Source organism: Butyrivibrio sp. NC2002, from assembly GCF_000702265.1.
Lineage (GTDB): Bacteria > Bacillota > Clostridia > Lachnospirales > Lachnospiraceae > Butyrivibrio.
In genome coordinates this window covers 461,371-519,041 of sequence record NZ_KL370880.1, presented here as the reverse complement: position 1 = coordinate 519,041, position 57,671 = coordinate 461,371, and the positions used below count along the sequence as shown (strand labels likewise).

Below are 57,671 nucleotides of genomic sequence, written 5' to 3'. Positions count from 1 at the left end.
CATACATAATATCCCATACCTGAACTTGCTACCGATACAAGAATGAGTCCCGGTATAGCACCTGCCTGTGTAAGTCCCATCTCCTTTAAGAGGAAATACAGGCAGATCATTGTAAGGAATCCGGGGAACATTCCCAAAATGAGCCAGAATTTCATAAGAAGTGTTCTTCCTGCAAATCTCATTCTGGACAACGCATAACTTACGCACAAAATAATGATTGTCTGAAGTACTGATACGCAAGCTGCAATTATTACCGTATTCAAATACCATCTCTTAAAGTTTGTCTCATCTCCGAGCACAAACCTGTAATTATCAAGTGAAAAAGTCTTAGGAATTATGTATCCAACAATTCCGCCATATTCAACAGCCGGATCGTATGACCTAAAGCTTCCCAGTACAAGTCCCACAAACGGGAACAACCAAATAATTACAATTATGATCAGTGCCAGGTAAGCAAAGAAGTTTCCTACGGCACGTTTTCTTTTCATAGATGTTTCTCTAGCCATTACTGGAATCCCTCCTCATCTTTTACTGACGGCAACATGCGATATACTGACAAGGTAATGATCGCAGTTACAATAAATACCATGATACCGATGACAGCAGCCATCTTGTAGTCTGTGTCATTGATTGTCATCTTATACAGCCAGGTTACCAATAGATCTGTTCCGCCTGCTCCTCCTGCATAACTCATCGACTTTGGTCCGCCTCCGGTCAAAAGGTAGATGACATTAAAGTTATTAAGGTTACCTGTATAAGAAGTAAGAAGATAAGGTCCTGTTACAAAAAGCATATAAGGCATTGTGATATTCACAAACATCTGCCATGGTGTAGCACCGTCTATTCTTGCGCTCTCATACAGATCTTCAGGAATATTCATAAGAAGTCCTGTTGACATGAGCATCAGATAAGGGATACCGATCCATATATTAACTATTACTATGGTTATCTTGGCAAGAAGTGGATCCTGCCAGAAGGGAATTGCATTTTGTATAATTCCCAGTTTTAAAAGTGTTGCATTTATTATTCCTGCGTTATCAAACATCTTTGACACATACAAAAGGCTGACAAACTGCGGAACAGCAATAGTCATAACAAGGCATGTACGCCAGAATTTCTTGAACTTTATTCCCTTTTTGTTGATAAGAATAGCTACCGCAATTCCAAGGAAATAGTCAATAAATGTAGCAAGGAGTGCCCATACCAGTGTCCAGAGAAGTACATGGAAGAAAGTATCTCCAAAACCTGATTTTCCAACTGAGAACAGATTTTTGAAGTTCTCAAGTCCTACCCATGTAAACAGCTTTGTCGGTGCCTGATGAGTAGCATCGTAGTTGGTAAACGCAACGCATATCATGAAAATGATGGGCAGCACGGTAAAGGTAAATACGCCCAGTACCGGCAGCGCCAACAATGTTTTGTCAAAGTTAGAATCAAATAAAGATTTAAAGTCCGCTCTGTTACCAGGAAGTTTCTTTCCCTGTTTTAAAGCAAGTTCCTCGTTTCGATTTTCACGTATATTCATTCTCCAGAGGAAAATAAGAAGTACGATAAAAATCAAAGTCAAGAGACCGAACAGCAAGATAAGGAATGAATGGTCTCCATAAACTACTTTTCTATGTTTTTTGGTTGTTTCTACTGTTCCAAGTGTTCCCAGCTTCATGAAATATTTTCCGCCGAATGTTCCAAGGAACCAGATAAATAAAATTTCTATAGCCAGATACATGATACCTCTAAGTACCTGACCTCTTAAAATAGGACCAAGTCCCATAACTATGAAGGACAGCTTTGTTTTCCAGTCGCCTTCAACAAATGTGATCCCGATTTCCCGAATATCTTTCCCAAGTGCAGAAAAAAATCTGCCTATCGGATTTCCTTTCTCCCTTGCCGCGTTACTTCTGCTCATAACGTTTTCCTCCGCCGCTTTCCTTTAGAAAGCCGGCAGAAGGCATGCCTCCTGCCGGCTGAAGTATTACAATATCAATTCCCTGATAGGTTAATTACTGTGCAAGACCTACAACTGTTTCCTGGAATGTTGTAAGAGCTTTCTGAAGGTCTTCGTCAGATGCTGTCTGGAATGAACCCTGTACATCACCTGCAAGTGCTTCAGCATTTGTCCAGTAATCTCCAGGATACTGACCCTGAGGAATTGTGAATGCGAACTGCTCTGAAAGAGCTGAAAGAGCTTCGTCAGCTTTAACTGCATCATCTTCCTGAGCCTTAAGGTTTGAAGGGCCCCAACCTACTGCATTGTATCTGGCAAGCTGAACTTCTTCGCTTGTAAGGTACTGAGCAAGTGCATCACATACAGCAAGCTTGTTCTCATCTTCCTGAGGCTTAACACCAAGAAGCTTGCATCCGTTGAAGCCGCTCATCTGGTACTCAGCGCCGTCAGAACCTGTGAATGTAGGAAGCTTAGCACAAGCATAGTTGTCACCGAAAGCTGCCTTAACTACTTCTGCATCCCATGTACCATCAATGATAGCTGCATAGTCAACTGCATCACCTGCAGAAGAACCGGGCTGGAACGCCTTTGAAGAAGCTGTATCGATCATCTCTTTAAGAGCTACAAGACCCTTCTCAGAATCATAGTCACAGTCACAAGCTGTGAAGTTACCATCGTTGTCAGAATCGTATGTAAGTGTGCAGCCTGTTCCGAAGAAGAATGCTACCTGATACCATCCTGTAAGATCCATGTAGAAGTTCTTGCCTGCTGCTTCGCACTGCTCAAGAATACCTTCAAGAGTTGAAGGATCTGTTACAACGCTCTTATCATAGTAAAGGAAATATCCGTTATCAGCTGTCATAGGATAAGAATAAAGAGTATCACCAACTGTAGCTGCTGTTACAGCACCTGCTGCGTTCTCACTCTTAATTGCATCAACGTTCTCAGGAGCAACCTCTTCAAGGGCGCCTGCTGCAACAAGTCTTGCTGTCTGGTCCTGAGCGAAACCATAGATATCAGCACCTGCTGTTACGTCTGTGATCATGTTGCTTGCAGCATCACCTTCACCAACAGCCTCAACTGTTACATTGTAACCTGCATACTGAGGATTCTCAGTCATGAATGTGTTTACTGTTTCATTTGTGAAATCTACTACGTTGTCTGCTACCCAGATCTTGATATCGCCTGTGCCATAATCAACATCTTCTGCTGCTTCTTCAGTAGCTTCCTCTTCTGTAGCCTCTTCAGCAACATCCTCTGTTGCTTCCTCTTCAGCAGCTTCCTCTTCAGTAGCTTCCTCTGTTACCTCTGCAGTCTCCTCTGTAGCCTCACCTGCATCAGTAGCTGTGTCAGCACCGCTCTGTCCGCAACCTGCGATCATTGCAGTAGACATTGCAGCTGTCAGTAAAACAGAAACCAATTTCTTTTTCATTTCTTTTCCTCCCAAATATTTTCACCTTCACAAGAAAAGTGATATGTTGTCCTGATCACGCAACAATTTGCGCAATCGGTTGTTCTAAAAAGTATTTTAGTTCTACGTCATTTTTCAGTCAATCGGGATTATTTAACGATTGTTAACTAGGTTTTTTATATAAAATACACAAAAATTTTTCCGGAAGCGATTCCAAGGAAAACGCTTTTGCGCAACCGCTTGCGCTCACTTATATTCTAGTTTGGTATCGTTTCCGTAGTTTTCACACTTTCTTGTAAAAGGCCCCACAATTTTGTCCTGCAAATCCCAGCATGCTTAGTTCGACCAGAGCATTCATAATAGCGGAAATCTCAGTATTCATGCCGGTTTCCGCCACTTTTTCATATATCTGCGTAATGCTTTGAGGATACATATCCAACACGTCATATACAGCTATTTGTACAGAATCCTTTAATATATCCGTCATATTTACCTTTTTTTCATTATTCCTGTTGACCATATTCATATTGTGTCTGCGCAAATAATCCACAACATCTTCAGGCGATATTGCAATCCCGGCTCCCTGCCTGATAAGCGAGTTGCATCCCTCGCTCAGCCCGTCGCATATCCTTCCCGGCACCGCAAAAACTTCACGTCCCTGTTCAAGCGCCATATCCACCGTTATAAGCGTCCCACTCTTTGCTCTTGCTTCAATAACCAGAACAACGTCCGACAATCCGCTTATTATCCTGTTTCTTGGCGGAAAAAGCGCAGGCTTTGGCTGCGTCCCGGGATTATACTCAGATATTATTCCTCCTCTATCTCTGAGCATATCGTAGAGCTTTGCATTCTCCGGCGGGTAACATACATCTACTCCGCTACCTAATACTGCAAATGAGCTTCCCCCGTAATTCACTGCCGCCATCTGCCCTATTCCATCTATTCCTCGTGCCATCCCGCTTATTACCTGCACTCCGCATTCCGAAAGTCCTATACCGAATTCTCTGGCTGCATATTTTCCGTATTCTGAGCTCGTCCTTGCGCCTATTATCGAAACCGATGGTTTATTTTCATCCGGAAGGCTTCCCATATAAAAAATCCCAAAAGGAGCATCGGGTATTTTCTTTAATTTTGCAGGATACTCATCTTCTGTAACGCAACAAAAATTTATTCCCCGCTTTAAAATATCCTTAAGTTTTTCCTCAGCATTCCAGCTATCTCTTAATTCCAAAAAGCTTTTTAGCTGCTTTGCACTCATCAGACTCCTTATCTCATTTTCCCGGGCGTTATAGATATTTTCTGCAGTTGCGAACTCATCAAGAAGTCTGGTCAACGTTTTATTACCGACACCGTGAACATTGTGAAGCATATATGCGTATGATTTTTCCCTATTACTCATCGCACCATATTCCTTTGCTTTAATTTATCGGATACATTTTGTTCTGTGTCGTTACCGGATTTGCTCCAATATTTTGAATCCGTCATCCTGTAGCAGGCAGCTTCCGTAAGGTGCTTTGCGCTGATCTGTTCTGCGCCGTCCAGATCAGCGATAGTCCTGGCAACTCTCAGTACTTTGTGGTAAGCCCTTGCGGACAGATCCATGGTCTTAAATATTCTCTCCATAAGCCTTTGCTCCTTCATACCAAGCCTGCAATATTTCTGGATCTGCGCCGGTGTCATCTCCGAATTGAATCTTATTTTGGTATTTGCAAAACGCTCCTTTTGTATTTCCACTGCTTTTTCAACGCGTTTTCTTATGTCAGCACTACTCTCGTTACATTCCGTGCCATGACTAAGTTCAGCCACATCAACCTTGGCAGCCTCTATACAGATATCTATCCTGTCCAGAATAGGCCCTGATATTCTGCTAAGATACCTTGTGATCTCACTTTCCGAGCATCTGCACTTATTAAGATCCGGATAATATCCGCAAGGACAAGGATTCATCGCGCCTATAAGAAGGACATCCGCAGGATATGAAAAATTGCCGCCGCTTCTTGCTATATGCACCTCCCTGTCCTCCAGGGGCTGCCTTAAAATATTAAGTGTATTTCTCTTAAACTCAGCCATTTCATCAAGAAAAATAACTCCTCTGTGCGACAAAGAGATCACTCCCGGCCTTGGAAATTTTCCGCCTCCTGCCAGAGCAGATTCCGTGATCGAATGATGAGGGCTCATAAAAGGTCTTTTCACAACGAGCGGCTCACCTTTTTTGAGCATTCCGGCAACTGAATAAATTGCCGATACCTCAAGGCTCTCCGGTCTTGTAAGAGGTGGCATTATAGATGGCATTCTTTTTGCGATCATACTTTTGCCTGAACCGGGCGGTCCCACAAGGAGCAGGTGATGATAGCCTGCGGCAGCAACTTCCGCTGCTCTTTTTACCGCAGACTGACCGTTGATCTCAGAAAAATCCATTCCCTTTAAATAATCATCCCGGTACTCCCCTTCTTCAAATAACTTTTCAACATCAACAACCGTAGGTGATATATATTCATCCCTTTTGTCCTCAGACAGCTTTAAATATGCAATGGCTTCAGAGAGTGTCTTTACCCCGACTATCTTCATTCCACCCACAACAGCTCCTTCCTCTGCGTTGTCCAAAGGCAGCAAGCACCTCTCAAATCCCTTACTCAATGCATAAGTGACCATAGGAAGAATTCCGCTGACCGCTTTTACCTCGCCATCAAGTCCAAGCTCGCCAATCACCAAAGTCTTCTTAAGATCATCGCTATTTAGTTCCCCGGTGGCACATAGAATCCCGATAGCAACAGGAAGGTCAACTGCTATGCCGCTTTTCCTGATGTCAGCAGGGGAGAGATTAACCGTTATCCGCATGGGTGGGAGCGGAAATCCTGCATTTTTCAGGGCAACCCTTACTCTTTCCGATGCCTCTCTAACCTCACCACTCATGAATCCAACCATATTAAACATAGGCAGTCCATCTGCAGTATCGATCTCAACCTGCATTAAATAAGGCATAATTCCCTTGACTGCCCCTGACATTACTGTACAAACCATATTTCTCCTTTCAAGATATCAATCAGTAATAAACCGATCAGAATGAAAGGATCCCTGCTTCATGCATTCTTATCAAAAAAAATATGGAAATTACGGAAGGATCTCCGTAAACAGAAATATAATCAAAAACAAAAAACACTATGGACTATTATATTCAGATACAAAAATATTTCAATATATTTTTTACAGAGCCTCTAATCATTTATTTTTTAGAATTATTAATTTTATCTTCGTTGACTTTTCTTTAGCATTTCTACATGATAGATATGAATGGTCTTGCAAATAATATTCTTTTTTATTAATTTGCAAATTAATACCAAGGGAGATGTATATGTCACGTATTAACGATATTCTCAAAACAGCTAAAGAAGTAAACGCTTCAGATGTACATATCACTGTAGGTATTCCGCCAAAGATGCGTGTAAACGGCAATCTTATCGCCCTTGAAGGATACGACAAGATGAAGCCCGACGATACACAGTCAATAGCCGATGAGCTTATGAGCATCAAGCAAAAAGAATTACTCGAAGCAAACGGACAACTTGATATGTCTTTTTCCCTTAGAGGTTTGGGGCGTTTCAGACTAAATGCATTTAAGCAAAGAGGTTCTGTTGCCCTGGCAATCAGACTGGTTGCAACAGAGATTCCCGACGCAGAAGCTCTGGGGATTCCCTCATCTGTTATCAATCTATATCAAAGACAGCGCGGGCTTGTCCTTGTAACCGGTCCAACAGGTTCCGGAAAATCAACAACTCTGGCATCTATAATTGATAAGATCAACAATAACAGGGAAGCACATATCATCACGCTTGAAGATCCTATAGAATTTTTGTATCAGCACAATAAAAGTATAGTCAACCAAAGAGAAGTAGGCCTTGACAGTAACAGTTACGCAAATGCTCTTAGAGCTGCTTTGCGAGAAGATCCAGATGTAATCCTTGTGGGTGAAATGCGAGATCTTGAGACCATAAGCACTGCTATAACCGCTGCAGAAACAGGTCATCTTGTATTATCGACGCTTCACACAATAGGCGCCGCGAGCACAGTTGACCGAATAATTGATGTCTTCCCACCTCACCAGCAGCAACAGATCAGAATTCAGCTTGCAAACGTACTTGAGGCTGTTATTTCGCAGCAGCTGATCCCTAATCCAAGTGGAGACGGCAGACGAGCAGTATTTGAAGTGCTCCACGTAACAAGCGCCGTAAGAAACATGATCCGCGAAGGAAAGACGCATCAGCTTATCACAATAATGCAGACAAATAAAAAGCTTGGAATGATCACAATGGACGATGCCATTGTAGAGATGTGCAGATCAGGACTTATCAGCAGAGATATGGCCGTTCAATACGCACAGGATCCTGATATCATTCAGGCAAAACTACTAAGATGATCTTTATCTTATCAGATTCCTGTTTTTCCAAAAAGCAGGAATCTGTTTACAAAAGAAACTCTGCCATGCAGTAATTGCTTACATCCATTCCCTTATCAGTCAGTCTGACAGAGTCCTCTGTCACTTCAAGTAAGCCTTCTTCTCTCAGGGATGATATGACATTTCCATATATTTCATGGATTTCTTTTCCGAACTTATCCCTAAATTCCTTTATTGATACGCCTTTTGTCATCCTAAGTCCCAAAAACATAAACTCTTCCATTTTGGCAGTTTCAGTAAGTTTTTCAGTATTTTCCCTTATGTCTTTGAGCATCTCATCGCCGCTTTTTATGTCGCTTACAGAATCTTCTTTTGTGAAACAGCTTATGTATTTGGACATATCCCTTATATTTGAATAGCGCACCCCATTCATTAAAGACGCAGCTCCAATGCCAAAACCTATGTAATCCCTGCACTCCCAATATCTTTTGTTGTGAAGACATTCGTAAGTGCCTGCAGCATAGTTTGATATCTCATACCGGTGATATCCCTTTTTCCCAAGCAGTTCTTTTGTGAGGTAGTACATATTTCTTTCTGTATCTTCATCAGGAAGGGGTAGCGCTGCCAAACTACAATCTTTACAGGCTTCATCATTGTACAAATCATAAAAAGGAGTACCCTCCTCAATTATGAGACTATATGCAGAAATATGTTCAGGTTTAGGGTCAAGGCCAAGAACATAGTTAAGGTTATTTTCCCAATCCGAAATTTTCTGCCCCGGAAGCGCGCTCATAAGATCAACATTTACATTTTCAAATCCGGCCATCCGTGCATTTTGGTAGCAATCTTCAAACTGCTTTCTGTTATGTATTCTTCCAAGCCTTTTTAGCTCATCATCATTTGCAGACTGAAGGCCTATACTGAGCCTGTTAATCCCTGCTTCCCTGTATTTTTTCAGCGCAGAAAAATCCGCAGTACCCGGATTACATTCTATCGTTATCTCCGCGTTTTCCAATATATTGTAATTATCCTTAAGAAGCTTCATTATCTCTGTAATATAGTCAGGGTCAACACTTGTCGGTGTTCCGCCTCCTATAAAAACAGATTCCGTTTCATATCCCGAGCATTCTTTGGCAGAATATGCTATCTCTTTTTTCAGAGCATCAAAATAAAGTGCCCGGCGCTCCTCCCCCTCCGAAAAGGAGAGGAAGTCGCAGTACAGACACTTACGAATGCAGAATGGTATATGAACATATATCCCAAGTTTTTTCAATATATCCCCCTATGTGGCCTAAAAAACTCAATTGTCCTCATCAAGCTTAAGTACACTAAGGAATGCCTGCTGAGGAATTTCAACGCTACCGATCTGGCGCATCTTTTTCTTACCTTCCTTCTGTTTTTCAAGAAGTTTTCTCTTTCGGCTGATATCACCACCATAGCACTTGGCAAGGACATCCTTTCTCATAGCCTTAACTGTTTCTCTTGCAATTATCTTGCCGCCAACAGCCGCCTGGATCGGTATTTCAAACAGATGTCTTGGAATTTCTCCCTTAAGCTTCTCACACATCTTTCTTCCGCGCTCATACGCACCATCTTTGTGGACAATAAATGAAAGCGCATCCACCTGCTCATGATTGATAAGGATATCAAGCTTAACAAGCTGTGACTGTTCGTAGCCCTTGATCTCATAATCAAATGACGCATAGCCTCTTGATCTGGACTTAAGAGCATCAAAGAAGTCATATATTATCTCATTTAGAGGAAGCTCATACTTTAGTACAGCTCTGGTTGCTTCGATATATTCGGTACTTATGTATCTTCCTCTTCTCTCCTGGCAAAGCTGCATAATGGAACCAACATAATCGGTAGTAACCATTATCTCACCATTTACTATCGGCTCCTCCATGTACTCAATTTCAGCCGGATCAGGAAGGTTGGCGGGATTAGTCAGATCAAAGACTGTTCCGTCTGTCTTATGAACCTTGTAAACTACGCCGGGAGCTGTGGTAACAAGGTCGAGGTTATATTCTCTTTCAAGTCTTTCCTGAATTACTTCAAGGTGCAGCAGTCCCAAAAATCCTGCTCTGAATCCGAATCCAAGAGCCTGTGAGGTTTCAGGTTCATAGAAAAGGGACGCATCATTTAACTGAAGCTTTTCAAGCGCGTCTCTAAGTTCTGGATATCTTGCGGTATCTGCAGGATACAAACCGCAGTATACCATAGGCATGACCTTCTTGTAACCGGGAAGAGCCTCATCACAGGGATTTGTGCTCTCAGTTACAGTATCACCAACTCTTGCATCCTGAATGTTTTTGATAGATGCAGTAAAATATCCAACGCTTCCGGCAGAAAGTTCATCACAGGGAATAAACTGTCCGGGACCAAAATATCCAACCTCAACAACTTCCCATGATGCTCCGGATGCCATGCATTTTGCCATCATTCCCTTTTTAAGGACACCATCTCTTACGCGGACAAATACAATAACTCCGCGATACGAATCATATACTGAATCAAAAATAAGTGCCTTAAGCGGCGCACCGGCATCTCCTGTCGGTGCAGGAATCCTTGTCACAACAGCTTCAAGCACATCCTCTATACCTGTACCAAGCTTGGCAGATACCAAAGGTGCATCGTGAGCTTCAATTCCTATCACATCTTCTATTTCTTCTTTTACTTCATCAGGTCTTGCGCTGGGCAAGTCAATCTTGTTGATAACCGGGAAAACATCAAGGTCATGGTCAAGAGCAAGATAAACATTGGCAAGAGTCTGTGCCTCTACACCTTGCGTGGCATCAACTACAAGGATTGCTCCGTCACATGCCGCAAGGCTTCGTGAAACCTCGTATCCGAAATCGACATGTCCGGGAGTGTCTATCATGTTAAAGATATACTCCTCACCGTCTTTTGCCTTATAAATCATTCGAACAGCCTGAGATTTAATGGTTATTCCTCTCTCTCGTTCGATCTCCATGTTGTCCAGCACCTGGTTCTGCATCTCTCTGCTGGTAAGTACACCTGTGGTCTCGATCATTCGATCCGCAAGTGTAGACTTGCCATGATCTATATGCGCTACTATGCAAAAATTTCTGATTTTACTCTGATCTATACCTGCCATATTACTCCATCCTATTATTAACTCTCTGCAAAAAATCTTTTGCATTCAAGAAGTCGTGACTAATTACAAAATCTATCCTATAATATCATAAGAACACGTATAAAGTACACTTAAATTGAAAATACTGTTGACATACGGCTTGTAAATGGCTAAAATATATCGGTGTATGTGGCATTGACTGTCCGTGTCCGGTTTCATAGCCATATAACTTGAAAACGTATCAAATTAAATTTAAGTAACAATATGGAGGACATTATGGCTAATATCAAATCTGCCAAGAAGAGAATTCTTACAAACCAGAAGAAAGCTGCTAGAAATCAGGCTATCAAATCAGCTGTTAAGACTGAAATCAAGAAGGTAAGATCAGCAATCGAAGCTGGTAACAAGGAAGAGGCTGCTAAGGCACTTCTTGCTGCTACATCTGCTATCGACAAGGCTGAGTCAAAGGGCGTATTCAAGAAGAATACAGCTTCAAGAAAAGTTTCTCGTCTTGCTCTTGCTGTAAACAAGCTTGCATAAATAGAATAAAAATAAATGTTAAAAAGCATCGATATCTTCTCACCGATATCGATGCTTTTTCTTATGTTCAAATTTCTGTTTTACTCATTAGGATTTGAAAAATCTATAACAGGACTCTTAGGCTCTGATACATGCTCAATATCTATAACGCTAAGGAGCGGTCCTACTCCCTGATACTCAGGTACAAGTGCCTTCTTTACATGACAGGTAACTGTTATCCATTCTTTTTCTTTAAGCTTGGGAGCATCATCATACTCACACTTAAAGCCAAGGAACTGCATATCTTCAGCACAGCATGTCATAGCCATTCTTCCGGGTATGAATGCATTGTCTGCCATATCAAATGGCTTGGCTACCATTGCTGTAAACTTGACATTCTTGCCGTCATAGCGGTCAACGTGCTCAAGAGCATCAAGGTAAAACATACCATAACCAAAGTTGTTAAGTTCTATAGGATCGGCGTTAAGATCAAACGGAAGATCCTCATCAAGAGTGACATCAACCTCTCCGTTCATATCTTCAAAAATAATATCCGCCTTCTGATTTATAGCCTTTACATTGCGCTTATATGTTGCCAGATCCTCAATTCCATCACATCTGTTAAACAAGATAAGATCTGAATTTCTAAGCTGCTCAGATAACAGAGACTTCATATTTGTAAAATACAGCTCAAAATTGGAAGCATCTATAACTGTGATCTGCTGCTCCAATTTCCACTTCTTCGGAAGCTTGAAGTTCTTGTAATTCCACATGCCGTTATACTCTATAAGTATTCTTTCAGGGTCATACTTTGCTTCCAAAGCCATCATAGCTGAAGGTGTAAGTTCTTCTTCATCTTCAATGATCTCCATGACAGTATTTGTTTGCTTAAGAACATTTTCCGAATATTCATTTTCGCCTTCTTCGCAGACGATCAAAAGAGTAAGACCTTTTGTCTTAAAATAAGGCTGCGTAATGGTATATTTGAAAAAGTCTGTTTTTCCACTGTCAAGAAAGCCATTTATTACATAAACCGGTTTCATTTTCTTTTCTATATTCCTTCCAAACATCAATCAATCCTTATACACATTTACCCCGCTTAAAAAGCGGGGTGTGATCATTTCATTAAAGTTTTCTGCGGAACAGTTTCTCAAGGTTATCCTGATTCAGTTCAGCACCTATAACACAGAACTTACCTGTTACATCGGCACTGCCCTCTCTGATAGTGGGCTCACCCGGAACATAGTCGAATTCTATCCATCCGCCGTTTTCATCAGGTACCATACCTTTAGCTCTGAGGACAATACCGAATGTTTCCTCATCCTCAAGCCTTGAGAGCATAGATTTGATCTCTTCCTTATTGTATTTGGAAGGAGTCTCCATTCCCCAGCTGATAAATACATCATCAGCATCGTGGTGATGATGGTGTTCATGCTCATCATGGTCGTGATGGTGCTCGTGCTCATCGTGATCATGGTCGTGATGGTGCTCATGCTCATCGTGATCATGGTCGTGGTGGTGTTCGTGTTCATCATGATCATGGTCGTGGTGGTGTTCGTGCTCATCATCCTCATCATGGTGGTGAGCTCTGTAAACAGTTACGCCTTCTTCATCTGTAAACTTCTCTGAACCGTGATCATGGTGATGATGATGTTCATGATGCTCCTGTTCCATTACCTCTTTTAACAGTTCTGCCTCGAGATCATGATTTCCTTCAAATGTATCAAGGATTTCCTTACCTGTAAGCTGATCAAGAGGAGTTGTTATTATAGTAGCCTTGCTGTTGTGCTGTCTGATAAGCTCAACTGCAGTCTCTATCTTGGCAGCGTCTGCCTTATCTGTTCTTGTAAGAATAATTGTTCCGGCATTCTCGATCTGGTTTGTAAAGAATTCGCCAAAGTTCTTGATATAAACCTTTGCTTTACTAACGTCTACAACTGTTACTGCGCTATTCATTGTAAGGTCGGCATTTTCGTCAGCTACGTTCTGAATAGCTCTCATAACATCTGAAAGCTTACCTACTCCGGAAGGCTCAATAAGAATACGTTCAGGAGCATAAGTATCCATTACTTCCTTAAGGGATGTACCAAAATCTCCCACAAGTGAGCAGCATATACAGCCTGAATTCATCTCTCTAATGTCGATTCCGGATTCTTTTAAGAAACCGCCGTCTATACCAATTTCGCCAAACTCATTCTCTATAAGTACAGTTTTTGTACCAGCCAGAGCTTCCTTTAAGAGCTTTTTGATAAGAGTTGTCTTACCTGCTCCGAGGAAACCGGATATAATGTCAATTTTTGTCATTTCTATCACTCTCCGTTCTTTATTTAAAATCTATCGTACAACGACATAATTTTATAGCCGAAATCAGATACATGTCAAGAAATGACATATCCATCACTTAGAAGCCAGCTTACCTTCTCCTTCGGCGCTACCCAAAGAAGAGCCCTAGTTAATACCCTCTTCCTTGGCACTATCTGCGTCTGCTTTAGGCGCCTTATCAGATTTTTCAGGGTCTGATCCATCCGTATTTTCTGTATTATATATATCCATATTCCGGTTTTCATCAGCAAACTCGTTTCCCGCATCATCTAAGCTCACAGCTTCACCATCCGGTGTTTTGGCTTTTTCTTCAGAAGTCTGATTTTCCGGATCATTCGTATTTTCCTGAGATGAGTCATTACCACTTTCAGGTGCGTCAGACTCTTCCCCATTTGGTATTTCCTCTGTTTCAAAAAGAATGTCTACATCTTCAGGCTCTTCTGCATCCTCTTCTTCCTCATTCATTATTTCAGAATTATATTCCTCAACCTCATCAAGAGTAAAAGTCTCAGAATCAAGAACCATGCCGTCAAAATAATGTGATTTTTTGCTCATAAGGCTTCCGCCTATTAAATCATCATGCTTACCATATTTTATTCTAACCTCTATTATTTCCCCGGATTTGTGTCCGCATCCTGCTCTGTAACCATCAACATGTGTGTTGCCTTTTGTACAGGTAAGAACAGTGGTCGATTTTGTTTCCACTTTGTACACACCCTTTATTTTATATCGTTTAAAAACTTCCAACGGATTTTTTTTTACTTCGCCTTCAGGTATGCCAAATTTATCCAGATCTCTCTTAGTCAAAATATCGATATGTCCATTTCTGACCTCTTTTCCGCAAAATTCACAATAGGGTATATCAATTCCAACTCCGGTTACAGAAAAGCAATCTCTATGTACATAGTAGGTATTCACAATTTTAAAACATCCGTCCGAATGTGTGTGGTATACAGGCTGAGTAAAGCATCCCCCATGTGTAGGGCAGTTTTCGCCATTTACAACATTTCCGTTTTTATCCTTATGGCTATGCTTAACATACTCAAATTGAGCTTCTGACTTTATTTTTGAAGGTAGTTTCCTGATAGCATTATCGATATCATCAAATGTTGGCACCCCGTTTTCAGTATCTTCTATGTCAACTCCCAATGTGGCTAATGTGGATGCCAGCTTCTTTTTCTCATCAGCCACTTTCTTAAAAGACTCGTCTAACCTTTTGAAAATAATATCAATATTCTTATTGATATCACTTATGCTGCCTTCAACGCCTTCGATAGAACTATTGATCTCTCCGATCTTACTATCAGTGTTTTTCTGTGATCCCAGGACATCGTTTACGCCTTGTTCAACGCTGCCCATCTTATTCTCAACACTACCAACATGTTCCTCAACGCTTCCCATCTTGGTATCAACACTGCCAACATGTTCCTCAACGCTTCCCATCTTGGTATCAACACTGCCAACATGCGCTTCAACACTTCCCATCTTGGTATCAACACTGCCAACATGCTCTTCAACACTTCCCATCTTGGTATCAACACTATCAACGTGTTCTTCGACCTTCTTTACTTTTTTGCCGACACCATTTACATCATCAGATGTCTTTGTAAGATTCTTATCCACTTTATCAAGTCCGTCGCCAACAGTTTTTTCCATTTCTTTAATAAGTAAAGAATAGTTGCCCTGTGTCTTTGAAAGCTCACTTTCAAGTCTTGTGAGGGTATCGTTTGAGTTGACTTTGCCAAGCTCCTGCTCGATCTTTTCCAGATTGCCAAGAACCTTTTTATCCGATTCTTCCCTGCCGGTCTTGATTGATGCTACAAGTCCCGATATCTGGTCACCTGACTTATCACATGACTTTTTGATATCATCAAGTGCGTTACTTATCTGTGAAAGATCCGCGTTATCTTTCTTATTATTGCCGCTTCCTCCATTCTTGAAGGTTTCTGTAAGATTTTTTACCTGCTCAGAGGTGTTCTTTATTTCGTCATGTATAGATGCGAGCTCTTTATCCAGTCCGCTAATCTTTTCAACAACCTTGGTACTGTTAGTGTTATTTGTTTCGGTTTCCTTATGCTCGGAATTATTGTTAATTTCCGTCTGCCTCTTCTCTATCTCACTTACGAGATTCTGGCTGTTTGTCACAACCTGATCGAGTCTTTCAAGGTAAGAGTCGATTTCGCTAAGCTGTTCACTGGCCTTCCTCTGAACGCCGAGGGAATCTTTCTCCACCTCTTTTGCTGCTGCATCCGCACTGATTGCCGGGGTAGTTACATACACAAACACACCACATAAAATTGTTGCTGCAACCACACCTGCCGCCATAACCAGTGTGTCATGCCTCTTTAACTTTTTCAGCAATTCTTTCATCGAGTTACTTTGTCCAAATGGTTTCATAAAAAATAAACCGCCTTTCATAAAAATAAAAAAATTAAATAAATGGAATTCCCTCGGAAGAAGTTCCGAAAGATTTGGTCAGCTGACTGCCGACAAGTTGAGATAGTATCATAGACAAAAATCTTTTGCAAGCAAAAAATTTTAAAAAATATAAAAAAAATGTACCGGTATCCTCTACCGGCACATTTTATCGTGCTTTGAAAAAAATATATTTTAAATATTTTCCTAAATTTCTGTTTTATGATTCGTCTTTTGCAAGATCGTCATAATGAACAACCAGATTTCTGCCATGCTCTTTGGCATAATATAGGGCTTCATCTGCATGCTTAACAGCCTGCGTATAATTACCGCCGTCATATCTGCTGACGCCGACCGATACGGTAACAGGGCAGACCTCATTATCAGTTGATTCAACTCCGCTTCTTATATGCTCTGCAATATTAAGTCCAACAGAGGATTCAGCGCCTGAAAGAACCACAACAAATTCCTCGCCGCCCCATCTGATAACAATATCTGTTGATCTTATGCATTTTTTTATCTGCTCCGCAACACTTACAAGAACCTTATCTCCTGAATCATGTCCGTATGTATCATTGACGCGCTTGAAGTAGTCTATATCAATCATGAGAATTACAGCTTCCAGCTTATGTCCCACTTTCAAATGTTCATCTTTTTCATCAACAATATCTTCCAGCTTGTTTCTATTGTAAACCTCAGTAAGCGAGTCAGTTATTGATGTCTTCTGAAGCTCCCTTGTCATAAGATACTGATCGGCATATACATTTTCAAAAATATACAAAAGTACGCAACATCCGATATATAAAGGCAAAGCCAGAGAAATCATCAGATCAAAATGCGGATAATGATTAAATGTATTTGACACGATAATATTAAGGAGCAAAAGCCCATGTACCGGGATGTGGATTTTTAGCGGTATCGCAAGTCCTGTCGCCAGAAATGCAAAATGCATTATAATAAATCCTTCTCGAGAAAAGTCCTTATTTGGCAGATACACAATAGCCCATATTGTTGCCCACATCGCACCATGAGCAATCAGGTAATTTAATAAAGCCCCCTTTTTATAGTCAGTTACCTTGGGCGCCAAAATAATAAACAGTATAAGCGGTACTAATATCGAGAGTCTTGGAACAAGCGTTTCATACGCAAACCTTCCAAAAATCTGACAATCAGACACAAAATACGATATTTCGCATAGTGCAGTTATTATAGCTGCAAACGTGCTGACTTTTCTAAAATATTTATATTTTGACTGATAAAAATCCTCCCGTTCTTCACGGGATATCTTATTCTTTAACATACAAAGATTTTAGCTCAAAAACACCCCGATAACAATATCATCGGGGTGTTTTTTGCTTCATCAAATTATATAAACTCTCATTTGAAATTTCGTGATTTTTATCGCTGGATTCTTCCCGAACCATCGCCGCCTGCAAGCTTTTGAACCTCTTCAACCGATACCATATTGAAGTCTCCTTCAATAGTGTGTTTGAGCGCAGATGCAGCTACTGCAAACTCTATAGTTTCCTGAGGACCATATCCGTTTACGCAGCCATAAATAAGACCGCCGCCAAACGAATCTCCGCCGCCAACTCTGTCAACAATCCTAAGAGCATATTTCTTTGAAAAATATGCCTTGCCGTCTTCATAGAGCATAGCACTCCAGTTATTATCGTTAGCGGAAATAGACTCTCTAAGTGTTATGGCAACTTTCTTAAAACCAAATCTCTCTGTGAGCTTTTGAGCTACTTCAATATAGCCCTCGCGGTTAAGCTTACCTGTTGTGACATCAGTGCTTGATGCCTTTATACCAAATACATCGCCCGCATCTTCCTCATTTGCAATGCAGACATCAACATATTTGCAGATTTCGCCCATGACCTTTCCGGCCTTTTCCTTGCTCCAGAGTTTTCCTCTGTAATTAAGGTCGCAGCTGACTGTAAGCCCCTTCTCTTTTGCTTTTTTGGCAGCCTCAAGAGTTATTTCTGCCAGGCTGTCGCTTACAGCGGGAGTTATTCCTGTAAAGTGGAACCACTCTGCACCTTCAAAGATTTCATCCCAGTTAAAATCATCCTTTGATGCCTCTGCAATTGCAGAATGTGCTCTGTCATAGATGCACTTGCTTCCTCTCTGTGAGGCTCCCTTTTCATTAAAGTAAATTCCGACTCTGTCACCGCCTCTTGTGATATAAGAGGTATCAACACCAAATTTTCTAAGTGAATTAACTGCTGCCTGACCTATCTCATGCGTGGGAAGCTTTGTTACGTATCTTGAGTCAATTCCGTAATTTGCAAGAGACACAGATACATTCGCTTCTCCGCCTCCGAATGTGGCCTCCAGATGATCCACCTGAACAAATCTAAGGTAGTTGTCAGGCTGTAGACGCAGCATAATTTCTCCAAATGTTACTACTCTTTTAGACATTTTCATTACTCCCTCGTATATTATGTATTGGCACGATTGCTCCGCAATCCTGCCCTATCGGTCGGAACCATTCCAAATCATGACTTCGTCATGATGGTTCCTCCCTTTACTTTTTTATAAGATGAACTGCAAATCCGCCTATCTCGTCTTTAAGATATGCAAACTTCAGATTTCCGTTTGATTCATACTTATATGAACTCTCGTCAAATTCAACGCCTTTTTGGGAGAGGTGGTAAACCGCTCTGTCTACACTGTTTGTGCCTATCGCGATATGTCCCTTTGTTCCTCTGGCGCCTCCTGCCATTACCTCGATTTCTTTTCCGGCAAATACAGAAGCTTCTCTCTCGTCCTTCTCAAATCCAAATAGCATAGAGAACATATTCGCTACCTTATCAGCTTCCTCTTTATCTTTAGAGTTTATTCCGATATGAACAAGTTTAAATCCGAGCATACTCTTAACAGCGTCAGCAGCAAGAGCCTTTATTTCATCAAATCTGCCTTCAGCTATCATGTCTTTTTTGACCATCCAGCTGCCGCCACAGCAAAAAACGCGGTCAAATGAAAGATAATCACACAGATTATTCTTATTTATACCGCCTGTCGGCATGAAGTGCATTTTGGTATATGGTGCTGCCATAGCTTTTATCTTGGCAATTCCCCCATTCTGTTCTGCAGGGAAAAACTTCACACAGTCAAGTCCAAGCTCAATAGCCTGCTCAACTTCACCGGGAGTAGCTGTTCCCGGAACTACCGGCACGCCAATACTCTGAATGTACTCAACATTGCTTCTGTTAAAACCGGGGCTGACAATAAATTTAGCGCCGGCTTTTTTTGCTCTGTCTGCCTGTTCACTGTTTAGAACAGTACCTGCTCCGACTATCATCTCCGGGAATTTTTTTGAAATAATGCTTATTGCTTCCTCAGCTGCATCTGTCCTGAATGTTACCTCAGCTGCAGGAAGTCCCCCTTCAATAAGAGCCTTTGCCAAAGGCTCAGCGTCCGCGGCATTATCGATTGCGATAACAGGAACAATACCAATCTTGTATAACTCTTTACATACTTCGTTCATTTTTATTCTGCCTCTTTTTTTTAGTCTTCAAATTTTGATGGATCAAGATTTCCCGGATCCTGGCCTATATATGCAAGGATACCGCCATCTATATAAACAACCTGTCCGTTTATAAAATCAGATGCGCTAGAAGCAAGAAATACTGCAAGTCCCATAAGGTCTTCTGTTTTTCCCCATCTCTGGGCAGGTGTTTTGGATCTGATAAATCTGTCAAAAGGATGCATAGATCCGTCAGCCTGTTTTTCGCGAAGCGGTGCTGTCTGGGGCGTAGCAATATAGCCGGGTCCGATAGCATTACACTGAATATTGTACTGACCATATTCAGAGCAGATGTTCTTTGTGAGCATCTTAAGACCGCCCTTCGCTGCTGCATAAGCTGATACAGTCTCTCTTCCAAGCTCGCTCATCATAGAGCAGGCATTTATTATCTTGCCGCTTCTTCTCTCGATCATGCCGGGAAGAACTGCTTTTGAGCAGATAAAAGGACCTGTAAGGTCAACATCGATTACCTGATTCCACTCTTTTACTGTCATCTCTATCATAGGTATTCTCTTGATGATACCTGCGTTATTTACAAGGATATCGATAGGTCCTTTTTCCTTTTCCGCATTTTTCACAAACTCTTTTACATCATCTTCGTTTGTTACGTCACATACTGCGCCGTATGCGTCGATTCCAAGTTTTTTATATTCAGCCATTCCCTTGTCAACAAGTTCCTGGTTGATATCATTAAATACAATCTTTGCTCCGCTCTGTGCAAAAGCAGTTGCATAAGCAAGGCCAAGTCCGTATGACGCACCTGTTACCCATGCTGTTTTTCCTTCAAGTGAAAATATCTTTAAAAAGCTTGTATCCATACTATTACTCCTTTCTTCATCAATTACTTAAGATCCTGCATAGCCACATCATCCATATCATCGAAGTCCTGGTTTTCTCCAACCATTCCCCAGATAAATGTATAAGCCTGTGAACCGCATCCTGAGTGGATAGACCAGCTGGGGCTGATCACAGCCTGCTCATTTCTCATAACGATATGTCTTGTCTCTGTAGGTTCACCCATAAAGTGCATCACAATAGCATCCTCGGGCATATCAAAGTAAAGATATACTTCCATTCTTCTGTCATGTGTGTGGCAAGGCATTGTGTTCCATACGCTGCCGGGCTTAAGCTCTGTCATACCCATCTCAAGCTGGCAGGTTTCAACCTGTCCGGGAAGGATATATTTGTTAATAACTCTGTGGTTTGACTCCTCAGCAGAGCCGAGTTCCTTCTTGTTTTCATCCTTTATTATTACAACGTCCTCTGAAGGTGTGCCTTCTCTCTTGATGAGAACCGTAGGATATGTCTTATGTGCAGGAGCACTGTTTATATAGAACTTTGCAGGATTCTCGGCATCCTTACTAGCAAAAGAAATATCTTTCTTGCCCATACCGATGTACATTCCCATCTTGTAGCCAACTTCATATTCCTTTCCATCGATTGTTATGATGCCGTCTCCGCCTATGTTGATAACACCCATCTCTCTTCTCTGAAGGAAGTATTCTGCTCTTAGCTCATCACCTGCTGTGAGGACAAGCTCACCTTTTACAGGTACTGCTGAGCCTGTGATGATCCTGTCAATATGGCTGTATACCAGCTTTATCTCATTAGGCATAAAAAGATCATCGATCAGAAATTCATCTCTGAGTCTTGTAGTATCATAATATTTTGCATCCTTGGGAGATGCTGCTGTTCTAAGTTCCATTCTGTAACCTCCGTAAAAAAACGATTATTGACATTTTTATGTGCATTTTTTCCACATCATAAAATACAGTTATTATAATAATTTAAATTTATTCACAAATCTTTGCTTTTACACCCAAAAAACTTGATTATTTTGACATTTTTCCCAAAACATCCAAAGTCTATTTTATTTTTCTGAAGTGATTATTTCTACTCAAATTTAGCCACTTACTTGACAATAGTTGCTTATTTTATTAAAGTTCATAATATGAGCAGGACAAATGATCGCGGCCGCAGGTCCCGAAAGGGCGCGGGTGAGGAAAGTCCGGGCTTCATAGGGCAGGATACCGGATAACGTCCGGCGGAGGTGACTCCCGGGAAAGTGCAACAGAAATATACCGCCGATTTCTTTGAAGTCGGTAAGGTTGAAAAGGCGGTGTAAGAGACCACCGTGCAGATGGTAACATCTGTAGCCATGTAAACCCTATCCGAAGCAAGACCAAAAAGAAAACCATGGGCCGGCCCGGTCCGTTTTCAGGTAGGTCGCTCGAGACTATCGGCAACGGTAGTCCTAGATAGATGATCATTCACGACATAACCCGGCTTACAGGCCTGCTCATAAAAAAATATTTATTTTTTTCAGAAGTTCAACCGGTCATGAAAAACAGATTCCTGAAATTATCCATATTATTTACATGTTTATTTTTTATAAAGACGCCTCTTATTGTTTCTGCAAACGGACCTACTGCAAGCGAAATAGCTTCATCCATGCTTTCAACAGGTCTTTTTGATACTCCCGTTTTGCAAAAAGAAGCATCAACTGAAGAAGAAATAATAAATGCAGCACTCATGCTGCGTCCATCCTGCATACAGATACGTATCGGAAACCAAGTCGGTAGCGGAAGCATTATAAAAATATCCGATGAATCGATACTTATTCTGACCGCAAAACATGTTGTGAAAAACTGGGAAAATGAAGACAGCCATCTTGTGATATTTTTTGATGGTCTTATTAAAGAGGGAGGTCTTGTAGATGTTTCCGAAAATCGTGACCTTGCTGTTATAAAAGTAGAGACGGATTCTTTTCTTCCGGAAGACCTTATAAGACTTAGGTCCGTTCCGCTTTTTATGGGCAGTTCGTCTCTTGAAGATGATTCAATCGGTTCCGATGATCCTGCCGGTGAAAATTCCAAAGCTGCGTATGACAAGCTAAAAAACAATTCCTCTATTGTTTTCTCTCTGGAATCAGAGGTTATTCCTGACCCTTTGCAGAATCAAAAGTACAATATATACGGAAATGACACAAAAATAGCTGACGGCTACGTATACGGAATGCTTCAAAATAAAGACATCATGGTTACAGATTTTGGATATAATATGCTTTACGCAAAATGCTCCGCCCACGAAGGAATGTCCGGAGGCGGAGTATTTGATCAATATGGTAATTATGTTGCGCTTCTTTCAGGCGGTTCCGATGACAACGAAATGGTTGCCACTTCCCTGCCTGATATCATTTCTTTTTTGGAAACGATCAAACCTTGAAGCAGCTTCCACCCACAAATTCTCTTGTGAGCGAATTTTTCGGAAGTGACTGTGAATCAACAGCCACAAAATAATCAAGGAATTTCAGAAGTCTCTTTGCTTCGAAATACTCAGGGTCATCCTTGGTTATCGCAAAAAGAAGCGGTTCTGCGTACTGCTTAAGAACTGCAAGCTCATATATCTGAGCAGAGTTAAACATCTCATCAGCATCCTCCTGGAACGGGAAAATGTTAAGTTCCTCGCCCCTTCTTACGGAATCCCACATAGCTATAGTGTGAATAGCAGATGCGCCTCTTGTTCTGGCATCTCTTACTATTCTTCTAAGAAGTCTTCCATCAGTAGTAGGAATACGATTATGCGCATCTACACTAAGTGTTGTGAGTGCACTTATGTAGATCTTAAACTTTGACTCTGCAGGAAGTGCATAACTCATTTTTTCATTAAGCCCGTGAATGCCCTCTATAACGAGTACATCGCCATCCTTAAGTTCCATGTAGTCACCATTCATCTCTCTCTTGCCGGTGACAAAATTAAAGGTAGGCATCTCTATCCTTTTGCCATTAAGAAGGTCGACCATGTCCTTGTTAAACTGCTCAACATCAAGAGCTTCAAGGCACTCAAAGTTATAGCTGCCGTCTTCATTAAGCGGCGTACATTCTCTGTTTACAAAATAATTATCAAGGCTGATGGGATGCGGTCTTAATCCATAAGTCCTCATCTGAATTGAAAGCCTGTTTGCAAAAGATGTTTTTCCCGATGAACTGGGACCTGCTATCATAACAAATCTGACATCTTTTCTTTCATATATTTTCTGCGCTATCTCGCCGATCCTTCGCTCCTGCAAAGCCTCCTGAACGAGCATCAGATTGTCAAACTCGCCCCTGCAGATGGCATCATTAAGATCGCCAACAGTATCAACACCCATCATCTGCCCCCACTGAGTTGACCTTACCATCTCACTAAAGAGTTTCTCTCTTGGCGCACTCTCTGTAAGGGTATCAGGATGTTTTCTGGTAGGAAGGTGAAGCAGAAGCCCGTCGTGATACTTCTCAACCTTAAACCATTTGATATATTCTGTATTAGGCAGCATATATCCATAGTAGTAGTCGCTGAAGCCATCAAGGGTATAGACATTTACTTCCGAACTTCTTCTGTATTTAAGGAGCCTGACCTTATCATCCATTCCCTCTCTTGCAAATATCTCGACAGCATCATTTAAAGGATAGCCTTTTTTAGAAATCGGAAGCTTATCCTCCACCATCTCTTCCATTCGTTTCTGAACGGATTCTGCAAAGGTTTCGGTCACTTTGAAATCGGCCCTTATATTGCAGTAAAAACCATTACCAATCTTATACTCAACCTTTGTAAATGCAGGATGCTTTCCGGAAACATCTCTGACAGCTTTGATGAGCATCATGACAGCTGTCCTGGTATAAGTATTTATGCCTATTTCATCAAAAGTGGTGATAAAGGAAAGAGTCGAATCTCTGTCAACTTTTTTCATAAGTTCTCTAATCCTGGAACCATAGTAAACAGCCACTATCAGATTCTCATACTGAGGCTGGTACTCTTTGGCTATTTCTTCAAAAGTAGTTCCCTTAGGATATTCTTTTTCTTCACCATTAATTGTAAGTATCGGCATACGCTTTTACCTCCTGACAAGACAGTTATAACAAGTCCAAGGCGCATGTTATATCGTGCTTTTTCATAATAATATCACGTTCCCTGTCCGGATGCGCATTTTCAGATAATTTTAATAAAATTTTCTCACATATACTGAGCTCGTGCTCAAGATAGTTCTTAAGCTCGCTGTCGCCTGCGCAGATAAGATAAGGTCCAAACCTGCGACAGATCCTTATGCAGTCATCATCAGTCAGTTCGTGTTTACTCTTTAGCATAGATGCCGCTTTTTTATAGTAAACATCCTCTTCTCCATGCACTGCGTTTATAACGACATAATATTTTCCTTCTTCGAAAATCTCTTTTTCGGCAACTATCCCATAGCCGATCTTTTGCAGATTTTCCCTGAATAAAAAAAGGTCAGACTGAGGCTGTAATATCATATGCCTGATGCCAAGCTTCCACGGATCTTTGTCGTTTATGATCCGCATCATAAGGGTGCCGCCCATACCGGCGCAGATCATGGTGTCCGCCTCATCTTTTTCAAGTTTTTCAAGGCCGTTTGATAGCCTTAGTTCTATTTTGTCGCAGAGCTCCTGCTTTCTTACATGTTCTCTTGCCCTCTCGAGCGGGCCTTCTCCAACATCCATGGCAACTACATGAGATGCTGTTCCTGAATTAATAAGATAAATCGGAACGAATCCATGATCCGTTCCGATATCGCAGACGCGTGCTCCTTTCTCTACGAAAGAAGCAACAGCGCCTAATCTTTTTGATAATTGTACATTCTTCATAATCAGTCCAGATAATCCTTGAGCTTTCTGCTGCGGCTGGGATGGCGAAGCTTTCTGAGAGCCTTAGCTTCAATCTGTCTTATACGCTCTCTTGTAACGTTGAACTCCTTACCAACTTCTTCAAGGGTTCTAGCTCTTCCATCATCAAGGCCAAAGCGGAGTCTGAGTACTTTCTGTTCACGTTCTGTAAGTGTTCCAAGTACTTCAACAAGCTGCTCTTTTAAGAGTGTAAATGCTGCAGCATCTGCAGGTACAGGTACATTGTCGTCCTGTATGAAATCACCAAGATGTGAATCTTCCTCTTCACCGATAGGTGTTTCAAGAGATACAGGTTCCTGTGAAATCTTGAGGATTTCTCTGACTCTCTCTACCGGAATTCCCATTTCCTTAGCGATTTCTTCGGGAGTGGGTTCACGACCAAGCTCCTGAAGCAGTTGTCTGCTGATCCTGATAAGTTTATTGATAGTTTCAACCATATGTACAGGGATACGGATTGTTCTTGCCTGATCTGCTATCGCACGTGTGATAGCCTGACGGATCCACCATGTAGCATAAGTTGAAAACTTAAATCCCTTACGGAAATCAAACTTTTCAACAGCCTTGATAAGACCAAGATTTCCTTCCTGGATAAGGTCAAGGAAAAGCATACCTCTTCCGACATATCTCTTTGCAATACTTACAACAAGACGAAGGTTTGCTTCAGCAAGCCGCTTCTTTGCTTCATTTCCCATGTAAGATACATTCTTAAGGTCGCTCTCGCCAAGATCCTTAACTCTCTCGTAAGCTTCCTGCTCTTCCTCTTTTATCTCAAGTCCGTCCAGTCCGCCATTTTCAAGGATCATGTCAGCGATCATACCGTCTTCCATCTGCTGAGCAAGCTCAATTTCCTGTTCTGCTGTAAGAAGCGGAACCTTACCGATTTCCTTAAGATACATACGAACCGGATCTTCGATGCTTATTCCATCGGGTACAGATAAGTCGATGTTTTCCATATCCACATCAACATCATCTTCGTCACCGAGAACCACATCATCATCGTCAGGAAGCTCAACATCAGTTTCTTCCATCCTAAGGACATCGATACCTGCTGTCTCAAGATGCTCTAAAACCTTATCAAGTCCCTCTTCATCGAGATTAAGATCTCTTAAGTAGTCGCTGATCTCATTATAATCAAGTGTATTCTGTTTTTTCTTTCCGAGTGCAAGGAGTTCACGGATTTTTTGTGTGAACTTTTCCTTCATCTCATCGTCTATTACCGGCTGATCACCATCAGTATTTGCAACTTCCTCTGCCTTTTTACGGCCGGTCTTTGCAGTTGTTTTTGCAGTTGTTTTTGCAGTTGTCTTCGCAGGCTTTGTTGCATCCTGTGCCTTTGTTGTCTTAGCCCTTGTAGTTTTTGTCTTGGATTCTGCCTTTGCTATTTTTTCCTCTGAAGCCTTTGCAGTCTTCTTCTCTGCTGCTTCCTTTGTCTTTGCAGTCTTGGTGGTCTTTTTTGTTTCTTTTGTCTCTTCAGCCTTCGCAGACTTTGTTACCTTCTTCTCAGTTTCCTTTTCCTTTGAAGCTGCCTTTGCCTTTGAAGTAGTTTTCTTTTCTGCCACTTTAATTCCTTCCTTTCAATCACTTATCAAGAATGATCTTTGCCTTTGACAATTCTTCAAGTTTACGTTTCCCCTGCAATGTATAATCCCATCTTCCGGGATCGTCACCGGGCATATCATTTAGCTTTTTCTCATAACCGGCTTTTTTCACATCATATATGATGTCATGAATTGCCTTTTCTCTTTCCTCCTTGGTATCTATCTGAACCAGATTGGTATTAAAGAGTTCTGCAACTTCTCTCTGCTCCTCTTCACCGGTAAAATGATCAAGCACTTTTGCGGGATCGAATGTGTTTTCTTTTAATCCACTCCACATCTCTCCTGCTATTTTTTTATATAGATCATCGGAGAAATCCTCCGGATCAATCCATTTACTTACAGAGCCAAAAAGCTCCGGCTCATCAGCAAGCCATGTAATGAGTACTCTCTGCGGTTTCCTTGCAGGATTTTCTTTTACCTGTCGCGAATGAATACCGGATTTTGGTTTGACCTGTTTTTTAACAATGCCGCCGCCCGCAGCGATCCCCGCCACAAGCTTGTGAAGGTCATCCGCGCCTATCATATATCTTTGAGCCACGGCTTCTATATAATTCTCCCGCTCGACAGCCTCCTTAAATTCACATAATTTTTCTGCTATAAATCTGTGAAAATCGGTCTTTGCTGCAGGATCCGACATATCATATTCTTTTTCCTTCACCGACAATTCAAAGAAAAACGGATTTTCAGCTTTCTTTATTCTTTCTTCAAAAGCTTCCTTTCCTTCATTTTTTATAAATTCATCCGGATCTTTGTAGGGTTTAAGATTAAGAACCTTGCCCTTAAGTCCGGCATCCTTTAATATCTGAATGCCTCTGAGCGCTGCGCTCGTTCCGGCTCCGTCGCTGTCATAGGATAAGATGACCAGGTCAGTATACCTTTTCAGCAGATTGGCCTGCTGTGGTGTAAATGCTGTTCCAAGTGAAGCAACCGCCATATTAAAGCCCGCCTGATGCATGGCGATCACATCCATATATCCTTCACAGATAATGATATAGCCTTTTCTTGCGTTTTTGGCATAGTTGAGGCCAAACAGATTTCTGCTTTTATCAAAGATTGGTGTCTCCGGAGAATTCAGATATTTTGGTTTTCCATCTCCCATCACTCGTCCGCCAAAACCTATTACCTTGGAATTGGCATCCAAAATAGGAAACATCACTCTGTTCCAGAACTTATCATGTGTGCCATATTTTTCATCATGAGAAGCAAGTCCCGCTTCTATTATCTGAGCATCACTATAGCCCTTGTTCCTAAGGTATTTTACAAGGTCATCACTGGTTACATTTGAATAACCAAGCCCGAATCTCTGCATTGTTTCATCTGATAGTTTTCTTTCACGAAAATATGAAAGTCCCTTTGCACCTGCCGGTGTTTTCAGCTGATACACATAATATTTTGCAGCTTCCTTGTTTATCTCAAAAAGCAGAGCTTTTTTATCCCTTATCCGCCTTGCTTCGGGAGATTCATCTTCTTCCGGAAGCTTTACTCCGGCTCTGTCGGCAAGCTCCTTCACCGCTTCGGTAAATGTTAAATTGTCGTATTTCATGAGGAATGAAAAAACATTGCCACCTACTCTGCATCCAAAGCAGTAAAACATCTGCTTACTGGGTGATACGCTAAAAGACGGCGATTTTTCATTGTGAAAGGGACACAGTCCAACATAGTTGGCTCCGGTCCTTTTAAGGCTGACATACTGACCTACGATGTCCACTATATCATTCCTCGATCTGACCTCCTCAATGATTTCATCGGAATATCGCATATATTTTCACTTTCAATAAGATAAAATCTACAACACATCCCAACTCTTGGGGACAAAGTATTCATGAAATCTGGCGATAGCAAATCTGTCTGTCATGGAACTAATGTAGTCGCAGACTATTTTTTCCATCGGCTGTCCATCTTCCATAAGTCTTACCAGATAATCAGGTAACAGTTCTTCATGCTCCATGTAATACTCATAAAGTATTTTTACAAGATTCTCTGCCTTACCTTCCTGACTCTTTGCAACAGGATTGGTATAGACATTTTTAAACATAAAGCTTCGAAGTTCCAAAAGTGCTTTGTTTACAGGCTCTGACATCTTTATATCATTTAGTCCCGTGCTGGTCTCAACAATATCATGTATGAATGTGTTGAGCCATTCTCCGTTAGAGTGCCCGATAACTTCACAGATACTCTCCGGAACATCACTTTCCTTTAATATTCCGCCGCGTATGGCGTCATCCATATCGTGATGGATATAGGCAATTTTATCGGAAAGTCTGACCACTCTTCCCTCTAAAGTTATCGGAGTCAGATCCATTTCATGGTTAAGGATCCCGTCCCTTACTTCAAATGTAAGATTGAGTCCTGCTCCGTCTTTCTCAAGAAGTTCTACTGTCCTAAGGCTTTGCTCGTTGTGCCTAAAGCCATACGGACATATCTCATTAAGCGCTCTTTCTCCTGCATGTCCGAAAGGAGTATGCCCAAGATCATGTCCAAAAGCAATTGCTTCTGCGAGATCCTCATTTAGTTTAAGTGCCCTTGCAATCGTTCTTGCATTCTGAGACACCTCAAGAGTATGGGTCATACGAGTCCTGTAATGATCCCCATCCGGAGTCAGGAAAACCTGTGTTTTATCTTTGAGTCGCCTAAAAGATTTGGAATACAGAATACGATCTCGGTCTCTCTGAAAGCATGGTCTGATATCGCAAGGATCTTCGTCTTTTTCTCTTCCCCGCGAATTCATGCTGAGAGTTGCATATGGACTATAATTTATTCTCTCCCTGTTTTCTAAACTTTCTCGTATCTTCACTTTGTAAACTCCTCACTTTAATAATATTCTGCGCCTTTTCACCATTTCCTTTTTATTATTTTCTATTTTTTATTCAGAATAGTTTCCGATGTCATACTGCTCATTTATCCACCTGACAGCTTCCTCGAAACCCTCCTCGGTTATTTCAAAAAGCTCCGATACCTTTTTTTCTTCCTCTGTATCATGATAGCTGTACGGTTCAGGCCAAACTGTCGCCTTAAGTCTTGCGCTTGGATCTCTTTGATCAACAGGTATGAACACCACATTTTCAAGCGGTTCTCTTGCAAGTCTGTATCTCATACCTTTGTAACTTCCAAAAAAAGCTTCACCATATTCGTAATGTTTTAAATTAAAAAAAACGTTCTTCTCAATATACAAAAGTTTTTCTCCTCTATAAACGATAAACACTGCTCTCAGATAATAAGAGCAGTGCTTTGATATTTTTTAATAAGTAAATTTGCCTGTGTACTGATGATTGATCACATAGTACGCAGTATTTTCCTCAGGCTTTAAATATACCTGCATTTCTTTTATGTCAGAAGCCTTATGTCCTTCCGCAACATAGCGCTCACGGATTTTTTCGCCTATGTCATCTGTTCTGACTTCATAGTCCTTATACTGAATGTAGAACTCTGTCTTTGTATTTCTCTTGGCCTGAGATTCGGTAATATCTCTTCCAATTGACTTTACAGCCTTGGTTGCAGGCTCTGTAGCCTTCTTTACTTCCTTTAAAACAGGGTCTGCTTTCTCTTTTACAATGTCCAGATAGGGTTGTGCATTTTTCATTGCTTCATTAAGTGCAGGCTCAGCCTTTGCTTTTGCTTCATCCAGCATAGGCGCCGCCTTCTTTTTTGCTTCATCAAGCACGGGACCTGCTTTCATTTTTGCTTTCTCCACATAAGGTTCCGCAGCTTCTGTTACATTTTTTGCAATTTCTTTTATCTTGTCCGTAGTCTTCTTGTCTGCCATATTTCCCTCCCATGGTCCATATAATTGTCATTTCATCAATTGAATCTCTTCATAAGTTTAGCAAGAGGTCCTACCGCGTCCTGAAGATCCTTTATTGCATTATTCAGACCATCAAAATCGATATTGGACAGCTTCTCTACAGTATTGGTCAAGGATTCTCCATTTTCTCCGACTATCTCGTCAATTCCGTGTGCAATTGTTTTAACGGAAGTTGCCATCTCAGATACATCATCCATTGCCTTGTCAGCTTTGTCTATTGTGGTATCTATCCTTTCGGCACTATCCTGGAGCGTATCCGCAAGTTTGGTCACTCTTGGAACCATGATGATCATCGCTATGATGATCGCAACCACACATACTGCAAGGCATAGCATCTCTATCTTCTTATAAAATAACTGTTTTTGAGAATTTTCATATATCTTTTCAAGAAGCTCCTGCGAACGGAAATGACTTTCCTCAGCATTCTTATCTACAACAACAGTTGTTTCATTGTTTTCAGTTTTTTCCTTATTATCCATTTCTTACCCCACTCAATAAAATATGCCAACAAAAAATTGTCAAAAACATATTGCTAATATGATAACATTATACATTCTTTTTTCTATATTAAAAAGAATCATATTGTAAGCTTGCCCTTCTTGAAATGTTTTCTGCAAAGGGCTATGTAACTCTCGTTTCCGCCCATCAAAACTTGCTCACCGTTTCTGACTATTTTGCCATTGCAGATTCTCGCATTACATGTAGCCTTGCGTCCGCACCAGCACACAGTCTTAACTTCTTCTATCTTATCTGCGATTTCCATTAGTCTGGCTGAACCCGGAAAAAATTTCTCCTGAAAGTCAGTTCTTAGTCCATAGCAGATGACAGGAACCTTATCAAAATCAACAATATCGGATAACATATCCACCTGGTCAGCAGTAAGGAACTGTGCCTCATCAACTATGATGGCATCATATTTTTCAATCATCTTATGTTTTCTTGTATATTCCTCAAGAAAATCTTCTACAAGCATACATTCTGCCTGAAGTCCTATTCTGGAGCGGATAATTGTCTCCCCATCCCTGTTTTCAAGAGCAGGTTTTAGCATGATAGCATTTTTCCCGCGTTCATGATAATTGTAATTGACCATAAGTGCATTTGCTGTTTTCGAAGACCCCATTGCACCATATCTGAAGTATAACTGAGCCATAATAATCCCCTCCCGTCCGCCATAAGTTTTTGTTGTATTCTTATGCCGGTTTATTTTAGTATTATATCCTTACTAATAATACGAAAGAGTCGACAGGCGAGTCAATGGGTGAGTCGTTGGTGACTGCCATGAGCCCTCAAAAATACTGGAGTATGAAACATTTTTAAAAGTTTTTTCAAAAAAATAAAAAAAATAGTTGACGAAGTAAATATACTTTGTTAATATAATCAAGTCGCCAAACGGCGGCGAACAAAATAGATGCGGAAGTGTCGGAATTGGCAGACGAGCAAGACTAAGGATCTTGTGACAGGTTATGTCGTGTGGGTTCAAGTCCCATCTTCCGCACGAAACAAAAGGATCAACTCGAATGAGTTGGTCCTTTTATTTCGTGCGGAAGGGGACTCTCACCCAGCAGCTGCGCTGCATGGGTTCAGGGACTCACACTAGACTCGGAAGGACCTCGTCAAGTGTCGAGTCACTGGGGACGTTTCAGTTTGACTCATTTTAAATTTGTTCTTTACAACAAATAATTATGATGATAGAATTTCTTTTATCAAAAAATCTGTCCTTTATCAGGACAACGATCAGATGACATTTGATTGATTTTTCTAATAAAATGTTAAATATAGGAGCTGGTTACCGTTAGCGACCGTATTTTGGTCGGTTACGGTATCCGCATCCGACCGGACTATGTCAGATAATAAACTGTCGTTATTAGAGGAGGAGTGATATGGCTCGTCGTGCACGAAGCATGAGTGAATCCGGGTACATGCATATTATTGTGCGCGGAAATGGAAAACAAATACTATTTGAAGAATATCAGGACTATAAACATTTTTTAAACAGGCTTGAGCGTTACTGTCTTGAAACAGAAGTGAAAACATGTACGTATTGTCTCATGGATAATCACGTTCATTTATTGGTTCATGGTGAAGCTTCATCGATAGTTCTTCTGATGAAAAAGCTTGAAGTAAGCTATTCAGGATACTTTAACAAAAAATATGAACGAGTAGGTCATCTTTTTCAAAATAGATATTTGAGTGAAAGAATCGAAACCGAAAAATATTTGCTTACAGCATTTCGATACATTCTTCAGAACCCTGAAAAAGCTGGAATTTGTAAGAGTTCAGAGTTTCGATGGAGCAGTTACAGTTTGTATTACAATCCTCCGGAATATATTGATCTTTCCAAAATAAAGTTATTGTTGGGTGATAATGAGCATTATAGAAGATTTATTGCATACGAAAGTGATGAAGAGTGTTTGGACTATAATAGCAATAAACATGATGATGAGTGGGCAAAGAAAGAATTAAAGAACTGCCTGAATATTTCTTCAGGGACTGTTTTGCAGAATTATAGTAGAATAGACAGAGATGCTGCTCTTAGTAGGCTTAAGGATAGAGGATTGTCAATCAGACAAATTGAAAGGCTTACAGGGATAAATCGAAATACAATACAAAGAGCTAAATAAATGAGAATGTACGAGTCAAAGCGAAACGTCCCCATTGACTCGAAAAAATGCTACAATTATAAGCACTAAACGGCAATACAAGATTCTAAGTAAAGGAGATTCCTGGAAAACAATCAAGGGAATCGACCTGACTGTTGTGAAGGGCGAGCGTATTGCCATTATATGCAAAAATAAATTTGTGATTTATCGCATATGACCAGGGAGAAGAAAGATGACAAGATTCCTTTTTTCTGAAATCAATTCTTTATACGCATCAAGTAAAGAAAGCCCCAATGTCATTCACTTCATAATGAGGATGCAGGACACTATCGATGGAAATATACTTCGACATGCAGTTGATACTACTATGGAGCGTTATCCTTATTTTGCTGTAAAGCTGACTAAAATGGATGACCGGTATGTTTTTGAATCGAATGAGCAACCTGTCGCAGTAGTAAATACTGAAAAAGACATTGAGCTAAACAGCAAAGAATCTAACTTCCATATGTTGGCTTTTTCCTGGCATGACGACATTATCGTACTGAATATCTGTCATGCTCTTACAGATGGAACGGGGGCTTATGAACTCTTAAGAACTTTACTGTATTATTATTGCTCTGAATTTTATAATGTTAAGCTCAGCAGAGATAAAATTCGTCTTAAGGGAGATATTATTCCGCCACAGGAGTGGGATGACCCCACGATCAACATTCCTGATCCACCCTTGGGTGGCGGCGGAGAAATTCTACCTTCTCTAAATCCTGAGATAGAGAAGAAAAGAGAAGGCGATGTCAGGACTGTATTTGGAATTTCTATAGATGAATCAGAATTAATGCGCTTTTCTTCTGCTAATGATGGAAGCCCCGGAACGATGACTGCTCTATTTCTAAGCAGAGCTATAGCTGATGTTCATCCTGATAAGGTCAGTCCTATAAGGATCAGCATGTGCGTTAACCAGCGAAAAGCACTGAATGCTCCGCTTGCACACCAAAGTCTTGTTGGTGGAGCATGGCTCGAGTACAAAGAAAAAATGTGGACATGGCCAATTGATAAACAGGCTATGTGCTTCCGGGGAATGGTATTTGCTCAGACGCGGGATGAGAGTGTGCTATCTACGCAAGCCTCAATAAACAGTTTCACGCGAAAGCTTCTGGCACTTCAAACAGATGAAGAGCGGTTTGAAGCCGCCAAAGAAAACAGTCAGTCTCTTAAAGCTGTTCTTTCAGCCACGGTCAGTTATATTGGTAAGGCTAATTTTGGTGAGGCTGAAAAATATATTAAAGAATTTCATACATGGGCACATCCTCTGAATGAAAGCATTTTGCTTGAGGTATCTGCAGTAAATCATGAGGTAACTATTGAGTTTATACAGAACTTTTCGGATCCTGTGTATTTTGATGCTTTTTTAAAAGAACTTAGTAGCAACGGAATCAGATTTGAGCATAAATATACGGAAAAACTGGCTATTCCCAATGTAAGACTTCCCTGGAGCGTGTAGCTATTATGGAAACATACAGATGAGCAAAGCGAAGAATATTACGTTGATCATATGGTAGAAGCCCTTAAGAGCAGAGTGTGATTTAGGAATAATCTGTAATGCATGTTTGAAGGGAGTATATATGTCGTATAGTTCTTGAAGAAATATTTGAGAGTCAAAAAGCTGTAATAAAGAGCAAAAGCAACAAGTATGTCCATTTTCCTATGTACTTGTGGTATTTCACCCATGTCAGAAGAAGAATTCGTCCTGTCATCGCATCTCAGAATTCCTCAAAAGCAACAAGTCCCCGTGATTTCGTGGTAACTTGTGGCTTTTCGCTCTTCGTGACGTTTGTGTGGAAAGCGCAAAAGCAACAAGTATGTCCGTTTTCCTATATACTTGGGGCTTTTTGTCCATGTCAGAGGAAGAATTCGTTCAGTCACCGCATCTCCGAATTCCTAAAAAGCAACAAGTCCTGCTGTTTTCATATGATCTTGGGGTATTTCACCCTTGTCATGACTGATAAAGTAGTCAACAAGCAGACCAGGGATTGAGAAATATTATTGCAACCGTTAATTATCAATGTTAGTATTAAAATGATTTAAAAATATTAAGAAAGAGCGTCTAACGCATAGGTGAAGGAATGTTTATCAGATAATTTAGCTTGAGTGAACACTATCAGAGATGACGATGCTGCCATGGCAGCTGTTTTGTGTGCGCTTAAACTGGGTTATCATGCATTCTAAACCTATTTTTATATTTATAGTAGGTCTATTTGTGTGAGTCTATTTTGCGTATGCAGAATAGGCTTTTTTCATGTGCAGCTTGGGAATTTATGGAGGAAGCAGACGATGACGAGAAAAATCAGAATTATTCCGTTTGATATGAAATACCTTGAGGACTATTACAAGTATTTTGACGAGGAAATAACAAAGTATCAATGGCCGGATCCATTCGAAAATATTGAGGATGCACGAAATTTGCTTCAGGCTTTTCTCGATGAGATGGAAAAAGAAGAAACACTTATATTTGCAATTGTTAACGACGAAGAGAGATTTGTTGGAAGCATAGAGATGCACGCAGTGACAGATGTTTGTCCGGAACTTGGCGTCTGGATAATTGAGTCGGAACAGGGAAAAGGTTATGCTTTTGAGGCATTGAAATATATTTTGGAGTATGCCTATGAGAAGTATGGAAAGACAGAGTTTTTCTATGAGGCAGATGTGCGAAATGCTGGCAGTAACAAACTTCTCGCTAAGTTATCAAACAGTTACGAAATTATAGCTCTTGAGACAGAGGAACTTGTAACGGATTCCGGAAAAGAGCTAAAACTGCAAGGCAATGAACTTAGAAGGAAAGGGGTTTAAAAAAAATGAGCAATTATAAATATATCAATCTTAGAGAAAAACCAGAACTAAAGGAAACCGCTGCAAATTGGTTCCATGAAAAATGGGGAGTTCCTACAGAGGCATACCTGGAATGCATTGATGCCTATATTGAAGGTACAACGGAATATGGCTGGTATGTATGCCTGGATGGAGAAAAAATCATCGGAGGCCTTGGAGTTATCGACAATGATTTCCATGACAGGAATGATCTTGCTCCAAATGTCTGTGCTGTTTACACAGAAGAGAAATACAGATGTCAGGGCATTTCCGGTACTCTTTTAAATATGGTGGTTGAAGATATGAAAAACAAAGGTATTTCTCCAATCTACCTTGTTACAGATCATGTTGGTTTTTATGAGCGGTATGGATGGGAATTCTTTTGCATGGCACAGGGGGATGGAGAACCTGAGCCTACAAGGCTGTACATACATAGATAAGCAAGGAGGATTGGAATGAATTATTTTGTAGAAGGGCTCCAGGGGAGCGGTAAAAGCACACTTGTAAGGAGACTTGCAGAGAAACATCCGGAATGTAAGGCAATATGTGAGGGTGATTATTCTCCGATCGAACTTGCGTGGTGCGCTTATGTGGACAGCAAGACCTATAGCGGTATTCTTGAAAAGTACAGCGACATCCGCAGAGAGATTGAGGATAAGAGTTTTGCCGAAGACGATCATAGAATTATATGTTACACAAAGATCATTACTGATATCCCCGGATTCCACAAAGATTTGGAAAAATATGAAATCTACAATGGTAATCTGAATTCCGAAGAATTTAAAGAGATTGTTCTTAGAAGGTTCCTTAATTGGAATGGTGACAACAATATTTTTGAATGCTCACTCTTTCAAAACATAGTAGAGGACATGATACTGTTCCAAAAAATGACAGATTCACAGATAGTAGATTTTTACAAGGAATTAAAGAAAACTCTTGCCGGAAAGGAGTATCAGATATTTTATCTTCAAACTAAAGACATAGCATCGAACATTGATGTTATAAGAAAAGAACGGTCCGATGATAAGGGTAATGAGATGTGGTTTCCGCTTATGCAGGGTTACTTTAACAATTCTCCGTATGCCATAGAAAAAGGTGTGTCAGGAACGGATGCCATGCTTGATCATTTCAGGCACAGGCAGGAGCTGGAAATCAGAATCTGTGATGAAGTTTTCGACGGACACTATACGCTGCTGAGGTCGAAAGCTTATATAATTTAAGTTTTGAGATAAAATATTATGTACTGAAACTACCACTAAATACATAGTAGTAGTTTCAGTAATATTTATGTCTCATATGCTCTGTTACCTGTATTTCTTCAAATGCTCTTTGTGTTCATCTGTAACGCGATAACTTTCAACAGCTTTCTGGATAGCTTTCTTGTGAATCCAGTCAGAAAGCTTTCTTTCTTCTATGTACTTAACGCTCTCATCATATTTTTTGGCAAGAGCTGTGGCAAAATACCAGGCAACCATCATCTTAAGGTAGTAGTCATCACCTTCCTTGGATGCAACAAGTTCAAGATACTCGTCCTTAAAATCATCATCAAGGAATTCATTCATGAGCATGCGTATTCCAAAACGCGCAGTATAGACATGGTCTGACGCTATCCAGTTCCTTATATATGGAAGAAGCTTTGCATGATTTTTCTTAAAAGTTTTGGGAGTTGCCTGATCGGACACAGGCCAGCAGTCAACATACGGAAGGAACTCATCAACCTTTTCAATACACTCGTCAAATTCCTTGATCATAGCTATTATAAAAAAATGTACGAGATTCTCTTCATAATACTTATGAGGAAGCTCTTTTAAAAACTCATCCTTTTCAGGACTGTTAAAAACTTCCTTGGCAATCTTCCTCATATCAGGAGTCCTAACGCCTATGATAGTATCAGGCGATACATTTGGAACAAGCTTTACTTGAAAATCTCTGTACTTATCGTCTTTTGCTTCTAATAGCATTTCGTATACGCTCATCTGGTCCCCCTTCTGATCATTATCTTGAAAGATCTGCTCATGCTGTCTTTATCATAAAATATTTCCTTAACACGTAATAATCCCCAGTTTTTTTAGTGCATTATATATGGATGGTTCGTCGTTACTTCCTATCACGCATTCAAACTCTTTTTGCATATCTTTAGGTGCATTGCCCATTAGAAAGGGCATCCCAACGGCTCTTAGCATCTGCGCATCATTATAATGGTCCCCAAAAGCTGCCGCGCTTTCAAGAGGGATACTAAGATCTGTGCACACACGCTCTATACCGCTTGCCTTAGTGATCCCTCTTCCCATAACTTCGAGAAGTATATCCGAAGACTTAACTATAGACAGCTTGGGGAACCTTTTTTTAAGTTCATCCTCGATATGGCCTATAGCTTCCGGTTCGCACATACATAAGAGTTTTCCGACTATAGCGCCTTCCGGAAGTAGATCTATACTTCCCTCCTGCGCATCAACCTCCACTATCTCCTCTTCTATGCGGATGCGCTTATCGCTTCTGTCGTTAACAATCCACAGCTCTTCCGAATAGATGTTCCAGGTACAGTCAAAACCACTCTCTTCAATATATGAGATGATACTCCTTGCATCTTCTGCGTCAAAACCTTCAGAATACACAATCCTGTCATTCTCATCAATAATAAGTGCACCACTATAGCATATCATAGGACACACAAAGCCATACCTCTTGAAAATAGGCCGAACTCCCGAAGGCCCTCTTGCTGTTACTATCACAAAAGGTATACCTGATTTTTGCAGATCCATTATAGCCTTATGCGTACTATCAAGCATCCTGTGCCTGCTGTTTAAAAGAGTTCCGTCTATATCTGAAAAGACAATCTTTACATCCCTCACTTCAATCTATATCTCCGATCATTTCTAAAAATACTATCTAAAACTACTCACTTGGACATTCACCATTATAATATATCTTAGTCTGTTATCAGCTCCGGGCATTTTTTACATGGCCTCGCCATTTACATAGAGCGTGTATCCATTTGTGTTAATACTGGAGGCATCGCCTTCAAAGGATGTAATGTAGGTATCAGCAGTAAGAGTCCATGTACTGTTTTCATCAATTGATACCGAAACCGTTCCAACTTCTGTGGAAACACTCTCCCCTTTGGCATTTGTTATATTACCGTCAATAGTTCCTGTAAATTCTGAACCGTTTGTAAGATTAAGTGTAAGTTCTGAGTCACTTCCTACAAGAATTGTACCTTCAAGCTTCTGATCATCAGCATTTACCGTAGCCTTGTTGGTATCGCCAGTCCATCCGTCAGCGCATACTGACAAAAGGATATTTTCATCATCTTCGTTTGTGATGCTTACATCGCTTAAATTGATCACAGCAGAAGTGTTGGTAACGTGGAATACATGCCCGTTTTTGCTTGTGAGGCTTCCTCCGTTCATTGTGAAGGTTGATGTTCCGCTGTCGGCATCACCTGACATAGACTGGTAGATCATAATGGTATCGTAAAATGTGGCATTACCATTTGTGTCTGTATTGTTCGCAGTCATATCACAATCATTTAGTGTGATCGAGTTGATACCCTCAATACATACACCTTCTGAAAGGTTGGATGTAAGAGTTGCATTGGACACAGTAATATCTGCTGTTGAATATATAGCCGGAGAACCAAGGCCATTGGTTGTATAAGAGCCGCCATCTACGGTAACTGTTCCACCGCCTCTGTCAGTTCTTATTGCAGCAGAAGATCTTCCGCTTGTTTCAACAGTCAGGTTGTAGGCTTCTGTAATTCCTCCGCCTGTAGTCATGATGCCGCCGGATCCATCTCCTGTTGTTGTGATCTTAGTGTCAGAGATAACTACTTTTGTGCCATCTCCGGATGCTCCGTTCTGTCCGCCATTTCCACCGTAGGAAAATACTCCGTTTGCGCCATCAGCATCTGATGTCACACTGCCGCCTGTGATTGTTGTCGTCGAACCATCTTTTACAAGTACCGCTGCATTAAGTCCGTAAAAATTACAGTTATCGCCGCCGTCTGAATCGCCCGTCTTACTAACTGTAGGGTTGGTGATGCTCACTTCATCTGATGTACTTATAAGAAGTGCGCTTTCATCTGCTGTAGTACTGCTATAGGTCTGGTCACTTTGAGAATCCGAAGATGTAATTTCCTCAGATCCCTTATAATCTATATCTTCGCTACTGCTTCCACCGCCAAATCCGCCTCCGGGAGGATTTCCGGGTGCTTCTCCACTTGGAGCTTCACCGTCCGGAGGATTCCCGGGTGCTTCTCCGTCAGGAGCTTCTCCATCGGGCGGGTTCCCAGGTGCTTCGCCCTCCGGAGCTTCACCGTCCGGTGCCTCGCCTTCCGGCATATCGCTTGTAGTCTCTTCTTTATCATTATCCGCGCCGTCTTCCGAAGCCTGCTCATCTGCATTTTCTTCTTCCGATGCAGTTTCTTCTGAAACAACTGTTGTAGTGTCATCTGCATTTGTACCTGCGCTTCCACAAGCTGCCAACGCTGTACACATTACTGTTACAAGTCCAAGTGATAGTAGCCTTATAATGACTTTCTTCTTCATGTCAAATCTCCTTTGTATCCATGTCTGAAACATGTTGTTTTAAATTATACCCGGATTATGACACCCAAACCTTAAAGAAACCTAAAATTTTATATCAGTTTTTCTTTAATCAATGACATTTAATTGTAGTATAATACTGATTTGTAACATTACTTTTGGAGATAAAAAAACATGTCTTTTTCATTACTTGAAATATTCGATCTTATCGGAACCATAGCCTTTGCTATTTCAGGCGCTTTTACAGGCATCCAGAAAAAGATGGATATTTTCGGTGTTAATATACTTGCAATCTGTACAGCCTGCGGTGGCGGGCTCATGAGAGATATAATCATAGGAAATATTCCGCCTCAGATGTTCGTTGACCCTATTTACGTCGCAATTGCTGCTATCGTAGCTAACGTAGTCTTTCTTTTTATGTATATGGAAAAAGAGTTACCGGGCAAACACGCAAACATATATGACTTCGTTTTCTTTGTTTTTGACACCATAGGTCTTGCAGCCTTCATGGTAGACGGTGCAACAATAGGTGTTCGCGCAGGTTATGGGAACAATGCTTTTCTATTGATATTTTTAGGATTTATAACCGGTGTTGGCGGCGGACTTCTTCGAGATATTCTGTCCTTGAAAATGCCCGCGATTTTCGTAAAGCATGTGTATGCCCTGGCAGTTATAGTCGGTGGGATCTCACTTATCATATCCCATATGATATGTCATATATGGCAGATATCCATGATAATAGGATTTTCTGTTGTGATCCTCATCAGATGTCTGGCAAGGCATTTCTTGTGGAATCTTCCTAAAGTTCCGGACAGATCATGATTTAAGCGGTTTTTGTTTTGCTTGGAAAATGCAAAAACCTATTCGATAATAAGGCAATACATGGTATTATAGTAAGGTCGTATATTAGCAGGTGTTCTTGTACCTGCGGAAGTTTTACAGAGGAGAGTATTTAAAATGGAATCAGAAAAAAAGATAATGCTTTCAGGCATTCAGCCCAGTGGGGATCTGCACCTTGGTAATTACCTCGGAGCCATTAAGAATTGGGCAGATAGAGTAAATGATTTTGACTGCTACTATTTCATGGCAGATCTTCATACAATTACAGTAAGACAGGATCCCAAAGAGCTCCGCAGACGCTCTATTGAGATGCTTGCGCTTTATATCGCATGCGGTCTTGATCCCAAGAAAAACACATTGTTCCTTCAATCACATGTTCCCGCACACGCACAGCTCGGATGGGTTCTTGACTGCTATACAATGTTCGGTGAGCTCAGCAGAATGACTCAGTTCAAGGATAAATCCGCAAAACATAAAGACAACATTAACGCAGGTCTTTTCACTTATCCTTCACTTATGGCTGCTGATATTCTTCTTTATCAGCCTCATTATGTTCCCGTTGGTGAAGATCAGAAGCAGCATGTAGAGCTTACAAGAGATCTTGCAATCAGATTTAACAACATATACGGTGATGTATTCCGTGTTCCCGAGCCTTACATCAGCAAAGTAGGTGCCAGAATTTACGGCCTTACAACTCCCGGTCAGAAGATGTCAAAATCCGAGCCTAACGGCTGCGTATTCCTCATGGATGATCCTAATGTGATCATGAAGAAGTTCAAGCGTGCGGTTACAGATTCCGACACAGAGAATTGTGTACACTTTGACAAGGTAAATAAGCCCGGTGTTGCTAACCTTATGTCTATCTACTCTACCATCACCGGTAAGAGCCTCGAAGATATCGAAAAAGAATTTGAAGGTCAGGGATATGGCGTATTCAAGCCTGCTGTAGGTGATGCTGTTGTACAGACACTTACTCCCATAAGAGAAGAAGCAAACAGACTTATCGCTGATAAGGAATATCTTAATTCCATCTATAAAGAAGGTGCAGAAAAAGCTTCATATATTGCAAACAAGACACTTCGCAAGGTATATAAAAAGATAGGTTTCTATCAGTTGTAATTTTGTTGACGAGATTTTGAAATTGATGGAGTTATCAGATTATTGTGTGACTACTTTTCACAAAATAACCACATTTTAGTCACTTATTCTTACGATTTGTGAACTATTATATAAACATCAAGGATAACAAAACATTCTTGACTCCCTCATAAGAACACTTTTCAACATTACAACACGTTACCGGAGCCGTGACAAGCCGGTAACACTCCTTCAAAAAGAAACCGCAGGAACAAGCTCCTGCGGTTTTTTCTGTATCAGTCCTCCTGAAGACGGACAACCATATCATATAAAGATTTTGCACTGTTAAAGTTATCGGGCACGATTTCGGATGCCGGGATAGAAATATCATACTCATCATTAAGAGCACTTATAATCTGCAGAATATCAAAGGAATCAAGGATTCCATCATCGATCAGTGCAGTTTCTGTCTCAAAATCAACATCATCTTTAATTTCCGAAAGCAGTTCAATTAATTCTTCCATTTGTCACCTCACTTACAAATATTTATTTATGGTATTTATCTTGCTCGTTTCAACATAGTCCCTGACAAGCGCTGTAGTTCCATCTTCCTTTATAAGAACTATTCTGGGCATTGTTCGTGACAGGAACAGATAAATGCCTTCCGTAACAGAATAAGCCCCTATGTTAAAAAATACAAGCAGATCTCCTATTTCAAGGTTTTTGAATGGAACTTTCCTTACAAGAACATCTGCTGTCGTGCATAAACTGCCGCAAATAGCATAGTCTTTTTCTTCGTTTTCATCCTTCATACCTGATACGGCAGGCATAACATATCCTGCGGCATTTTCATCGCCGTCTCCCTTTATATGCTCTATGACCGGCACTTTCATCCCCATTACCTGTCCCAGATAGGTAACATGGTTCATACCGCCGTCTATGATCATGTAGTTAGTATCCTTATTGGACTTAATATCCATAACTTTGGAAAGATACATTCCACATTCGCTTACAAAAAATCTGCCCATTTCAACTGTAAGTCTGCACCTTGAAGCAATATCCTTAAGTGCATCTGCGAGTTCTTTTACAGGCTTTAAAGTATCCTCAAAAGACTCATTTGCAAAATAAGATACAGGAAGCCCCGGACCGTATTCAAGTCTTTCAAGTACAAATCCATATCTTGTCTTAACATCATCAAAAAAGTCCGCAAGCATCTTAAGTTCTTCTATCTGCTGCTTGATCTTGCCTCGCTGCGTTCCCGCAAAATAGTGGATTCCTACAATATCAAGGAAATCAAATTTATCTCTGTTTTCAATGATCCTTAAGACATCGCTCTCTGGCATTCCAAACTGACTTCCGGCATTCAGACGAAGGAGCACAGGAAGCTTCTTATTTTTCTCTCTGCCCTCCATCTGAAGGTATTCTACATGCAGAACAGACTCAGCCGTATAAGCATAAGCGCCGTATTCTACTGCCTCTTTCACATTTTCTCTTGTCTTGCAAACACCGGAATAAACGATTTTTTCCGAAGGTACATGAAGAGCCTTGCAAATATCAAGCTCACCCGGGCTACATACTTCGAGCCTGTCTGTGACCTCCTCCATGGCAGGGATAAGAAAAGGATTAGCCTTTATGCTATAGCAAAGAGAAACCGTATCTCCTACTATTTCCTTTATTTTCCTCATCCTCTCCTTTAACGATTTTTCATCAAAAACAAAGGTAGGAGTACCATATTTATCCGCAAGTTCTTTAATCTTTTGATTATCCATAAAAAACCTTTTTCTTTCTAAATACGTGTATGAAAAACTTACTTTGCTTACTTTGCTTTCTTTTCCTCATACAACTTTTTAAGTGCGCCGCGATCAATCTTCCCATTCTTATTTACAGGAAGCTTATCGAGCTGCCTTGCGTTTGACGGAACCATGTACTGTGGAAGCGATACCTTAAGGTGCCCCAGAAGGTCCTTTTTATCTACCCAGCCCTCGTAAAACAAAACTATCTTCTTTTTCTCATTGTCGTAGATGCAACAGGCTCTCTCCACGCCTTCTTCTGCCATTACGCACACCTCGATCTCGCCGAGTTCTATGCGCTGTCCCAGATGCTTTATCTGGAAATCCTTTCTGGAAGTATAATACAAAAGCCCGTCTTCACCGAATTTGCCGAGGTCACCTGTGCGATACATCATCTCGATATATCTTTTATTTAGAGGATTCTGCATAAATACCGCATCTGTTCTGTCCTTGTCATCATAGTAACCAAGTGCAAGACAGGTTCCTGAAACGCAGATCTCGCCTTCCTCTCCGGGCTTTGTAACTTCATTGTCATTGTCATCCAAAAGAAAAACATGTTCATTTGGAAATGGAATTCCGGCAGGTATCATTTCTGTATCGCCGTATTCCCTGTCGAGGATATGATATGTGCAGTTGCAGGTAATCTCTGTCGGTCCGTAGAGATTTACATAAGTTGCATCCGGGTAGAACTTCTTCCAATGATTTAGATGTTTTATAGGCATTACTTCACCTGAAAACATGATCATCCTGATGCTCTCCGGCTTCTTATATTCAAGGCCGTTCATAATGGCAACAAAGCACATCGCACTAACCGCCCACACTAAAACTGTCACATCTTTTTCCGTAAGATAGTCCATAAGCGTTGTGGGAGCGCTAAAGTATTCCCTCGGGATAAGCTGCACCTTTGCCCCGGTCATAAGGCCTGAATAAATATCCTTTACCGAAACATCAAAATCAAACGGGGCCTGATTCGCCATGATATCGCTATCCGTAATTCCAAATATATCAGTAAAATAGCTGATAAACTCAAGCACTGACCTGTGAGATACCGTAACTCCCTTGGGTTCTCCCGTGCTTCCGCTTGTGAAATTCACATATAACGGATCGGTGTCCATGCTCTTTTCTCTGATAATAGCTAAAGCACTATCATCTGTTCCTATAGTATCATCAGCTATAACATCATCTATCAAAACAACCTTTTGACCATCCTTAAGCGATAGCTCCTCTGCCTTTTCGAGCATATTTTCATCTGTAAAGATAACCTTTGGTGAAAGCTTATCGATTATTTTCTCTGCTCTGTTTTTAGGCTGCCTCACATCAAGAAAAGAATAAAATCCTCCTGCGTAGACTGCGCCAAACATTCCCGCCACAGCCTTGCAGCTTTTTTCCATATAAAAACAAACAGGATCACATCTGTCTATTTTGCCCGTAAGATATGTACCGATCTTTCTTGCAAGATCATACAGCTCTTTGTATGTAATATCGCCCGCGGGGTCTCCGAAAGCAGCCTTTCCGGGCCTTTTCTCTACCTGTTCTTCCAATAGTTGTAATATATTTCTCTTATAAAGCATCTGAATTGTCCTTAAAAAATGTTCAGTTTATATCTATTAAATATTCTTTACCATCATATCACAAACATATCGCTTACATCTTCGCCATTATCAAGCCTGTTTATAAACTCGCCAAGAACAGCGGAAAATTTGCCCGCTCCTTCCGTATTCATGTGGCTGTCATCTCTGTAATTGTATTCTGAGAGAGTGTCAAAATAGTCAGACTTAAGAAAATTAAAGTCGTAATATTTTATGTTCTTTTTGCTCAGATTATCGCTGATATTCTCTTTTGCTGCCATGTAACCGTCATAATCATAGTAAGCAAAGGTGGATCTTGATGGCGGTGTAATAACATAGAGTGTCACATTATTTTTTTCGCACATATCTGCAATCTCAAGAAGCTGCACCATGTTTTCTTCATTCTGAGAAAGAACGTGGAGGTCTCCCGACTTCGTGCTCCAATCTTTCGCTTCATCAATTGAAACAGTCCATGACCCTTCTTCACAGGTTTCGTCAGAACCGTAAAAACCGTTTTCATCTCTGTGGTCTTTTTCATCAAGGATCTGCCCGCTCATTTTTTCATTAATATTAAGGCTCACATCGGATATCCTGTCATAGGTCCACGGGAAAAAGTAGCTGACAGAATATGGCTTTGTGAAGAAATCCTTGTCGGTAATAAAGGCTGCATCCGATTTTAATCCTTCAAAAAAAGGCAGGTTATCACTTAAATTTCTTGCAAAGCACTGCTCCGCACGGAAATTCTCGCTTCTTTTCATTTCCATAACGTCCTGATCGATAAGCACGACCGCACGTGAGATGTGCTTTTTTTCAATAGCCTCTTTAAGCGCAATATATGAGCTCTGGATTGATTGCATGTTGGTTCCCATATTGTAGGACTTAAGACCTGTTTTCTCATCAACCGCCAAAGGGTTTATATCGCACAGGCACTGGGATGAACCCGTATATATCATGTCGGTTTTTTCTGATGCAAAAAATCCCTCCCACATCTCATTTCCGGATCCGCTAAAGGGTCTTAGCACAAATGAAAATACAGAATTTATCAGCACAAGCAAAATCAGGGCAGCGATAACCCCTGCTGTTTTCTTAAAAGTTCGCATATAAAAATCCCCCTGTTGAGGTCATAAATACAAATGAAGTAAATGTGAGCATCACAAGTATCACAATCGCAAGGTCATAAAGAACACCGCTTTTTGCGTTAAGCATGGAAAAGACATCCCTGTTCTGCTCCCTTAGAATGCTTACACAAAATACCAATATAATGCAAAAAACAGAGAGTGCCATTCCGCCAAGAACATACTGCGGACTCGTTGTATCAGGATTTAGCATGATGTTTTTTACGCTGTACAAAAACTCCGAGGATGCAAAATCAGTAACTGTCCTCTTCATGCAGGAAAGGCATTTTCCCATATCTTCTATCCTGTCGAAATACCATCCGATATTGACGATGATAAACGTTCTGATGATCCGGAACACGTGCATTCCTGCGCTTTTCGCATTGATCTTAAGTTTTTCCGTAAGAGCTGCAAAAGCCGGTTCCATGAGGTCGCTAAGTGCAATCACGATGCCGTTGTAAAGTCCCCACCAAACGTAGTGAAGATCAGCTCCATGCCAAATGCCCACAAGGAAAAACACCAGGATATTGGCCACTCCGGCAGGTAAAACTCTGCCAAAGTGTTTGCCCAGATGCTTTCCGCACCATTTTCCGAAATTCTGTGTTGATTTTAAAAGCGCAAAGGGATAAAAAACATAATCTCTCATCCACGCGCCAAGGGAGATGTGCCATCTGCGCCAAAAATCTCCTAAGGATGTTGCAAAATAAGGCTGCCTGAAGTTGGGCATCATCTCAATATCAAACAAGAGCGCCACGCCAAGCACTATGTCTATGCCTCCGGAAAAATCCGCATACTGCTGTGCTGAATACATGAGTATTGAAAATACTATAAGTGATCCCGGAAGTGTATCCGCACTTGAATCAAATACTGCTGCTATGCTGCCTTCAAGCATATTTGCAATGGCATATTTTTTCATAAGGCCGTACATGATAAGAAGCGCGGCCCTCTTAGCCCTATCCACAGAAAAACTGTGAGGCGCGCTAAGCTGCGGCTCAATTTTGTCATATCTGTTAATAGGTCCCTGGATAAGCTGCGGGAAAAATGAAATAAAGGTTAGAAACTTTGCATAGTTTTTTTCCGCAGGATATTTTTCACCGTAAACATCGATAAGATATCCCACCGCCTGAAATGTATAGAACGAAATTCCGAGCGGCAAAAGAAGTCCTCTGCCTGTTCCGAACATGACCCTGAAGTATTTCATATATGCCAGGATCATGAGATTAAGGACAAGTACAGACCAGAGAACTATTCTCTTTTTGTTCTGAAATCTTGCCTTTAATATTTTTTTATCTTCTCTGCTTAGTCCGTCTTTCTTTTTTTCAAGCTTGTAATCGCTGCTTATCTTCTCCATCCGGAGCGCACCAATAAAAATGGTAAAGCTTGTAAAAAGAATGAAAATAAGATTCCACTTGCCGCAGATAAGATAAAACACCAGGTTTGAGGCAAGTAAAACCTTCCACTGAAATTTGCTCTGTAAATTATAGTAAAGAAGGAGCGTGGCTCCAACGAATAATATATATCCAAGTGATAAAAAGTCCATTAGTGATCTCCGTTATTTTTTTGCCTATTCATTATATCACAGGTATCTGTTTTTCCTCAGAAAAACAGATACCGTATTGGACCATGTCGCGGAAATTCAATATCCCGGAAATGATCACGATATGATTTATGCATTGTTTATCACTATTTAATTTTTTTAATTACAATTTACTGATAAAATATAGGTATCATTGGGGGTATATGAATAGATTTATATCTCAAAGGTTCCTGTCAGCTTGTTTTCATTTCAGAAAGGAGTGCATACAATGAGTTCGAAAAGCAAATTGAAAATTATAGCACTGAACTCCTACAAACAGCAGGCAACACGTATCAATCAGATTCTGTGCGAATGGAAAAATCAGGATAACTTTTTGATAAACATCGATGTTCCTCGTTTCAACAGCGGGGAGGCAAAATGCGTGATAAACGAATCTGTCAGAGACTCAGATCTGTACATTCTGGTAGATGTGACCAACAACTCCATCAAATATAAAATGGACGGCGAATACAACAGAATGTCCCCAGATGACCACTATCAGGATCTAAAGCGTGTGATCGCCGCATGCAACGGCAAAGCAAAAAGGATTACCGTGATCATGCCTTTCTTATATGAAAGCAGGCAGCACCGAAAAGTTCTCAGGGAGTCCCTTGACTGTGCAGTCATGCTTAAAGAGCTCGAATTCCTTGGCGTTGATAACATCGTCACTTTTGATGCACACGATCCAAGAATGCAGAACGTACTTCCTTTGAATGGAATAGAAAACATCTCTCCCGCACTTCAGTTCACACAGCAGCTGCTAACTGAATACGAGGACATACAGATTGATTCGGATCATCTCATGTTCATAGCTCCCGACGAGGGCGCCACAGAGCGTGTAGTATATTTTGCTTCTGTATTTGGAGTAAATATTGGAATGTTTTATAAAAGAAGGGATTACGCTCACGTTGTAAACGGCACAAATCCTATAGTTGCTCACGATTTCTGCGGTGGTAATCTGGAAGGAATGGATGCGATCATTGTTGACGACATGATTGATTCCGGCGGAAGTATCATTGATGTGTGCAAACAGATTCGCGAGCGCGGAGCCAAAAGGATATTTGTCTTTGCAACATTTGGACTTTTTTCCAGCGGTTTTGAAAAACTGGACAAAGCTTATGCCGATGGTCTCTTTGACAGAATTTTTACAACAAATCTTGTTTACCAAAAGCCTGAGCTCCTCGAAAAAGAATATTACCTTGGAATCAGCATGAACAGATACATTGCCGCAATCATCGATACCCTTAACAGCCATGGTTCCATGCAAAAACTAACCAGGCCCTCAGAAAGAATACGTCAAACAATAGAAACCTACAAAGGCTGAGAGCAAGACACCTAGGCGCCGGGGGCGTAACGGTTTGCCTCATGAGATACTTGGCATGAGGCATCGGGGACGTCCCCAGTGTCTCATTTCCATTTATCATCCCAGATTCTATCACACAATTTTACACAATTATCTCTCGAAAACGCAGAATCCTGCTTCAAGATCTCATTTTTTTCTGCCATATCCTCAGTATATTCAGAAAGAGGATAAATCCTCACATTCTCATGTCCTGATTCCACATGGCACACCAAAGCTTCCACGCCATAATCACTTATATGAGTATCTCCATTAAAGCCTTTTCTTATCGTGACTTTTGCCATTCCGCCAACCATTCTGTTGGTGACGCCCTCTCCTGTACCTGATGTCCAATTCACAAAGTTTCCAAGTGAATAATAAACAAGCATATCTCCGTCGCCATGATTGTTGGTATGCCTTGCCATCTCGTCCTCCAAAAACTCCACCGGTTCTATCACATGAGGGTGAGTTCCAATAACAAGATCGGCTCCGCCCTCCCTGAAAATCTCTGTCCAGTATTCCTGATTGGTGTCAGGCTCCAGTCTGTATTCAGTTCCCCAGTGAGGACATACTATGGTAAAGTCTGCGTTGCTTTCTGCATATTCCAGGTCTTTCCTGATCTTAGCCTCATCAAGCATATCCACAGCATAAGGCATATCTGCAGGCATAGGAATTCCATTTGTACCATAGGTGTAATTTAGAACCGCGATCTTCAGGCCGTTCTTTTCGATGATTGTCACCTCATCCTTATCATTCTGGCTCTTATTTATTCCAACAACTATCATCTCAGGATGTTTCTCTTCCCAGTAAGAAAGCGCATTTTGAATGCCTTTTTCCCCTTTATCAAGAGCATGATTTGTAGCATGACATATCACATCAAATCCTGCATCTGTAAGTGCATCTCCAATCTCATACGGAGCGTTAAAGGCAGGATAACCCGAAACTCCCAGCTCTTCTCCTCCAATAATGACTTCCTGATTAGCTAAAGCTATGTCAGCTGCACTTATCTCATCTTTCATTTCAGAAAAGATAAAGTCAAAATCATATTCACCGGCTTCATTTCTTGCCGCTTCTTCAACAGGAGTATGCAAAAGCACATCTCCCACCATAGCAATTTCTACAGTGCCAACCATCATCCCTCCGCTTGTCATCATGTCTAATACCATCGTACTCAGATTTTTCCCATAGCATCAGTGAAAATCTCTTCATGATCGAATGCAAGATTTTTTAGAAAAAGCTGAATGTCACCATTTTTTAGAGTATAGCTTCCATTTTCACAGACAATATTAAACCACTTTGCATCGTCAGCATCATCACCCGCTATAGGCTTAGCCTCATTCTCGTTTACGCAGGCAAGATATGCAACAGATACTGTCCAGTCCCTGGGGTCTCTTCCGGGTTTACTGTATACTCCAACAAGTGTAAGCTTTTCCGGTGCCATTTTTATTCCAGTCTCTTCTTCAAGTTCTCTTGAAGCAGTCTCCTCTATCCTCTCTCCCGCCTGAGAAAAGCCTCCGGGAAGCGCCCATTTGCCAAGGCATGGATGATTGCCCCTTCTGATAAGAAGCACCTTATTTGTATTCTCTCCCCTTGCTACTATGCAAATATCTGAAGTAAGAGAAGGCTTCTTCCACTTATCCGGATTGTAATCTTTTAAATACTCAGCCTCTGTAAGGCCATTTTTATCTCTTAATTCTTCACTCATAATAATTTTCCTTTTCGTATCAAATATGTTGTAGTATCCAAGAGCTATAACTGCTTCGGTAAAAGAAGCCACCTTTTATTTTTTTGCTCTTCCAAGAATAATCAGAGCTTTCGATTCCTGATATACCGAGTGCCGCCTTTATCGTTGAGAATATTGCTGCTGTAAAAAACGCCTAAAAGGATGCTTATTTCAGTTTTCTCATTTTTCCATTGTACTGGTATTCTGCATGGATCTTGCTCTTTTTTATGCCACCTTTTGAAAGTGCTGTTCTGATAGTTTTAGCTGTTTTCTTAAGTTTACTTTTTGCAGTATAATCAGACATAAAAACGCTGACTTTAATGTTGTTGCTTTTTACCTTCTTGAAAGTATTCTTTTTTACTTTCCACGTAATAGGATCATATTTTCTATCATCGCCCCAGACAGTCAGCTCATTTATAGGAGCATTCTCGAAAGCCTTTCCCTTGAATTCAACTTTTACAAAATTTAAGATCTCAATTTTTTTGAGATTCTTACAATTTTTAAAGGCCCCATCAGGGATTGTCAGTGTATCAGAACCAACATAATGGTAATCTGGATAATTTTCTATTGAGAGAAGGTCTACTTTATCGTTTTTAAAAGCATTCTTTGCAATCCCAGTGACATAAAAGCTCTGTGCCTGATCATCTGCAAGCTTTGGTGCTGTTAGCGTTTCATCTCCAACTATATATTGTCCTATTTTAATGTAAACATTATTATCATAATTCTGTTTCTTGGGATTTGTATGTCCTACAACTTCAAGCTCTCCCGGAGTTTCGCTGAGGTTTAGAATATAATTGCCGCTCCATTTGTCGATATACCCGGTAGACGGGCTAAAAGGCTTGACTACTCTGTATTTAAGACCTGTATACTCGTCATGAATGATCGCCCCCTTAGGGGAAACACTGTCCAGAACGTCCTGATACGTCCCCGTGTAATTCTCATTATACGCAGAAGCCTGTATAGTAACAGGACTTCCTGGTGTGATCATGAATGATGCTGCAGTAAGTACGGCTGCAAGTGTGACAATAATTCCACTTTTCCTCATAAACTACTTCCTTTCTTGTGATTGTCGTTTTACCCAAACCTGCTGTAAATAATTGTTCCGTAAAGTTATGATATATTCTCTCATATTTTCCTTTTTGTCGCACTAGTTACAGCATATATTCTTTTACATAGCAAATGCACAAACCGAGCTACACCTGTTACATGAAGATTTTATTGTTAACCCGTCCCTAAGACTCAACCCGATGCGGAAGATGGGGTGAGGTGGAAAAAGAAATCAGTATTGATTTTGTTAGCTTCAGTTTGAACTTGCTCCGGTGTCGGCAAATCTTCGGCCATAGTTCCACCAATCTTTTCTATTACCTTTCGAACCTCTCGCCCAACTGCGTAATGGGTTTGCGTAGCCTTATCTGCACCTTGAATGTTGTCTTTTCGCACCTTTTCTTCTGTTTGGGATATACGGAATAGATTTGCTATCAGTTCGGTGCTTCCCATGTAGTCAAGGATTTTCTGATTAATTGACAATCCTTTTCTGTTATGAATATCGTCGACATCCAGTCCGCCGTAGAGCCCCAAATATCCGGCATTCTGAAAGATGGCAAATTCTTCATTAGTAATAACTCCGGCATCATGAGCAGTTTCAGCAAGAAGCTGATTCCATTGCTTAATATCTCCACGGACAACGAGTCTTCTGCGGTCCTCGTCCAATTGATTAAAGTGATCTGCCAATTCTTGCCTGTAAGTCTGTATTGCAAAATACGTCTGCCCTAAGGCAATCACTTCCTTGCGGGGATCACCATTCTGAACAATAAGGTAACAAGCATATCTTGTGAGTTCATAATCAACCTTTTCTCGTGGAGCTACACCGCCTACTACCAAATTCCCGACCTCGGGAAATTGGTCTAAAATACTGTGTCCGGCGTTTTCACACGCAATCATTGCTCGCTTTATCACCTTATGAAAATTATCCCATTTTGCGTATTCCAAAACAGGCGCAAGTTCTCTGGCGCTCCAGTATTCACTACCATCATTGCGAATATGTTTTATATCTTCAAATCTTTTATATTCTTTTCCTTTAAGAGACGGCATATTCTTGTCCACCTTTCAGAACTTATGTTCGAAATTATTCTATCATACTTTTTGGATTATTGCACTAGGAAATTTATTTATGAGCTATCGGTGCAAAGATATATAGATATACGATGACAGGACGAATTCTTCTTCTGACAAGGGTTAAATACCCCAAGTTCATATGAAAACATCAGGACTTGTTGCTTTTGCACTTTCTACTCCAGCGCTGCGGAGCGACAAAAGCCCCAAGTTGCCACGAAATCGCGGGGACTTGTTGCTTTTTAGAAATTCGAAGATGCGGTGACTGAATGAATTCTTCTTCTGACATGAGTAAAATACCCCAAGTTCATATGAAAACTGCAGGACTTGTTGCTTTTGCACTTTCTACTCCAGCGCTGCGGAGCGACAAAAGCCCCAAGTTGCCATGAAATCGCGGGGACTTGTTGCTTTTGAGGAATTCGGAGCATGAAGTATACCAAGGTATTTAGCGCTGTCCTTCAACAGGGAATGTGGCAGATCGTTCAGATAAAATTTACAATCTGTACGAGCAGATATCCTGTGGTCTCATAGCCATACCCCCTGATGATTTCATACATGGATATTTTAACCACATTCATAATAATTTACAGAGATTGTCTTCTATCTCCTCGGGCATATCCTGCCCCAACGCCAAATCCGTACAATAACCTAATATAATTGTACATTAAATGCACTGTTTTTCGTTCACTTTAGAAATATATAATAAGTCATTTGCGAACATCTGGTATTAACAAATTCTTCTAGTCTGACCATTTTGATGATACCAGAAAATAGAGTATATTCTTTACCATAACAAAGCATTAAAGGAGCAACTTATGAAAGTAGCAGCGATTAATGACCTTTCAGGGTTCGGCAAGTGTTCACTGACTGCTGATATAACAGTTTTGGCAGCAATGGGAATTCAGTGCTGTCCACTGCCAACAGCAGTTCTTAGCGCCCAGACCGGATATCCTTCATATTATTTCAAAGACCTGACCGGCATAATACCTGAATATCTGCGGGAATGGAAACAACAGGAAGAAACTTTTGACGGGATAATAACCGGATTTATGATGAGTGGTCAGCAGGCAAAAAACAGTTTGGAATTTATAAAAGCCTTCAAATCAGCAAGCACTAAGGTTTTAGTTGATCCTGTCATGGGCGATGACGGAAAAACTTATACAAACTTTTCAAAAGAGCTTCTGACGACCATAAAAGCCATGGTCAATGAAGCCGACATAATAACTCCAAACTTGACAGAGCTGTGTCTTCTGACGGATGAAAGCCCTGAGGAAATAATGAAGCTCAAGGGTGATGACCTGATAAGCGAGATTCGAAGACTTTCAGTTCTACTTGGCGGTGCTCACAACAGGATCATCGCAGTTACCGGGATTCCTCTCTTAAAAAAAGATGTGATCGGCAATTTTATTATGGAAAACGGAAACAGCAAAATTATCACAACGCAAAGTAACGGAATTCATTATTCCGGAACAGGAGATCTCTTTGCATCTATCTTTTTAGGCAAAATATTAAGAGGTGACAGCGCTTTTGATGCAGCAGATACGACAAGCCATTTCATATACACAGCCATAAAAAATACAGAAAAAGACACTGCCCCAAGAGCCGGGATCTCATATGAAAAAAATTTAAAACTACTAACAAATTGAAAACGCAAAGAAAACTACACAGAAAGTAGGGAACAGACATGACAGGAAAAAGAAGCAAAACTTACACCTTAACACTTACCGGAATCTTTGCAGCCCTTATCACAATTTTCACAGCCTACATAGGCCATGTGCCCGTTGGAATAAATGGCGGATACATTCATTTCGGTGATGGACTAATATATCTTGCCGCCACCACACTGCCAATGCCGTATGCCATGCTGGCAGGTGCAATTGGCGGAGGACTTGCAGATCTTTTGACTGCCCCTGCATGGACAGTGGCCACTGTTATAATAAAGAGCCTTATCGTGATCCCTTTTACCAATAAATCTGCAACTATACTTAGCAAAAGAAATATTGCCGCTCCGATCATTTCTTACTTTATCTCAGCCACAGGATATTATTTTGCTGAAGCTCTTTTATTCGGAACTAAGGCAGCACTCATCACAAGCTTTTCCGGAAGCTTTGTGCAGTCCTTTGGCAGTATGATCTTTTTCCTGATGCTTGGTACAACACTTGATAAGTTTGGCTTCAAAGCCAGATCGGAGGCCTGATATGGCAGATATACTCTACACTTATAAAGGCTCAGTCTATGCAAATATTACCAATAAATGTAACTGCAGATGCACCTTCTGCATCCGCTTTGTAAAAGATGGCGTCGGCGATGCTGATACCCTTTGGCATCAGGCCAATCCTACCAAAGCCGAGGTTCTTGATGCCATACGCAATTTTGATTTTTCAGGTTACGATGAGCTTGTGTTCTGTGGCTACGGCGAACCAACCTGCCAGCTGGACATACTGCTAGAGGCTGCTGCTTTTGCCAAAAAAGAAAAGCATTTAAAAATAAGACTAAACACCAACGGCCAGGGCTCAGTAGAAAACGGCCGTGATATAGTTCCGGAGCTTGCCAAAGTCATTGACAGCGTCTCTGTGAGCCTTAACGCCCCTACAAAAGAAGACTATGAAAAAGTAACAAGGCCACTTCATTCCAATGGCTTCGAAAACATGCTTGAATTCACAAAAAGATGCAGGGAAGAAATAAAAGACATCAAATGGTCAATCGTCGATGTCCTCCCTCAGGAAGAAATCGACCGATGCCTTGCACTATCACGTGAACATGATATTCCGCTGAGGATTCGAAAGAAAACTTGACGAGGTTCTTTCGAGTCTAGTGTGAATCCAGCGACGGCGCACAGCGCCTAGTCCCTTTAGGGACCCCCCTGTACTATACATGTTTAATTAAGCTTGCAATTGTAGCTATTTTCTTAGTAAGAAAGATTTTATTTTACCACTAATACTAGTAGGGTATTATAATAAATATGATAACGACATACAATGAAGCCATACTTGAATTAACAGGAGGGCTTCAATATGAAACAAGCCAGCATTTCATACACAACAATTATTAAAGATAGTAACTACAGAAAACTCATTTTTTCAAAAATGATTGACCGCTTTGGCGATTCAGTGGATGTTATTGCCTTTACGTGGCTGATATATCAAATAACGCATAGTGCCATGTGGTCTGCTTTAATATTTGCATTCAATATGCTTCCAAATGTGATTGTTCAACCATTTGCAGGAGCTCTTGTTGAGAAGAGAAATAAGAAAAAAGTAGTCATAGCCGCTTACATGATAAGAGCTGTAGTAATAACTCTATTTGCCACTTTGTATATATTAGGGGGAGCCAATGCACCTATAATGGCAGTCCTTACACTTATTATTACTACCATTGAATCCTTTAGCCTACCAGCAAGCTCTGCTTTTACAGCTCAGGTCATCAAAAAGGAACATCTTACCTCTGGTATGAGTCTTTCAGAGGTACTGACAAATTCTGCTTCGCTTGTAGGGACAGGAATCGCAGGCATTATAATCTCATTATGGGGCGTGGTTCCTGCCATGATCATTGATATCTCAACATTTATCATTGCATCAATACTCATTCTGCTGATGAATACTAAGGAAATCACACACAACAGAACAGATACTGATACAAACAGTCCTTCTGAAAAGTTCATCACGCTTTTTACAGATGGAATGAAATATGTTACAAAAACGCCTATAGTTAAGAACTTCTGCATATTATGCGTGGCGCTTAACTTTATGCTGGTCCCGATAAACGCTCTTCAGGCACCCATTGCGGAAGAAATATTTAAAATGGGCAGTGAGC

General features: G+C 40.8%; 51 protein-coding genes, 1 tRNA gene and 1 other RNA gene (2 of these 53 only partly in view). 17 read left to right on the top strand and 36 right to left on the bottom strand.

The annotated features are described in order from the left end of the window. The 5 genes from T543_RS09390 to T543_RS09370 form a co-directional block, all read right to left on the bottom strand. A protein-coding gene (locus T543_RS09390; RefSeq protein WP_051638668.1) for a sugar ABC transporter permease crosses the window boundary here: on the bottom strand, positions 1–506 show its 5' portion. 370 nt of this gene lie to the left of the window's left edge; 506 of the gene's 876 nt are visible here — the first part of the coding sequence; it begins with the start codon at positions 504–506; its stop codon lies off the left edge, out of view. Next, positions 506–1,906, bottom strand: coding sequence for a carbohydrate ABC transporter permease (locus T543_RS09385; RefSeq protein WP_035767778.1), 1,401 nt, complete (start codon positions 1,904–1,906; stop codon positions 506–508). Before T543_RS09385 ends, T543_RS09390 begins: the two co-directional genes overlap by 1 nt. A gap of 94 nt (positions 1,907–2,000) precedes the next feature. Continuing rightward, positions 2,001–3,377, bottom strand: a complete 1,377-nt coding sequence (locus T543_RS09380; RefSeq protein ID WP_035767777.1) for an extracellular solute-binding protein — start codon at positions 3,375–3,377, stop codon at positions 2,001–2,003. A 262-nt stretch (positions 3,378–3,639) separates the two neighbouring features. Next, positions 3,640–4,755, bottom strand: a complete 1,116-nt coding sequence (gene dprA, locus T543_RS09375) for a DNA-processing protein DprA (RefSeq protein ID WP_081830007.1) — start codon at positions 4,753–4,755, stop codon at positions 3,640–3,642. Then, complete coding sequence (locus T543_RS09370; RefSeq protein ID WP_051638667.1) at positions 4,752–6,377, bottom strand: YifB family Mg chelatase-like AAA ATPase; 1,626 nt, start codon at positions 6,375–6,377, stop codon at positions 4,752–4,754. The genes dprA and T543_RS09370 overlap by 4 nt, the downstream gene beginning before the upstream one ends. Positions 6,378–6,708: 331 nt before the next feature. On the opposite strand from T543_RS09370, the gene T543_RS09365 reads away from it, so the two are divergent. Then, positions 6,709–7,770: a type IV pilus twitching motility protein PilT gene (locus T543_RS09365; protein WP_035767776.1), complete on the top strand. Its 1,062-nt coding sequence runs from the start codon at positions 6,709–6,711 to the stop codon at positions 7,768–7,770. A 46-nt stretch (positions 7,771–7,816) separates the two neighbouring features. Here the strand turns inward: T543_RS09365 and hemW are convergent, their stop codons facing one another. Together hemW and lepA are read right to left on the bottom strand one after the other, a co-directional pair. Further along, positions 7,817–9,022, bottom strand: a complete 1,206-nt coding sequence (hemW, locus tag T543_RS09360) for a radical SAM family heme chaperone HemW (RefSeq protein ID WP_051638666.1) — start codon at positions 9,020–9,022, stop codon at positions 7,817–7,819. Positions 9,023–9,049: 27 nt separating this feature from the next. Continuing rightward, positions 9,050–10,867: a translation elongation factor 4 gene (lepA, locus tag T543_RS09355; RefSeq protein ID WP_035767773.1), complete on the bottom strand. Its 1,818-nt coding sequence runs from the start codon at positions 10,865–10,867 to the stop codon at positions 9,050–9,052. 255 nt (positions 10,868–11,122) lie between these two features. Between lepA and rpsT the strand changes: the two genes are divergently transcribed. Continuing rightward, positions 11,123–11,386 carry a 30S ribosomal protein S20 gene (rpsT, locus tag T543_RS09350; protein WP_035767772.1) on the top strand — a complete coding sequence of 88 codons (264 nt, stop codon included), beginning with the start codon at positions 11,123–11,125 and terminating at the stop codon, positions 11,384–11,386. Between the two features lie 80 nt (positions 11,387–11,466). Here rpsT and T543_RS09345 read toward each other — a convergent pair whose 3' ends face one another. The 8 genes from T543_RS09345 to kduI all read right to left on the bottom strand — a co-directional run bounded on the left by T543_RS09345 (position 11,467) and on the right by kduI (position 21,339). Next, positions 11,467–12,435 (bottom strand): TIGR03943 family putative permease subunit, encoded by a 969-nt coding sequence (locus T543_RS09345; RefSeq protein ID WP_035767771.1) that lies wholly within the window; start codon positions 12,433–12,435, stop codon positions 11,467–11,469. Positions 12,436–12,490: 55 nt separating this feature from the next. After that, positions 12,491–13,669: a CobW family GTP-binding protein gene (locus T543_RS09340; RefSeq protein WP_035767769.1), complete on the bottom strand. Its 1,179-nt coding sequence runs from the start codon at positions 13,667–13,669 to the stop codon at positions 12,491–12,493. Positions 13,670–13,813: 144 nt separating this feature from the next. Beyond that, complete coding sequence (locus T543_RS09335) at positions 13,814–16,084, bottom strand: hypothetical protein (RefSeq protein ID WP_155843219.1); 2,271 nt, start codon at positions 16,082–16,084, stop codon at positions 13,814–13,816. 238 nt (positions 16,085–16,322) lie between these two features. Then, the gene (locus tag T543_RS15275; RefSeq protein ID WP_081830006.1) at positions 16,323–17,402 is read right to left on the bottom strand and encodes a GGDEF domain-containing protein; all 1,080 of its coding nucleotides are present in this window, start codon (positions 17,400–17,402) and stop codon (positions 16,323–16,325) included. 98 nt (positions 17,403–17,500) lie between these two features. After that, complete coding sequence (locus T543_RS09325; protein ID WP_035768343.1) at positions 17,501–18,526, bottom strand: sugar kinase; 1,026 nt, start codon at positions 18,524–18,526, stop codon at positions 17,501–17,503. A gap of 106 nt (positions 18,527–18,632) precedes the next feature. Continuing rightward, the gene (locus T543_RS09320; protein WP_035767767.1) at positions 18,633–19,595 is read right to left on the bottom strand and encodes a bifunctional 4-hydroxy-2-oxoglutarate aldolase/2-dehydro-3-deoxy-phosphogluconate aldolase; all 963 of its coding nucleotides are present in this window, start codon (positions 19,593–19,595) and stop codon (positions 18,633–18,635) included. A gap of 20 nt (positions 19,596–19,615) precedes the next feature. Further along, positions 19,616–20,452, bottom strand: a complete 837-nt coding sequence (locus T543_RS09315) for a gluconate 5-dehydrogenase (protein ID WP_035767766.1) — start codon at positions 20,450–20,452, stop codon at positions 19,616–19,618. A gap of 23 nt (positions 20,453–20,475) precedes the next feature. Further along, positions 20,476–21,339: a 5-dehydro-4-deoxy-D-glucuronate isomerase gene (kduI, locus tag T543_RS09310; RefSeq protein WP_035767765.1), complete on the bottom strand. Its 864-nt coding sequence runs from the start codon at positions 21,337–21,339 to the stop codon at positions 20,476–20,478. 247 nt (positions 21,340–21,586) lie between these two features. On the opposite strand from kduI, the gene rnpB reads away from it, so the two are divergent. Beyond that, positions 21,587–21,940, top strand: an RNA gene (rnpB, locus tag T543_RS15340) — RNase P RNA component class A. Positions 21,941–21,974: 34 nt separating this feature from the next. After that, positions 21,975–22,859: a S1 family peptidase gene (locus T543_RS09305; RefSeq protein WP_035767764.1), complete on the top strand. Its 885-nt coding sequence runs from the start codon at positions 21,975–21,977 to the stop codon at positions 22,857–22,859. Here T543_RS09305 and T543_RS09300 read toward each other — a convergent pair. From T543_RS09300 to T543_RS09260, 9 genes are all read right to left on the bottom strand, one after another. Beyond that, entirely contained in the window at positions 22,849–24,501 is a 1,653-nt protein-coding gene (locus T543_RS09300; protein WP_035767763.1) for a nucleoside kinase, read from the bottom strand. The two genes, T543_RS09305 and T543_RS09300, sit on opposite strands and share 11 nt — an antisense overlap. Before the next feature lie 25 nt (positions 24,502–24,526). Next, positions 24,527–25,273, bottom strand: coding sequence for a class I SAM-dependent methyltransferase (locus tag T543_RS09295; protein WP_035767762.1), 747 nt, complete (start codon positions 25,271–25,273; stop codon positions 24,527–24,529). Between the two features lie 2 nt (positions 25,274–25,275). Then, positions 25,276–26,514 carry an RNA polymerase sigma factor RpoD gene (gene rpoD, locus T543_RS09290; RefSeq protein ID WP_035768341.1) on the bottom strand — a complete coding sequence of 413 codons (1,239 nt, stop codon included), beginning with the start codon at positions 26,512–26,514 and terminating at the stop codon, positions 25,276–25,278. A gap of 376 nt (positions 26,515–26,890) precedes the next feature. Beyond that, positions 26,891–28,669 carry a DNA primase gene (dnaG, locus tag T543_RS09285; protein WP_035767761.1) on the bottom strand — a complete coding sequence of 593 codons (1,779 nt, stop codon included), beginning with the start codon at positions 28,667–28,669 and terminating at the stop codon, positions 26,891–26,893. A gap of 27 nt (positions 28,670–28,696) precedes the next feature. Further along, positions 28,697–29,704: a deoxyguanosinetriphosphate triphosphohydrolase gene (locus tag T543_RS09280; RefSeq protein ID WP_035767760.1), complete on the bottom strand. Its 1,008-nt coding sequence runs from the start codon at positions 29,702–29,704 to the stop codon at positions 28,697–28,699. Between the two features lie 69 nt (positions 29,705–29,773). Next, positions 29,774–30,004 carry a hypothetical protein gene (locus T543_RS09275; protein ID WP_242839496.1) on the bottom strand — a complete coding sequence of 77 codons (231 nt, stop codon included), beginning with the start codon at positions 30,002–30,004 and terminating at the stop codon, positions 29,774–29,776. 144 nt (positions 30,005–30,148) lie between these two features. Continuing rightward, the gene (locus T543_RS15270; protein ID WP_051638664.1) at positions 30,149–30,673 is read right to left on the bottom strand and encodes a DUF6465 family protein; all 525 of its coding nucleotides are present in this window, start codon (positions 30,671–30,673) and stop codon (positions 30,149–30,151) included. 35 nt (positions 30,674–30,708) lie between these two features. Then, positions 30,709–31,191, bottom strand: coding sequence for a hypothetical protein (locus tag T543_RS09265; RefSeq protein ID WP_035767755.1), 483 nt, complete (start codon positions 31,189–31,191; stop codon positions 30,709–30,711). Positions 31,192–31,289: 98 nt separating this feature from the next. Next, complete coding sequence (locus T543_RS09260) at positions 31,290–31,862, bottom strand: thymidine kinase (RefSeq protein ID WP_035767754.1); 573 nt, start codon at positions 31,860–31,862, stop codon at positions 31,290–31,292. Positions 31,863–32,122: 260 nt separating this feature from the next. Here T543_RS09260 and T543_RS09255 point away from each other — a divergent pair. The 6 genes from T543_RS09255 to T543_RS09230 all read left to right on the top strand — a co-directional run bounded on the left by T543_RS09255 (position 32,123) and on the right by T543_RS09230 (position 37,394). Beyond that, a tRNA-Leu gene (locus tag T543_RS09255) sits at positions 32,123–32,207 on the top strand. A gap of 385 nt (positions 32,208–32,592) precedes the next feature. Beyond that, positions 32,593–33,333, top strand: coding sequence for a transposase (locus tag T543_RS09250; protein WP_035767753.1), 741 nt, complete (start codon positions 32,593–32,595; stop codon positions 33,331–33,333). A gap of 211 nt (positions 33,334–33,544) precedes the next feature. Continuing rightward, positions 33,545–34,810 carry a hypothetical protein gene (locus tag T543_RS09245; RefSeq protein WP_035767751.1) on the top strand — a complete coding sequence of 422 codons (1,266 nt, stop codon included), beginning with the start codon at positions 33,545–33,547 and terminating at the stop codon, positions 34,808–34,810. Positions 34,811–35,640: 830 nt separating this feature from the next. Further along, the gene (locus T543_RS09240) at positions 35,641–36,156 is read left to right on the top strand and encodes a GNAT family N-acetyltransferase (RefSeq protein ID WP_035767749.1); all 516 of its coding nucleotides are present in this window, start codon (positions 35,641–35,643) and stop codon (positions 36,154–36,156) included. Between the two features lie 5 nt (positions 36,157–36,161). Next, on the top strand, positions 36,162–36,614 hold the full coding sequence (locus T543_RS09235) for a GNAT family N-acetyltransferase (RefSeq protein ID WP_035767748.1): 453 nt from the start codon (positions 36,162–36,164) through the stop codon (positions 36,612–36,614). 15 nt (positions 36,615–36,629) lie between these two features. Beyond that, positions 36,630–37,394 carry a P-loop NTPase family protein gene (locus tag T543_RS09230; protein WP_051638663.1) on the top strand — a complete coding sequence of 255 codons (765 nt, stop codon included), beginning with the start codon at positions 36,630–36,632 and terminating at the stop codon, positions 37,392–37,394. An 84-nt stretch (positions 37,395–37,478) separates the two neighbouring features. Here the strand turns inward: T543_RS09230 and T543_RS09225 are convergent, their stop codons facing one another. The 3 genes from T543_RS09225 to T543_RS09215 form a co-directional block, all read right to left on the bottom strand. Beyond that, positions 37,479–38,150 carry a DNA alkylation repair protein gene (locus tag T543_RS09225; RefSeq protein WP_035767747.1) on the bottom strand — a complete coding sequence of 224 codons (672 nt, stop codon included), beginning with the start codon at positions 38,148–38,150 and terminating at the stop codon, positions 37,479–37,481. 66 nt (positions 38,151–38,216) lie between these two features. Then, complete coding sequence (locus T543_RS09220; protein WP_035767745.1) at positions 38,217–39,026, bottom strand: Cof-type HAD-IIB family hydrolase; 810 nt, start codon at positions 39,024–39,026, stop codon at positions 38,217–38,219. 105 nt (positions 39,027–39,131) lie between these two features. Beyond that, on the bottom strand, positions 39,132–40,721 hold the full coding sequence (locus tag T543_RS09215) for an ICP22 family protein (protein WP_035767744.1): 1,590 nt from the start codon (positions 40,719–40,721) through the stop codon (positions 39,132–39,134). Between the two features lie 171 nt (positions 40,722–40,892). Here T543_RS09215 and T543_RS09210 point away from each other — a divergent pair, with 171 nt between their 5' ends. After that, a complete protein-coding gene (locus tag T543_RS09210; RefSeq protein WP_035767743.1) occupies positions 40,893–41,540 on the top strand; it encodes a trimeric intracellular cation channel family protein in 648 nt (215 codons plus the stop codon). A gap of 135 nt (positions 41,541–41,675) precedes the next feature. Further along, the gene (trpS, locus tag T543_RS09205; RefSeq protein WP_035767742.1) at positions 41,676–42,677 is read left to right on the top strand and encodes a tryptophan--tRNA ligase; all 1,002 of its coding nucleotides are present in this window, start codon (positions 41,676–41,678) and stop codon (positions 42,675–42,677) included. A gap of 254 nt (positions 42,678–42,931) precedes the next feature. On the opposite strand, the gene T543_RS09200 is transcribed toward trpS, so the two are convergent. Genes T543_RS09200 through T543_RS09180 form a run of 5 tightly spaced genes read right to left on the bottom strand, consistent with a single transcriptional unit; the run spans position 42,932 to position 48,648 of the window. Then, the gene (locus tag T543_RS09200; RefSeq protein WP_035767741.1) at positions 42,932–43,159 is read right to left on the bottom strand and encodes an acyl carrier protein; all 228 of its coding nucleotides are present in this window, start codon (positions 43,157–43,159) and stop codon (positions 42,932–42,934) included. Positions 43,160–43,171: 12 nt separating this feature from the next. Further along, positions 43,172–44,404, bottom strand: a complete 1,233-nt coding sequence (locus tag T543_RS09195; protein WP_035767740.1) for a diaminopimelate decarboxylase family protein — start codon at positions 44,402–44,404, stop codon at positions 43,172–43,174. A 47-nt stretch (positions 44,405–44,451) separates the two neighbouring features. Further along, the gene (locus tag T543_RS09190; protein WP_035767738.1) at positions 44,452–45,996 is read right to left on the bottom strand and encodes an amino acid adenylation domain-containing protein; all 1,545 of its coding nucleotides are present in this window, start codon (positions 45,994–45,996) and stop codon (positions 44,452–44,454) included. A 53-nt stretch (positions 45,997–46,049) separates the two neighbouring features. Then, positions 46,050–47,093 (bottom strand): hypothetical protein, encoded by a 1,044-nt coding sequence (locus tag T543_RS09185; RefSeq protein WP_035767737.1) that lies wholly within the window; start codon positions 47,091–47,093, stop codon positions 46,050–46,052. Further along, entirely contained in the window at positions 47,080–48,648 is a 1,569-nt protein-coding gene (locus T543_RS09180) for an MBOAT family O-acyltransferase (protein WP_035767736.1), read from the bottom strand. The genes T543_RS09185 and T543_RS09180 overlap by 14 nt, the downstream gene beginning before the upstream one ends. 265 nt (positions 48,649–48,913) lie before the next feature. Between T543_RS09180 and T543_RS09175 the strand changes: the two genes are divergently transcribed. Further along, positions 48,914–50,008 carry a ribose-phosphate pyrophosphokinase gene (locus T543_RS09175; RefSeq protein ID WP_035767735.1) on the top strand — a complete coding sequence of 365 codons (1,095 nt, stop codon included), beginning with the start codon at positions 48,914–48,916 and terminating at the stop codon, positions 50,006–50,008. Between the two features lie 83 nt (positions 50,009–50,091). Here the strand turns inward: T543_RS09175 and T543_RS09170 are convergent, their stop codons facing one another. The 4 genes from T543_RS09170 to dinD form a co-directional block, all read right to left on the bottom strand. Continuing rightward, complete coding sequence (locus T543_RS09170) at positions 50,092–51,189, bottom strand: CapA family protein (protein WP_081830004.1); 1,098 nt, start codon at positions 51,187–51,189, stop codon at positions 50,092–50,094. Between the two features lie 5 nt (positions 51,190–51,194). Beyond that, positions 51,195–51,728, bottom strand: a complete 534-nt coding sequence (locus tag T543_RS09165; RefSeq protein WP_035768332.1) for an NUDIX domain-containing protein — start codon at positions 51,726–51,728, stop codon at positions 51,195–51,197. Between the two features lie 184 nt (positions 51,729–51,912). Further along, a complete protein-coding gene (locus T543_RS09160; RefSeq protein ID WP_035767734.1) occupies positions 51,913–52,791 on the bottom strand; it encodes a leucine-rich repeat protein in 879 nt (292 codons plus the stop codon). Positions 52,792–52,985: 194 nt separating this feature from the next. Further along, on the bottom strand, positions 52,986–53,837 hold the full coding sequence (gene dinD / locus T543_RS09155; protein ID WP_051638661.1) for a DNA damage-inducible protein D: 852 nt from the start codon (positions 53,835–53,837) through the stop codon (positions 52,986–52,988). Positions 53,838–54,673: 836 nt separating this feature from the next. Between dinD and T543_RS09150 the strand changes: the two genes are divergently transcribed. From T543_RS09150 to T543_RS09135, 4 genes are all read left to right on the top strand, one after another. After that, complete coding sequence (locus T543_RS09150) at positions 54,674–55,504, top strand: pyridoxamine kinase (RefSeq protein WP_035767733.1); 831 nt, start codon at positions 54,674–54,676, stop codon at positions 55,502–55,504. Positions 55,505–55,542: 38 nt separating this feature from the next. Beyond that, the gene (locus T543_RS09145) at positions 55,543–56,055 is read left to right on the top strand and encodes a TIGR04002 family protein (RefSeq protein ID WP_035767731.1); all 513 of its coding nucleotides are present in this window, start codon (positions 55,543–55,545) and stop codon (positions 56,053–56,055) included. Position 56,056: 1 nt separating this feature from the next. After that, positions 56,057–56,653 carry a TatD family nuclease-associated radical SAM protein gene (locus T543_RS09140; RefSeq protein WP_035767729.1) on the top strand — a complete coding sequence of 199 codons (597 nt, stop codon included), beginning with the start codon at positions 56,057–56,059 and terminating at the stop codon, positions 56,651–56,653. A gap of 219 nt (positions 56,654–56,872) precedes the next feature. Next, positions 56,873–57,671 carry the 5' portion of an MFS transporter gene (locus T543_RS09135; protein ID WP_035767727.1) on the top strand. Its footprint extends 485 nt past the window's final position, so only the first 799 of its 1,284 coding nucleotides appear in the window; its start codon is at positions 56,873–56,875; its stop codon lies off the right edge, out of view.

Bases quoted from the DNA above. Each gene is read 5' to 3' on its own strand.
- T543_RS09385 (WP_035767778.1), bottom strand. From the start codon at position 1,906: ATGAGCAGAAGTAACGCGGCAAGGGAGAAAGGAAATCCGATAGGCAGA.
- T543_RS09380 (WP_035767777.1), bottom strand. From the start codon at position 3,377: ATGAAAAAGAAATTGGTTTCTGTTTTACTGACAGCTGCAATGTCTACT.
- dprA (WP_081830007.1), bottom strand. From the start codon at position 4,755: ATGAGTAATAGGGAAAAATCATACGCATATATGCTTCACAATGTTCAC.
- T543_RS09370 (WP_051638667.1), bottom strand. From the start codon at position 6,377: ATGGTTTGTACAGTAATGTCAGGGGCAGTCAAGGGAATTATGCCTTAT.
- T543_RS09365 (WP_035767776.1), top strand. From the start codon at position 6,709: ATGTCACGTATTAACGATATTCTCAAAACAGCTAAAGAAGTAAACGCT.
- lepA (WP_035767773.1), bottom strand. From the start codon at position 10,867: ATGGCAGGTATAGATCAGAGTAAAATCAGAAATTTTTGCATAGTAGCG.
- rpsT (WP_035767772.1), top strand. From the start codon at position 11,123: ATGGCTAATATCAAATCTGCCAAGAAGAGAATTCTTACAAACCAGAAG.
- T543_RS09345 (WP_035767771.1), bottom strand. From the start codon at position 12,435: ATGTTTGGAAGGAATATAGAAAAGAAAATGAAACCGGTTTATGTAATA.
- T543_RS09340 (WP_035767769.1), bottom strand. From the start codon at position 13,669: ATGACAAAAATTGACATTATATCCGGTTTCCTCGGAGCAGGTAAGACA.
- T543_RS09335 (WP_155843219.1), bottom strand. From the start codon at position 16,084: ATGAAACCATTTGGACAAAGTAACTCGATGAAAGAATTGCTGAAAAAG.
- T543_RS15275 (WP_081830006.1), bottom strand. From the start codon at position 17,402: ATGTTAAAGAATAAGATATCCCGTGAAGAACGGGAGGATTTTTATCAG.
- T543_RS09325 (WP_035768343.1), bottom strand. From the start codon at position 18,526: ATGTCTAAAAGAGTAGTAACATTTGGAGAAATTATGCTGCGTCTACAG.
- T543_RS09320 (WP_035767767.1), bottom strand. From the start codon at position 19,595: ATGAACGAAGTATGTAAAGAGTTATACAAGATTGGTATTGTTCCTGTT.
- T543_RS09315 (WP_035767766.1), bottom strand. From the start codon at position 20,452: ATGGATACAAGCTTTTTAAAGATATTTTCACTTGAAGGAAAAACAGCA.
- kduI (WP_035767765.1), bottom strand. From the start codon at position 21,339: ATGGAACTTAGAACAGCAGCATCTCCCAAGGATGCAAAATATTATGAT.
- T543_RS09305 (WP_035767764.1), top strand. From the start codon at position 21,975: ATGAAAAACAGATTCCTGAAATTATCCATATTATTTACATGTTTATTT.
- T543_RS09300 (WP_035767763.1), bottom strand. From the start codon at position 24,501: ATGCCGATACTTACAATTAATGGTGAAGAAAAAGAATATCCTAAGGGA.
- T543_RS09295 (WP_035767762.1), bottom strand. From the start codon at position 25,273: ATGAAGAATGTACAATTATCAAAAAGATTAGGCGCTGTTGCTTCTTTC.
- rpoD (WP_035768341.1), bottom strand. From the start codon at position 26,514: ATGAAGGAAAAGTTCACACAAAAAATCCGTGAACTCCTTGCACTCGGA.
- dnaG (WP_035767761.1), bottom strand. From the start codon at position 28,669: ATGCGATATTCCGATGAAATCATTGAGGAGGTCAGATCGAGGAATGAT.
- T543_RS09275 (WP_242839496.1), bottom strand. From the start codon at position 30,004: ATGAGATACAGACTTGCAAGAGAACCGCTTGAAAATGTGGTGTTCATA.
- T543_RS15270 (WP_051638664.1), bottom strand. From the start codon at position 30,673: ATGGCAGACAAGAAGACTACGGACAAGATAAAAGAAATTGCAAAAAAT.
- T543_RS09265 (WP_035767755.1), bottom strand. From the start codon at position 31,191: ATGGATAATAAGGAAAAAACTGAAAACAATGAAACAACTGTTGTTGTA.
- T543_RS09260 (WP_035767754.1), bottom strand. From the start codon at position 31,862: ATGGCTCAGTTATACTTCAGATATGGTGCAATGGGGTCTTCGAAAACA.
- T543_RS09250 (WP_035767753.1), top strand. From the start codon at position 32,593: ATGGCTCGTCGTGCACGAAGCATGAGTGAATCCGGGTACATGCATATT.
- T543_RS09245 (WP_035767751.1), top strand. From the start codon at position 33,545: ATGACAAGATTCCTTTTTTCTGAAATCAATTCTTTATACGCATCAAGT.
- T543_RS09240 (WP_035767749.1), top strand. From the start codon at position 35,641: ATGACGAGAAAAATCAGAATTATTCCGTTTGATATGAAATACCTTGAG.
- T543_RS09235 (WP_035767748.1), top strand. From the start codon at position 36,162: ATGAGCAATTATAAATATATCAATCTTAGAGAAAAACCAGAACTAAAG.
- T543_RS09230 (WP_051638663.1), top strand. From the start codon at position 36,630: ATGAATTATTTTGTAGAAGGGCTCCAGGGGAGCGGTAAAAGCACACTT.
- T543_RS09225 (WP_035767747.1), bottom strand. From the start codon at position 38,150: ATGAGCGTATACGAAATGCTATTAGAAGCAAAAGACGATAAGTACAGA.
- T543_RS09215 (WP_035767744.1), bottom strand. From the start codon at position 40,721: ATGAAGAAGAAAGTCATTATAAGGCTACTATCACTTGGACTTGTAACA.
- T543_RS09210 (WP_035767743.1), top strand. From the start codon at position 40,893: ATGTCTTTTTCATTACTTGAAATATTCGATCTTATCGGAACCATAGCC.
- trpS (WP_035767742.1), top strand. From the start codon at position 41,676: ATGGAATCAGAAAAAAAGATAATGCTTTCAGGCATTCAGCCCAGTGGG.
- T543_RS09200 (WP_035767741.1), bottom strand. From the start codon at position 43,159: ATGGAAGAATTAATTGAACTGCTTTCGGAAATTAAAGATGATGTTGAT.
- T543_RS09195 (WP_035767740.1), bottom strand. From the start codon at position 44,404: ATGGATAATCAAAAGATTAAAGAACTTGCGGATAAATATGGTACTCCT.
- T543_RS09190 (WP_035767738.1), bottom strand. From the start codon at position 45,996: ATGCTTTATAAGAGAAATATATTACAACTATTGGAAGAACAGGTAGAG.
- T543_RS09185 (WP_035767737.1), bottom strand. From the start codon at position 47,093: ATGCGAACTTTTAAGAAAACAGCAGGGGTTATCGCTGCCCTGATTTTG.
- T543_RS09180 (WP_035767736.1), bottom strand. From the start codon at position 48,648: ATGGACTTTTTATCACTTGGATATATATTATTCGTTGGAGCCACGCTC.
- T543_RS09175 (WP_035767735.1), top strand. From the start codon at position 48,914: ATGAGTTCGAAAAGCAAATTGAAAATTATAGCACTGAACTCCTACAAA.
- T543_RS09170 (WP_081830004.1), bottom strand. From the start codon at position 51,189: ATGGTATTAGACATGATGACAAGCGGAGGGATGATGGTTGGCACTGTA.
- T543_RS09165 (WP_035768332.1), bottom strand. From the start codon at position 51,728: ATGAGTGAAGAATTAAGAGATAAAAATGGCCTTACAGAGGCTGAGTAT.
- T543_RS09160 (WP_035767734.1), bottom strand. From the start codon at position 52,791: ATGAGGAAAAGTGGAATTATTGTCACACTTGCAGCCGTACTTACTGCA.
- dinD (WP_051638661.1), bottom strand. From the start codon at position 53,837: ATGCCGTCTCTTAAAGGAAAAGAATATAAAAGATTTGAAGATATAAAA.
- T543_RS09150 (WP_035767733.1), top strand. From the start codon at position 54,674: ATGAAAGTAGCAGCGATTAATGACCTTTCAGGGTTCGGCAAGTGTTCA.
- T543_RS09145 (WP_035767731.1), top strand. From the start codon at position 55,543: ATGACAGGAAAAAGAAGCAAAACTTACACCTTAACACTTACCGGAATC.
- T543_RS09140 (WP_035767729.1), top strand. From the start codon at position 56,057: ATGGCAGATATACTCTACACTTATAAAGGCTCAGTCTATGCAAATATT.